Here is a 44,113-nt window from a genome sequence, read left to right on the forward strand (position 1 = left end):
CCGCGACGTCGCCGAGGGCGCCCGCCATCGGCCCGCCACCACCGCCCCCGCCGCCGCGGCCGGGGGCGCCGCCGTGCCCGTGCCCCGCCGACGCGGCCGGATTGTCGGAGACGATCGCGTCGAACTCGGTGGGCGGCACCGTCTCGGGCCACAGTTGGGCGTCGGTCGGTTCGGGCCCGGCAGGCACCGGGGCCGGATCCGAGTGCGCGCCCTCCGGGTCCGGGTCGGCGAGCAGTGCCCGGAACAACGGACAGCGCTCGTCGAGCTCGATGATCGTCCCGCTGTCGATGATCCGGCCGTCGTCGAGGACGGCGACCCGGTCCGCCAGGGTCAGCGTCGAGCGTCGGTGCGCGAGTATCAGCGTGGTCCGATCGTGCTGGGAGCGCAGGGTGTCGAAGATCGCGGCCTCGGTGGCGGCGTCGACGGCCGACGTGGCGTCGTCGAGGATCAGCAGCCGGGGGTCGACGAGCAGCGCGCGGGCCAGCGCGACCCGCTGGCGCTGGCCGCCGGAGAGGGTGAGCCCGCGTTCCCCGACGACGGTGTCGTAGCCGTCGGGCAGCGCCTCGATGAACTCGTCGGCCTGCGCCATCTTCGCGGCGATCGCGATCTCCTCGGCGCTGGCGTCGGAGCGGCCGAGGGCGATGTTCGCGGAGATGGAGTCGGAGAACAGGAACGGCTCGTCGAAAACCAGCCCGACGGCCTCGCGCAGCTGGTCGGCGCGCAGGTCCGACACGTCGACGGCCTGTCCGTCCGAGGTGAGTCCGACGCTCCCCGCGGTGGGCGCGTAGAAGCGCGGGAGCAGCAGCGACAGTGCGGTCTTGCCGGATCCGGCCCTGCCGACGACGGCCACCGTCTCGCCGGGAGCGATATCGAGGTCCAGGTCCCGCAGCACCTCGCGGCCGGTCTCGAAGCCGAACGTGACGCCGCGCAGCCGGACCCCGATCGGCCCCGGCGGCAACGGGATCGGCCGTGCCGGGTCCGCGACCGACGGCTCGGTGTCGATCACCTCGTAGACGCGTTCGACCGCCGCCCGTGACAGTTGGGCCATGATCACCACCGACGACAGCAGGCGGCTGATGTTCGACATGGTCGCCACGTAGGTCGCGAAGGCAAGGAAGGTGCCGACCGAGATCGAGCCGCGCAGCGCCAGTGCCCCGCCGAGGGCGATCACCCCGACCAGTCCGAGCTGCGGTAGCGCGGCCATCGTCGGGGTGAACCGCGAATTGATCCTGGCGGCCCGCATCCGTTCGGCGTACAGGCTGCGGCCGAGGCCCTCGAGGCGCTGTACCGCCCTGGCCTCCTGCCCGAATCCCTTGACCACCCGGACTCCGGTGACGGTCTCCTCCACGTGCTGCGCGAGGTCGGCGGCGCGTTGCTGGGCGGACCATGTGGCCGCGTACAGCTTGGGCCGGATCAGCCAGACGACGAGCGAGACGGCCGGGACGACGAGCAGCGCGACAACGGTGAGCAGCGGGGAGAGGTAGGCCATCACCACGACCGCGAGCAGGAACTGGATCAGCGCGCCCGCGGACAGCGGGACCATGGCGAGCAGGCCCTGGACCAGCTGCAGATCGGTGATCGAGCGGGACACCACCTGCCCGGTGCGGATCTGGTCCTGGCCCGTGCCGTCGAGGCGTTGCAGCGAGCCGAGCAGCCCGAGCCGGAGGTCGTGCTGCACATCGATGGAGAGCCGACCGGCGAGCATCCGGCGACCGAACTGACAGCCGAACCGGACCACGGCCAGCGCCGCGATGGCCGCGGCCACGGTGGCGATCATCTCGGTGGCGCCACTGGTGGCGTCGTCGATCGCCATCCGGGTCAGAAGGGGGAAGGAGATGTCGATGATCGCGGCGATCACCGTGACCGTGAGCGCGCCGAGCACGACTGTCCGGTGGGCCCAGCATTCGGCCGTGAGCCGACGTATCCAGCCGCGTTCGCTCTCCGAGTTCGCCATCGAAAACCACGGTAGCCCCGGGGTCCGACGCGGGCGCCTCAGGCCCTAGGGCATGTCTCCCAATCCCCGTTTCGGCGCCCCCGGCGCCCATTCGCCGCCCCGCTGCGTTGTCGTCGGCGCCGATACAACCCCGGTATCGGCTTCTCCTCCGCCTTGCCGGACGACGAATGCTTCGCCGGGTGCATCCGAGTGGGATTGGGAGACACGCCCTAGGTGATGTCGCGGGCTCGCGTCAGCCACCAGCCGAGGCCGCCGGACAGCGCCGCCCAGGCCAGCAGGGCGATCGGCGCGAGCGGCCATGGCGCGGTGTCGGAGACCCCGTCGGTGGCCGCACCGAGCACGGTGGACAGGGTCAGCGCGCCGGGCAACCACTGCACGACCGATCCCGCGCCGAACCCGGCGAGGATCGCGCCGACGATCATCTCGCCGACCGGGTACCAGGCCAGCAGTGCGATTGCGGCGCCGATCGAGGAGGCGAACGCCAGTCCGAGTCCGGCCCCGATCAGCGACCAGGCGATGGACGTCAGCACCCCGGCGGCGAGCAGTCCCGCCAGCGCGCCGTCGAATTCCAGGGCGCCGCCGAAGGCGGTGAGACAGATCGCCGCGAGGGCGAGGGCCGCGATCGCGTACAGCGCGCCGAACGCCGCCGTCACGATCAGTTTCGCGGCGAGCACCCGGTCCCGGTCCGAGGAGGTGAGGAAGGTTGGAGTCAGTGTGCTGTACCGGAATTCGGTGCCCGCATTCACCGCCCCGAACAGGCCGGCGAACAGGGCAACCCAGCCGATCGTGACGAAGAGCCCGACGTTCGCCGCGCTGGTGGTGAGCTCGGCGTCCATGGTGGTGAGGGTGTCGTCGACGGCCGCGAAGATCGCGCCTGCGAACAGGGCGACCGCCAGCGGTGCGATCGCAAGCGCCCACCAGAAGCGCAGGGTGGTGACCTTGCGGAGTTCGGCGGTGAGCAGCGCGGTCATCGGGGACCTCCGTAGGGGTGGCCCGGCGGGTACTCGGCGGCATACCGGCCGGATGTCATCGACAGGAACACCTGCTCGAGGTCCACCGGCTCGGCGGTGGCGCCGAAGATGCGGACCCCGGCGGGCTGCGCGATGGCGGCGATCGTGTCGAGCTCGGCGCCGGTGACCGCGAGGCGGCCGTCGGGCAGCACCTGGGCGTCGGTGATCCCGTTGGCGGCCAGGGCGATCGCCAGGGTGGCGGGGTCGGAGCCCGCGATGAGGATCCGCCCCTGGCGTGAGCGCCGCAGTTCATCGATGCCGCCCTGGTAGACGAGGCGGCCCTCGTTCACGATGACCAGGCGGTCGACGGTCTGCTCCACCTCGCGCAGGATGTGGCTGGACACGAGGACCGTGCGGCCGGATCGGGCGAACGCCCTGAGGAATTCGCGCAACCAGGCGATGCCCTCGGGGTCGAGGCCGTTCGCGGGTTCGTCGAGGACCAGCATCTGCGGATCGCCGAGCAGGGCGGTGGCCAGCGCGAGACGCTGACGCATGCCGAGCGAGAAGGTGCCTGCCTTCTGGTTGGCGGCCTGTTCGAGCCCGACCAGCGCCAGCACCTGTCGGGCTCGGGAGTCGGGGAGTCCGGTCGCGGCCGTGTAGACGAGGAGATGACCGAGCGCGGTGCGGTTCGGGTGCAGGCTGAGCGAATCGAGCACCGCGCCGACCACGCGGGCGGGTTGCGTGAGCTCCGCGAACGGCACGCCCGCGACGGTGGCGCTGCCCGCGGTCGGCCGGATCAGGCCGAGCAGCATGCGCAGGGTGGTGGTCTTGCCCGCGCCGTTCGGGCCGAGGAACCCGGTGATCGACCCCTGTGGCACGGTGAAGCTCAGATCCGATACGGCGTCAACGGTTTTGAACCGCTTGGTCAGTCCGATCGCCTCGAGTGCCGCCGGGTATCCCCCTGCGCTCATGCCGTGCCCTCCCTCCGTGATGGCGTCAGCCTATCCGCGGAGGGAGGGGCGGGCCGATCGCCCGCGTGGTTTCAGTTCTGCAGGCCGAGCGCTGTGGCGAGTGCGGAGAGGGCGGGCAGCTGGTCGCCGTCGACGGGGAGTGCCTGGATGGCGACATGGTTCGCGCCAGCATCGAGGTGTTCGGTGAGGCGGGCGGCGATCGCGGCGGCATCGCCGTGCGCGACGAGGGCGTCGATCACCCGGTCGCTGCCGCCGTCGGAGAGTTCGGCCTCGGTGAATCCGAGCCGGGTGAGGTTCGCGATGTAGTTCTGTAGGTGCAGATACGGGTTCTCGACGACGGGGCGGCCGATCGCCCGTGCGGCCGCGGCGTCGGTGTCGAGCACGATCTTGTGCTCGGGTGCGAGAAGCGGTCCGGGGCCGAGCAACTCGCGCGCCTCGCGGGTGTGCTCGGGTGTGGTCAGGTAGGGGTGCGCGCCCGCGGTGCGGTCCGCGGCGAGCCTGAGCACGCGCGGCCCGAGGGCCGCGAGGACACGGCGGCCGGCGGGGACCCCTGCCGCGTCGAGTTCGTCGAGATAGGAGACGAGTGCCTGGTAGGGCTTCGCGTAGACCTGTCCGGAGTGCTCGGGATGACCGGCGCCGATGCCGAGCAGGAACCTGCCCGGGTGGCGCGCCTCCAGTCGGTGGAACGACGCGGCGACCTCGGCGGCGGGGGAGACCCAGATGTTGGTGATCCCGGTGGCGACGGTGAGACCGGTGGTCGCGTCGAGCAGGGACTCGGCGGTCACGAGGTCCGCGGGTGGGGAGCCGCCGAGCCAGACGGTGCCGTAGCCCAGTCGTTCCAGCGCCTGCCCGAACTCGGGAGTCGCAAAGTACGCGGGCTGCCACACACCGATTCGACCGAGGTCGGGGGTTTCTTCGATGACGCTCATGGGCTCTCCGTCCGATTTGCTTGCCATAGGGGTGCTTTGCGCAACCCCGAGTCGCGGGCGTTCATTCCGGCAGCTGATTCGGCGATTCTCGGCGGGTCTAGCCTGCTGGTCATGGTGGTTACCGGGGGCAACGATCGGATGCTCGTGCTGCGCGCGAGCCTCACGCTGGCCGTCGCCATGGGGCTGGGCCGGTTCGCGTTCACGCCGATCCTGCCGCTGATGGTGAGTCAGGCTGGGCTGACCGCGGAGTCCGCGGCCACGCTGGCGACCGCGAACTACCTCGGCTACCTGGTGGGCGCGGTGGTGGCGATCTTCGCGCACTGGATTCCAAGGAGCAGGGCGGCTCTGCGGGTCTCGCTGGTGCTGCTGATCGCGACGTTGGCGTTGATGCCCGCGGCCGAGTCGATGTCGCTGTGGTTGACGCTGCGGTTCCTGGCCGGTGTCGCCAGTGCGGTGCTGTTCGTGTTCACCGCGCGGGTGGCGCACCAGCAGGTCAGGGGCGGCGGGGACGGCGTCGGCTGGGTGTTCGGCGGCATCGGGGCCGGAATCGCGTTGTCCGGTTGCGCGCTTCTCGCGCTGGGGTCCGGCGGATCGTGGCGGGTGAGTTGGCTGGTGGTGGCCGCGTTGGCGGCGGTACTGGCGCTGTTCGCGTGGTCGCTGCCCGGCGGTGAACCGGTGGCCGCTGCCTCGGCGGGCGGGCCGACGCCGGTGTCGCGCCGGGCGCGGAGGAGGTTCGCCTGGCTGATGGCGGCCTACTTCTGCGAGGGCGTCGGATACATCGTGTCCGCCACCTTCATCGTCGCCGCGGTGGCATCCATCGGATCGGCGACCTGGCTGGGCGGCGCGGTGTGGATCGCGGTCGGGCTGGCCGGGCTGCCGTCCTGCGTGCTGTGGATCAGGCTGTCACGCAGGCACTCCCGGGTGGCGATGCTCGCGGTCGCCTTCGTCGTCCAGGTCGTCGGGGTCGGGGCCTCGGCGCTCTTCGATTCGGCGGCGGTGCAGTTGCTGGCGGCGCTGGCCTTCGGTGGCACCTTCATGGGGATCGTGATGCTGACGCTCGCGGAGGGCACCGAACTGGTGGGCCCGCGTGCCCCCGCGATCGGCACGGCGCTGTACGGGCTCGGCCAGGTGCTCGGCCCGTTGCTGGTCGCGCCACTGCTCGACACCGGCTACTCGCGCTCCCTCGCCGTGGCGGCCGGAATCCTGGTGCTCGGGTTGGCTTTTCTGGTGCCGCTGTTGCGGACCCAGCGGGTGAATGCGCCGGAACCGGAGCAGGTCAGCTCACGCTGAAGCGCCATTTCTGTCGGATCCCCGGCGTACCATCGCATGTATGTTCGAGACCGGTGGTGGGGTCGGGGTCGGCGAGGTGAGGTCCGTCGTTGAGGCGGAGGTCGCCTCGCTGCTGGCCGATGTCGCCGCTCTCGACGAGGTGACCGTGTCCTGTCGGGCGGAGAATCGGTTCGCGGCGCGGAAGGTGTTGGCGGCGGGCCGGTTCTGGGAATCGTGGATCGAACGCGATGTGCGGTTGGGGTCGGGCGACATCGTCGACTGCGGCAACGGCGCGATCGCCGAGCTGGCGGTGCGGATGGGCTGCTCGAAGACCGTGGCCGAGTCCTACGCGTCGTTGGGCATGGACCTGCGGCTGCGACTTCCCTCGGTGCGGGCGGCCTTCGAATCGGGTGAGCTGGACCTGCCTAGGGTGCGGGCGATCGCCCGGGAGACGACGGGGCTGAAGCCGGAAACGGTGACTGCGTTGGAGCCGGGGATCGTGGCGGCCGCACGACAGCTGACGCCGGGACCGTTGGCCGGGGAGATCAGCCGGCTGGTCTCGGAGTTCTCGGCGGAGGAGGCGGCAGCGCAACGAAACACCGCGCAGGAGTTGGGGCGCCGGATCGTCAAACGCTCGCGCGGGAACACCTCCACCATCGAGGTCACGGTGTCCCCGGAGGAGGCCGAGCAGGTGATGCAGCTGGTCGCCGAGTTCGCGGCCACGGTGTGCCCGTACGACAAGCGCGGTAAGCGGTGTCGGCTGGTGGATTCGGTGCTGGCGATCATGCACGGCGAGCCCTACCTGCAGTGCAGCTGCGGGCGTGAGGACTGCACCCAGGCCGGACGAACCGCCCTGCCTGGTCGGCGGGCGCCGCTGACGCAGGTCACCATAGATGTCGCGACGCTGCTCGGGCTGCTGTCGAAGCCCGCGTACCTGCACGGCCACGGGCTGATCGACCCGGAGCTGGCCCGCACACTGGCCGCGGACGGAACGTGGCAGGCACTGCTCACCGAGGCACTGAACCTGGCCGAGGAGCTCGGGCTGGTCACTCGCGGCGAGGCCGCCAACAGTGGCGCCGACGGCGAGGGTGGCGACAGCGATGCCAACGGCCTGGCGGCCGCAGGAACCGCCGAAGACATTGTTCCGGAGCCGGAGCCGGAGCCGGAGCCGGAGCCGGAGCCGGAGTCGGAGCCGGAGTCGGAGCCGGAACCAGGGACAGGGACAGGGACACGCAAACAACCGGAGGGTCCAGTCGCCGAGTCTGTCCCCGCCGAGGCGGCACCGCCCGACCCCGACTCGTCGCCCCCGCCACTACCGCTGCGGTTCTGCCTGCGGTCGTTCATCGCCCGTGGCAGCCGCCGAAAAGCCGGGTATGTCCCCGAATTCGGGATGACCGCGTCGCGACCTTCCACCGCATCACCTCCGCGGAAGGAGCATCGGCGCTCGATGCAGCCAGACGGCAGTGCGCCGCCGATGCGTCCTGGTTTGGTCACACCGCTGGTCCCGACCAGCATCGGCACCATCACCGATGCGGTCCTCGCCGCCATAGACGACCCGACCCTGGCCAGACCCGAACACCCCGACGGACACGGCGGCCACACCACCCCACCCGACGGCGCCCTCACCTACCGCCCCGGCGCCGCCACCACCGCACTCGTCCACGCCCGCGACGGACACTGCCGATTCCCCGGCTGCACCCGACCCGCCGCCGGATGCCAACTCGACCACATCATCGAGTACCGGGCCCACGACCCCATCGCCGGCGGCTGGACCATCGCCGGCAACCTGCAATGCCTCTGCCAGTACCACCACCAACTCAAGACCCTCGGATTCTGGAGCGTCACCGCGCTGCCCGGCCACACCCTGCGCTGGACCTCCAGCACCGGTACCACCGCGATCACCCTCCCCACAGGCGCCCACGGCAGCCACACCCCGCACACCCCCACCCCACGCATCACCGGCCGCCGCGGCCACGCCCCGCCGCCAGTAACACCGCCGGACCCGCCACCGTTCTGAATGCGCACGTCCCCGTGGCCATCGAGGTGACCACGGGGGCGTGCGGCAGGGTTCGAGCGACTACTCCCGGGCATCGACTTCTTCTGGCTCCGCTAGGCGAAACGCCCAAGCCCTCCTCGGCGATAGACAAGGTAGGGCGGGGAAATCTCCCGAAATCAATGAGGTGAACCAAGATGGGTAGCGTCGGAATCGATTTCAATCTGGCATTCGATGCATTTTTGAAGTGGTTGAAGGTTACGTTCGGCCTCGGCGGAGGTGCCGGCATCAGCTAAATCAAGAGCCCTTGAGCGAATGGCCTTCTGTAACGAATCTCGAATCTGCCAGGGGCCATTCTCTTTTTGCGTGGATCGCTGGCATCGCCGGGCGGATCGCGGGATTCTCCTCTGGTTCAGTACCTTTCACTGCCCCCAGTCGACGCGCTGAAATCAAACGAACCCCGCATCGTCAGTCTCCTTGGTTGCTCCACACCCAAATCTGAACGCGCGCACGCCCCCGCGGCCACCAGGGTGACCACGGGGACGTGCGTTCGGGCGACTACTGCCCGAGCATCGACTTCATCTGAGTGATCTCGGCCTCCTGGCCTGCGATGATCTTCTGCGCGAGCTCCTCGACCTGCTCGCTCTGTCCGTCCTGGACGATCGTCGTTGACGAATCCACCGCGCCCTGATGGTGCGCGATCATCATCTCGAGCCACGCCCGGTCGAACTCGGCGCCCGAGGCCTGCTCGAGCTGCGTCATCTGGTCCGCGGTCATCATTCCGCCGCCGTCGCCATGGCCCATGTCGGCATGGCTCATGTCGGCCGCCATCGTGGGCACGCCCCACTCGGTGAGCCACCCCGTCATCTGCGCGATCTCGGGGTCCTGGGCGGCCTTGATCTGGCCGGCCAGCGCCAACAGTTCGGCGTTCTGGGTGCGGCCCTCGGCGAGCTCCGCCATCTCCACGGCCTGCTGGTGATGCGGAATCATCATCTGCACCCACATGACGTCGGCGTTGTTGTGCGCTTCCGGCGACGCGGACTGGGCCGAACTCGAGGTCATGGACGCCCCGCCCATCGAATCCATCGAGTGGCCGGATCCGGAGTCGTCGTCGGAGCAGCCCGCGATCAGGGCGACGGCGGCAGCGGCTGCGGCGATCAGGCCGGCGGTCTTGGTACGTGTGTTCATTGTTGTTCCTTGGTCTTTCGAGCGGATCAGTGGCCGAACTGCGTCGGGCGCGACGCAGTGGCCCTGTCAGACCCGCAGAAGGCACAAGGTGGCAAGGCGATTCGAGATGGGCGCGGCGAACGGCGGCCCGCGGCCGGTGTAGGTGACGGCGGACCGGCCGCGCCGCATCCGCGTGCCCGCGCCCGACGGGAGGCCGAACGCGATCAGGGACATCGCCAGCAGCACCGCCGAGAGCAGCACCGCGACGCACGCGTTGAGCATGTGGTGGCCGCCGGTGTGATCGGCGGGCCGCTGGTCCGCGGGCGCGGCCGCATGGGCCGAGGTGTCGGGGTGTTGTGCCACCGAGGTGGGCTCGAATCCGGTCATCGCCTCGTGTGCCACGCTGACCGCCGCCGGCGAACCGTGCGCCTGACCGCCTACCTGCACGGCGGCCGCGACGTGATGCATCGCCAGCAGGCCGCACACCAGCGCGCCGAGCAGCAGCGCGCACGACAGTGCGGCGCGCTGCTGGGCGAGGCGGAGCCGGTCCATGCCTAGACGATACCCTGCGGGGGTCAGGTAGTGAGTTCCAGCTGCCACCGCGCGGGTGCGGGCCCGAACGCGTCGCGCGCGTTGTTGATCACGCCCTTGCCGATCGCCCGGTTTCCGGTGCCGCCGATCACCGCGCCGATGCCTGCGGGCACCAGCTTGCCCAGGATCAGCGCGCTCCTGCGGGCCGCGTACTTGGTGACGAACTTGTGGATCAGCTTCCTGTTCATCCCCGAAATCGTCTGCGCAGGGACCCGGGTGATGAGCGAGCCCCAGTTCTTAGTGGTCGCGCCGACGGCCTTCTCCACGATCTCCATTCCCGATGCACCAAGCGCCACCGCGAGGACCAGGGCCCGGCGCTGTTCGTGCTGCTGCACCGAGATGCCGTGCACAGAGGCGATCGCCAGCGTCAGCAGAGCGGAGGCCTCCAGGAAGAACACTGACTCGGCGCCGACCGCCGCGATCGAGCCGACCGTGCCGATGCCTGGCACCGCCGCTGCCGCGCCAACCGCGCCGCCGCTGCCGGTCACCGCGGTGAGGAACATCCGCTCCATCCGCTCCACGATCTGCTGGGGATTCTCGTCGGGATGCGCGCGGCGGACGCGGTCCACATACTTCTGGACAGCGGGCCCCTGCAGCTTGGCGCCGTTGTCGAGCAGCGACACGATGACCTGCTCGATGCGTCCCAGCTTGTCCGCCATGGTCTTCCCCTTCGTCACGGCCAGCACCGTCCGCGGCCGAACTCCCTACCAACGGTCGGCCCGGTCATGTTGTTCCTGACCCGGGCACATCATCTCTGGATGCGACGCAGATCACTGCCTACGCTGAGTTCATGACCGGGCACTCGGAGGGTAGACGTGCATCGCCCGCGCCGCCCCTGCGCCCGTTTGTCGCCCCCTACGAGGGGTATCGGCTGGCGGGGTTCGAGCCCGGTTCGCACCTGGGCCTGCCCTCGCCCTACCTGACCGTGATCATCGCGCTCGACGCCCCGCTCGAACTCGCGCGGATGTCCGATCCGCGGCAGCAGCCCGGCGTCTGGGGCACCCTCGCCAGCGGCCTGTCCATCGCCCCGGTCACGATCCGGCACGACGGCAACCAGCACGGTGTCCAGCTCGCTCTCACCCCGGCCGGGTCCCGGGCACTGCTGGGCGTGCCCGCGGCCGAGCTGGGCGCCTGGGTCGTCGAACTCGAGGACCTGCTCGGCGCCGACGCCGCCGAGCTGAGCGACCGGATCGCGGCAGAGCCGTCCTGGGAGGCGAGGTTCGCGGTGCTCGACGAGGTGCTGTCCCGCCGCCTCGCGGACGCCGAGATCGACCCACACCTCGCACACGCGTGGCAGCTACTGACGGCCGCCGACGGTGTGGTCAGGGTCGGCCAGGTGGCCCGCGAGATCGGTTGGAGCAGAAGGCACCTGGTCGGCCGGTTCACCGCCGAGTTCGGGGTCAGCCCCAAGGAGGCGGCCAAGCTCGCGCGGTTCCACCGCTCGCACCGACTCCTGCGCGCCCAACCGTCCATCTCGCTCGCCGATGCCGCCGCCCGGTGCGGCTTCTACGACCAGGCGCACCTGGCGCGGGACTGGCGGGACATCGTCGGGATCCCGCCCTCGCGGTGGCGGGCCGAGGAGTTGTTCTCATTCATCCAAGCGGACCAGACGTCAGAAGGAGCAGTGTCGAGGGCATGACCGCACAGACGACCAACACGACCACAATCTGGCCGACACTCAGCTACGCGAACGCGCGCGGGGCCATCGCGTTCCTCGTGGAGGCCTTCGGGTTCATCGAGACCGCCGTCTACGGCGAGGGGGAGCGGGTCGACCACGCCCAGCTCGACTGGCCGGGTGGCGGTGGCATCATGCTCGGCTCGCAACGCCCGGACTCCGCCGTGGGGGACCTGCCGACGGGTGTGGGCTCGGTGTACATCGTCGTACCGGACCCCGACGCGCTGTACCGGCGCGCCGCCGACGCCGGGGCCACCATCGTGAAGGGGCTGACTGACGAGGACTACGGCTCGCGCGGGTTCACCTGCCGCGACCCGGAAGGCGTGTACTGGAGCTTCGGCACCTACGCGGGGGAGCCGCCGAGGACCCAGTGATCGGCGGGGACCACCTCGTCGGGCTTCGGCGGATGCGGCGGCGTGCCGTCTCCGAACGGCCTGCCACCCAACGCGTCCCTCCCGTGCGGCTCGAGCCAGTTGGCGAGATCGGGCCCCTTGGGGATGATCTGGGTCGGGTTCACATCGGAGTGCACCACGTAGTAGTGCTCCTTGATCTGCGCGAAGTCGATCGTGTCGCCGAAGCCCGGTGTCTGGAACAGGTCCCGCGCGTAGTCCCACAGCACGTGCATCTCGGTGAGCTTGCTGCGGTTGCACTTGAAGTGTCCGTGGTAGACGGGATCGAACCGGACCAGGGTGGTGAACAGCCGGACGTCCGCCTCGGTGATGGTGTCGCCCACCAGGTATCGCTGTGTCGCCAGGCGGTGGGTCAGCCAGTCCAGCCTCGAGAAGAGCCGGTCGTAGGCCGCCTCGTACGAATCCTGCGTGCCCGCGAAACCACAGCGGTACACGCCGTTGTTGACGTCCTTGAACACCAACTCGGCGACCTCGTCGATCTCGGGTCGAAGCGCCTCCGGGTACAGATCGGGTGCGCCCTCGCGGTGGAACTGCTTCCACTCGGTCGACAGGTCGAGGGTGATCTGCGGATAGTTGTTGGTCACCACCTGGCCGGTCGGGATGTCGACGATCGCGGGCACCGTGATCCCGCGCGGATAGTCGGGGAAGCGGGCGAAGTACGCGTCCTGCAGGCGCGGGATCTTCAGCACCGGGTCCACCCCGCCGGGATCGAGGTCGAAGGTCCAGCTCCGCTGGTCGTGCGTCGGCCCGCAGAGGCCCATCGACAGCACGTCCTCGAGGCCGAGCAGGCGCCGCACGATGATGGCCCGGTTCGCCCATGGGCAGGCGCGCGCGACGACGAGGCGGTAGCGGCCGGCTTCGACCGGGTAGCCGTCGCGACCGTCCGCGGTGATCCGGGTTTCGATGTACCGGGTGTCGCGGGTGAACTCCTTGCCCGCTTCGACGTACGAGCCGGTTGTGCTGTTCTCGTCGGTCACTGTTCATCAACTCCGTCGGCGGTGGGCAACAGTTCACACGGTACTTCGCGGAAGCGTGGCCGCGGTATGGACTCCGAGCTCCTCGTAGCCGAGCGATGCGGCCAGCCTGCGCGACGCCGTGTTGCCGGGGTGGCTGCGCCACTGCGGGATCAGGCCGGCGTCGATCGCATCGTTGGTCGTCAGCCGGGCCACCACGGCCCCGTGTCCGCGCCTGCGATGATCCGGCGACGTGAGCGCGCCCATGTGGGCCAGGATGCCTTGCCATTCCACGTATCCGGACGAGGACAGCGGAGTCCCGGCGTCGTCGACGAGCGTGAACCAGTTCCGCTTGCCGGTGAGGTCGGCCTCCGCGACGTCGTCGGGCGGGCAGGCCGACTGCAGGGCCAGCACGTGCTCGAGGTCGTGCGAGATCAGCGGATCCTCGCGGCCGATCTCGGTGCCCACGTCGGCGGCGAAGGACAGAAGTCGCGGGCCCGAACAGCTACCGCCGTGGTCCTTGGTGATCGTGAGCATCGTCGCGCCGTCGGTCAGCTCATCGTCGGTGTGGTGCTCCGCCCGTTCGATCGCCCAGTCCGGGCCCACCAGCGCGCTCGCCCCGGCCAGCCGGAGGAACCGGACCCGGTCGGAGGTCTGGTCCACCCGGATGTGCCGGATACCCGGCCGGGCCAGGCCACGATCCGGCAGTCCCAGTTCCCTGGCCCAGGCCAGGGCGATGATGTCGATCTGATGGGCGTCCACCCTGGCCACGGTATCGGTCCCGGCGCTCGGCGCACGCCGGCCACAGCATCGCGGCCCAGCCCGCGACGACGAGCACCGCGGCGATCACGTCGCTCGGGCGATGCCACTGACAGATCATCACCGCGGAGCCGGCAGCCGCGGCAGCCGCGCACGTCAGCGCTGCCGCCGCCGACCGCGAGCCAGGCGTCAGGACCATCGCCAGCCCGACGGCCAGCGAGGTGATCACCGTGACGTGCCCACTGGGCAGGGTGTTGTGTGCACCCCAGCCGAGGTAAGGCCGGTCGAGCAGCATCTTGACCACCTGGGTGGTGAGGTTCGCGCCCGCGATCACCGCCAGCGCGACGACGATCGAGCGCGGCCGGCGACGGATCAGCCCGATGAGCACGATCGCGCCGATCGCCGCGGCGATGAATGCCGCGTTCACCGCGCCGAGCAGGGCGAAGCCCGCCTCGTGCCAGGAGTCGGGTGCGGCGTTCGCGGCACGCATCGCCTGCTGGTCGACGAGCTGGCCGCTCTCGGTGGTGACGAACACCGAGTGCACGACCATCAGCGCGATCGCGCACATCGCCGCGATCGTCGCGCCAGGGAGGTACCGCGGCGCGTGGCGACCGGCCTTCCGCTTCGACGTCCACATTCGAACCAGCATGCCGCGCCCACATGAGAGCTCCGTGAGAAAAGCCGTTGCCGAAGACAGTTCCACGCCGTATATTCCATCTGGACTAATTGGCACGGAATAGGCGGGGGTGAACATGGCGGCCACGGCGTTGACGCCCCTCGGGATCACCGTGCTGGCGCTGCTGTTCGAGCGGCCCATGCATCCGTACGAGATGTACCAACTGCACGTGACGCGACGCGACGACAGGATCGTCAAGATCAGGCCGGGCTCGCTTTACCACACAGTGGAGCGGCTCGAACGCCAGGAACTGGTCGCCGTCGTCGGTACGGAGCGGGCAGGCAATCGCCCGGAGCGCACCACCTACTGCGTCACCGACGCCGGGCGTGCGGCGCTCACCCGGTGGGTGGGCGAGACCCTCTCGACCCCCAAACCGGAGTACCCGGCGTTCCCGCTGGCGCTTGCCGAGGCGCACAACCTCGACGCCGACAGTGTGTGCGCCGCCATGGCCGAACGGATCGGCCTCGTGGAGAAGGACCTCGCCGAACTCGACGCGCTGCGCCAGGTGGCGGTGTCCAAAGAGATCCCGCGGGTGTTCTGGTTCGGCTTCGACTACCTGCGTGCTCTCGCGGTCACCGAGGTCGAGTGGCTGCGCGGGCTGATCGACGAGATAGAGAGCGGCGCACTGCCGTGGCACACCGACAGGCAACACTGCGAACTGGCGAAGGGCTGACACGTGACCGAGATCAACCAGAACGCCGAGATCAAACAGTGGCCCGCGCTATGGGCGCTGTGTCTGGGCTTCTTCATGATTCTGGTGGACTCCACCATCGTCGCGGTCGCGAACCCCGCGATCATGGAGGACCTGCAGACCGACATCAACAGTGTCGTGTGGGTGACCAGCGCCTACCTGCTTGCCTACGCGGTCCCGTTGCTCATCACGGGCAGGCTCGGTGACCGCTTCGGTCCCAAGAACCTCTACCTGCTCGGGCTCACGCTGTTCACCGCGTCTTCGCTCTGGTGCGGCCTGTCCGGCAACATCGAGATGCTCATCGTCGCGCGCGTGTTCCAGGGCTTCGGTGCCGCGCTGATGACCCCGCAGACGATGGCCGTGATCACCCGGATCTTCCCGCCGGACAAGCGCGGTACCGCGATGGGGCTGTGGGGCGCGGTCGCCGGTGTCGCCACCCTGGTCGGCCCGCTCGCGGGCGGCGTCCTGGTCGACGGGCTCGGCTGGCAGTGGATCTTCATCGTCAACGTCCCGGTCGGCGTCATCGCCTTCCTCGCCGCGTGGCGGTTCGTGCCGTCCCTCCAGACCCATCAGCACCGTTTCGACATCCCCGGGGTGATCCTCAGTGCCGCTGGCATGTTCTTCCTGGTCTTCGGTCTGCAGGAGGGCAACACCTACGACTGGTCCGCGCTGGTCTGGCTGTCGATCGTCAGTGGTCTGATCCTGCTCGCGGTCTTCATCTGGTACCAGTCGTGGAACAAGAACGAGCCACTGCTGCCGCTGGGACTGTTCAAGGACCGCAACTTCTCGCTGGCCAATATCGCGATCACCTCGATGGGCTTCTCGATCACCGCGATGGTGGTGCCGCTGATGTTCTACGCGCAGGCCGTCCGCGGGCTCTCGCCGACCGGTTCGGCGTTGCTGATGGTCCCGATGGCGGTGCTCACCGGTGCATTGGCGCCGAACGTCGGCAAGCTGGTGGACCGGATGCACCCGCGCTACATCGCCGCACCGGGCTTCCTTATGCTCTCGATCTCGCTCGCCTGGCTCGCGTTGGTGATGAAGCCGCACGTCGCGATCTGGGAGCTGCTGCTGCCCATCGCGCTGATGGGCGTGGCGAACGCCTTCATCTGGTCGCCGCTGGCCGCGACCGCCACCAGGAACCTGCCGATGAACGCGGCAGGCGCGGGCTCCGGCGTGTACAACACCACCCGCCAGGTCGGTGCGGTGCTCGGTAGCGCAGGCATCGGCGCCCTGATCACCTCGCGCCTGACCGCCAACGGCGTGCCCACCGGCGGTGCACACGAGGCAGGCGGCGCGATGCCGAGCTTCATCGTCGACGGCTTCAGCACCTCGATGGCACAGGCGGTGCTGCTGCCCGCGGGTGTGCTGTTGATCGGTTTCGTTGCCTCGCTGTGCTTCTCGCGCCCCATCCGGGAGGGCGACCAGCCCCCGGTCGAGGCCGAAGAGGAGCGCGTCCAGGCCTAGGCCGCGCGGGCTCGGGTGTGGCAGGCTGACGCCATGACAGCGTCGTTCCCGCCCGCCAGCCCCGAGCCCGCCAAGCCGACCCGGCTGGAGCGCGTCACCACGGACGCAGGCGCCGAGATCGCGGTGCTGACGTTCGCGCACGGACCGCTGAACCTGTTCGACAAGGCCATGTTCGACGCGATCACCGCCGACGTGGACGCGCTGAGCGCGGCCCCGCCGCGTGCGGTCTTGCTGCGCGCCGAGGGCAAGGTCGTCTCCGGCGGCGTCGACGTGCACGTCTTCGAGGGCTTGAACACCGAGCAGGGCGCCGAGCTGTGGCGGACCCTGTTCGCGGAGATCATCCACCAGATCGAGGCCCTGCCCTGCCCTGTCGTGTATGCCGCGCACGGGTTGACGCTCACCGCCGCCTTCGAGATCGCGCTCGCCTGCGACATCATCCTCGCCGGGCCAAAGGCCAAGTTCGGGCTCGTCGAGACGGTGGTCGGGTTGACGCCGTCGATGGGCGGGCCGCAGCGGCTCGCCGAGCGCGCCGGTTCGGGCAGGGCAAGGGAACTGGTGATGACCGGCGATCTGTACGACGCAGCGACATTGGCCTCATGGGGGGTCGTCAATGCGGTGCACGATGATGTCGACGCGGCCGCCCGCGCCCTGGTCACGAGGCTCGCGGACGGCCCGACCCGAGCGCACCACGCCACCAAGCAGATCATCGAGGCCTGGCGCTCGGGCGGTGTCGCACATGCGGACTCGATCACCCCTGAGGTCTCGGGCGAGCTGTTCGGGACCGAGGACCTCGCGGGTGCGGTCCGCAGCTTCCTCGACGTCGGACCAGGAAAGGCCACCTACACGGGGCGCTGAGCGCGGAGTCGGCTCGCGTCGGCGCGGTAGCGCCTAGGGTGGGCGCATGTCTGATGAAGTGCTGCTCGAACGTCGTGGCCGCATCCTGGTCATCACCATCAATCGCCCCGAGGCGCGCAACGCGATCAACGCCGCGGTCAGCAACGGACTCGCGGCCGCGGTCGACGAACTCGACGCCGATGCGGACCTGTCGCTCGCCGTCCTGACCGGTGCCGGGGGCAACTTCTGCGCCGGCATGGACCTCAAGGCGTTCGTCGCGGGCGAGAACGTGATCGCCCCCGGCAAGGGGCTCGGGTTCACCGAGGCGCCGCCCCGCAAACCGATCATCTCCGCCGTCGAGGGATACGCACTCGCAGGCGGCACCGAGCTGGTGCTGGCGACGGACCTGGTGGTCGCCTCCTCGGAGGCGCGGTTCGGCATCCCCGAGGTCAAGCGGGGACTGGTCGCGGCCGGTGGCGGACTGCTGAGGCTGCCGAAGCGGATTCCGTACCAGAAGGCGCTCGAATTGGCGCTCACCGGAGACAGTTTCACCGCCGAGGAGGCGCACGGCTACGGCTTCGTCAACCGGCTGACCGAACCCGGCAAGGCTCTCGACGGCGCGCTGGAGCTGGCCGAGCGGATCACCGCCAACGGCCCGCTCGCGGTCGCGGCCACCAAGGAGGTGATCGTCAAGTCGTCAGCGTGGACCGACGAGGAGGCGTTCACCCGGCAGCTCGAGCTGATGGGTCCGGTCTTCGCATCGGAGGACGCGCAGGAGGGGGCGATCGCCTTCGCGCAGAAGCGCGCGCCGGTCTGGAAGGGCCGATAGCGGTGCGCCGACGTCGGGTGGCCGTGCTGTCGGCACTCGTGCTGGTGGCCGGGCTACTCGGCGGATGCGCAACGCAGGAACAGGATTCGGCGACGGACCAGGCGGAGATCGCCGCCGACGGCTACGTCTACGGCTATGCCCCGGTCGCCCTGGCCAGGACCAGGGCCAACATGATCTGCCTGCTGCCGGTCAACCAGCTCTACAGCCAGTCCGCCATGTCGGGGCCGGAGACCAGGGTGGTCGTCGCCCCGAACGCGGACACCCTGTACTCGATCGCCTGGCTCGACCTCCGGTCCGGACCGGTGCTGCTGACCCATCCCGAGATGGGGGAGCGGTACTTCGATTTCCAGCTCCTCGACATGTACACCAACGTGTTCGGCAACATCGGTACAAGGGAGACCGGGCAGGCGGCCGGCTCGCACGTGATCGTGCCGCCAGGGTGGCACGGCGAGACGCCCGCGGGCGCAGCGGTGATCGAGTCACCCACATGGGATGCCTGGGTGATCGGGCGCACCCTTGTGGAGTCCGATGCGGACCTCGCCGCGGCACGTGCCGCCCAGCAGCAGTACGCGATGACCGTGCTCACCTCCCCGATCCCGGACGCGCCGCCGCCGTTGCCACCGACCGACTGCGGCAACAACCCGGCACCGCAGGCGATCGCGGGATCCGGCCCGAAAGTCTTCGACGAGCTCTCCGCGATCCTCGCCGCCAACCCGCCGCCCGAGGCGGACGCGCCGATGCTCGAGCAGCTCGCCACCCTCGGGGTGACGCCCGGCGCGACCCCGAGCAGCGGCGAACCGGACGACGTCACGGCCATGGCCGCGGGAGTGGTCCGCGGGGACAAGCAGATCGTCGGGCTCGCGAGCACCTCGTCCGGCGGCGACGGCCCATGGAGCTCGTTGCAGGACGCGGGCCGGTACGGCACCGACTACCTGCACCGCGCCGGGGTGGCGAAGATCGGGCTCGGGGCGAACGTGCCCGAGGAGTCGATGTATTACGTCGCCAGGACCGACGCGGGGGGCGCCGCGCTGCGCGGAGACGGTGACGGCTACCGCCTGCACTTCCCGGCAGACGGGCTGCCGCCGATCGACGAGCGCGGCTTCTGGTCCGTCACCCTGTACGGACCGGACATGTTCTTCGTTGCGAACCCGTTGGGACGCTATGCGATCGGTGACCGTACCCCCGGACTGGTGCGGGGCGCCGATGGCTCGCTCGACCTCTGGATCGGGGCCAAGCCGCCCGCGTCCGGCCCGTCCAACTGGTTGCCCGCCCCGCCCGGCGAGTTCGTCCTCATGCTGCGCTCCTACCTGCCGACCGACCAGTCGTGGACGCCGCCCGCGCCGGAACCGGGGCGTTGACGCGGGATACTGGACGCCTGACGACCTCAGGAGGACACCGTGTCGACCCCGCTCGCCGAGCTGCACATGCACATCGAGGGATCCCTCGAGCCGGAGCTGATCTTTGCGCTAGCCGAGCGCAACAAGGTGGAGCTGCCCTATCGGGACCTCGATGACCTGCGTGGACGCTACGAATTCAGCGATCTGCAGTCCTTCCTGGACCTCTACTTCGCGAACATGGCGGTGCTGCGGACCGAGCAGGACTTCGCCGACCTGGCCCGCGCCTACTTCGCCCGCGCGGCGGCGGGCGGGGTGGGGCACGCCGAGATCTTCTTCAACCCGCAGGCGCACACCGCGCGCGGGGTGCCGCTGCGCGCGGTCCTCGACGGGCTCGGCGATGCCGTCCGCGCCAGCGCGGCCGAGTTCGGTCTGACCAGCGACCTCATCGTCGCGGTGCTGCGGGACCGGCCTGCCGAGGAGGGCATGGCGATGCTCGACGAGCTGCTCGGGCTCGACGTCCCGGTGCTGGGCATCGGGCTCGATTCGGCGGAGGTGGGCAACCCGCCGTCGCTGTTCGAGGACGTTTTCGCGCGGGCCCGCGCCAACGGACTGCGGGCCGTCGCCCATGCGGGGGAGGAGGGCCCGCCGGAGTACATCCGGCAGGCGCTGGACGTGCTCAAGGTGGAGCGGGTCGACCACGGGGTGCGCTGCCTCGAGGACGCCGAGCTGGTGGCGCGCCTGGTCGAGGAGCAGATCCCGCTGACGGTGTGCCCGCTGTCGAATGTGCGGCTGCGGGTGGTCGACACGCTCGCCGACCACCCGCTGCGCACCATGCTCGACGCCGGCCTGCTGGTGACCGTGAACTCCGATGACCCGGCCTACTTCGGCGGGTACGTCGACGACAACTTCGCCCGCCTGCAGGCCGAGCTGGGGCTGACCGCCGAGGAGCGGGAGACCCTGGCCCGCAACTCGATCCGGGCCTCGTTCGCCTCCCAGGAGCGCAAGGCCGCACTCCTGGGAGGCGCGGGGCGTTAGATCCGCTCGTAGATGGTGGCGTTCGCGGTGCCGCCGCCCTCGCACATGGTCTGCAGTCCGTACCGGGCGCCGGTGCGCTGGAGGTGGTGCACGAGGGTGGTGGCCAGGCGGGCGCCGGATCCGCCGAGCGGGTGGCCGAGGGAGATGGCGCCGCCGAGCGGGTTCAACTTGTCCGACGCGGCGCCGGTCTCACGCTGCCAGGCCAGCGGCACCGAGGCGAAGGCCTCGTTGACCTCGAAGACGTCGATGTCGTCGATGGACAGCCCGGACCTCTTGAGAGCCAGCGCGGTCGCCGGGATCGGTCCGGTGAGCATCTTGACCGGGTCGTCGCCGGTGACGACGGCGGTGTGCACCCGGGCGAGCGGGGTCAGGCCGAGCGCCTTCGCCTTCTCCGAGGTCATGATGAGCACGGCCGCGGCGCCGTCGGAGATCTGCGAGGCATTGCCCGCGGTGACGACGCCGTTCTCGCGGAACGGGGCCTTGAGGCCGGCCAGCTTCTCGACGGTGGAGCCGCGGCGGATGCCCTCGTCGGCGTCGACGATCGTGCCGTCGACGGTGACCGGGGCGATCTCGCCTGCGAACGCGCCGTCGTCCTGGGCTCGGGCGGCGCGCTCGTGCGAGGCCACCGCGTACTCGTCGAGCTCGGTGCGCGAGATGCCCCACTGCTCGGCGATGATCTCCGCGCCGACGCCCTGGTTGAACCGGCCGTTGAAGCCGGGCGCCTGCAGCGCGTCCGCGTAGCGCTCGCGGGCGGGGCCGCCCATGTCGCCGGTGCCGGGGACCGCGGACGATCCGAGCGGCACCGCGGACATGATCTCGACGCCGCCGGCGATGATCACGTCGGCCTGGCCGGACACGACGGTCGCGGCCGCGGTGGAGATGGCCTGCTGCGAGGAGCCGCACTGGCGGTCCATGGTGAAGCCGGGGATGGACTCCGGCCAGCCCGCGCCCAGCACGGCCATCCGGCCGATGTTGCCGGTCTGCATGCCGACGCTGTTCACGTTGCCCCAGTGGACGTCGTCGACGACGGTCGGGTCGATGCCGGTGCGGGCCGCGATCGCGCGCAGCACGTGCGCGGACAGCTCGACGGCGTGCACGCCGGACAGTGCGCCGCCGCGTTTGCCGACGGGGGTGCGGACGGCCTCGACGATCACCGCATCACGCATGGTCAACTCGCTCTCTGTCGTCGGCCACAGCCGGATTCGATATTGAATCTAATCATTTACCGGATGAGGCGACGCGAGCCTTCCCGACTGCTGGGAGTCCGGTGGCCGTGGTGTTGCTGCGCGAGGAGGTGCCTGCTCCGACCTCCCCGCGCTCGTCCGGGGCGACCTAGCCGAGCACCTGGCGCAGGTAGGCGTTGTCGAACACGCGGGCCGGGTCGTACTTGTCCCGCACCGAACGGAACTCGTCGAAGTGCGCGTAGGTCGGCTGCAGATCCGCCGCGGTGCGCGAGTGCAGCTTGCCCCAGTGCGGTCGTCCGTCGACGGCGCGCGCGATCGACTCCACGGCGTTGAAGTACTCGGTGTGATCGCGACGGTGGTACTGGTGCACGGCGATGTACGCGGAGTCGCGGCCGTTGGCGGTCGACAGCCAGACATCGTCGGCCGCGGCGAAGCGGACCTCGACCGGGAAGGCGACCCGGAAGTCGGACTTCTGCAGCCAGCCGTCGATCTCGCGGAGCGTCTCGGGGAGCGCCTCGGCGGGGATCGCGTATTCCATCTCGCGGAACCGAACCCGGCGCGGGGAGGCGAACACCGCGTAGTTGCGATCGGTGAACTCGCGCGCCGAGAGCGCCCGCGAGGAGACGTTGTTGATCCGCGGGATCGCGGCAGGGAACCGGGTGGCGAACCGGTTGACGCCCTCGAAAAGGGTGTTGGAGAGCAGCTCGTCGTCGACGTAGCCGCGGATCTTGTTGACGGGGGTGAGCGGGGTGTTACCGGGGAGGCGCGTGTTGTGCTTGGTCAGCACCCGGTCGGTGTGCGGGAACCAGTAGAACTCGAAGTGGTCGACGCCGTTGGCGTGCTCGTCGATCCGTTCCATGGTCTCGCTCAGTCGCGCGGGGGCCTCGACAGCGCGCATGGCGTAGGCGGGTTCGCACAGCAGCGTCATGGATGCGATGACGCCGAGCGCCCCGAGGCCGAGCCGCGCCGCGTTGAACAGTTCGGCGTTCTCCTCGGCGGAGCAGTTCACCACCGAGCCGTCCGCCAGCACGATCTGCAGGCCGCGCACCTGGGTGGCCAGGCCACCGAAACGGGCGCCCGTGCCGTGGGTGCCGGTCGAGATCGCGCCCGCGATCGACTGCACGTCGATGTCGCCGAGGTTCGTCATCGCGAGACCCAGAGACCACAATGTGGGATTGAGTTCGTTCAGTCGGGTGCCCGCGAGGACGGTGACGAGGGCGCCCGATGGTTCCACCGGGATCACGGACTGGATCCCCGTAAGGTTGTCCAGGCTGATCTGCACGCCGTCGGTGACCGCGACCGGCGTGAAGGAATGTCCGGCACCAATGCACTTGACGTGCAAGCCTTCCGCTGCGGCGCGGGTGATCTCGTCACTCAGCTCCGCGACAGTCGCGGGCGCGGCGAGGCGAGTGGGCCGCGCGCTCGCGCAGCCGGCCCAGTTCTGCCAGAAATGTGATTCCATTCACTCACTATCTCCTGGACGATCGTCCAGGTCAACACCTGATACGGAACTTGCTCCGGCGTTCTAGGATCGGCAGATGCTGAATAGGCTTCCTGCGGACGAACGTCGCGCCCAACTCGTCGAGTCCGCGATGGGTATCGCGGAGCGCACCGGGATCAATTCCGTCACCATTCGTGCCGTCGCCGAGGAGGCAGGGGTCTCGCTCGGGGTGGTCCACTATTGCTTCGAGAACAAGGAGGCGCTGGTCGCCGCCATGGGCGAGGCTCTCGTTCTCCAGCTCAGCGGTGCGCTGCGGTACGCGTTCGGCACGGCGCAGGGAGACGGCGACCAGAGCGGCCTGCGTGGCCTGCGCGAGGTGCTGCACAGCGGCCTGTCCAATATGTGGCCGCTCATCGAGATGACGCCGAACCGGCAGCTGCTCACCTATGAGATCACCGCGTACGGGCTCAGGCAGCAGGCCGCGGGCGCCGAGCTCGCCGGATCCATCGCCTCCCTGCAGTACCAGACCATGGACGTCGAGGCGACCGCGTTCCTCGAGGAGACGGCCCGGTACACGGGGACCACCTGGACCGAACCGGTCGAGCACATCGCTCGCTTCTGCCTGGCGGTGATCGACGGCATCGTGCTGCGGTGGCTCGTCGACCGTGACGGCGAGGCGGTGATCGCCCAACTCGACGACGCGGTGCAGATGATCGCCATGAAGGCGGTAGAGGCGGAAACCGAGCAGGGCTAAAACCTGGACACTCGTCCAACTGAGTGGTTGACTCTGGCCATGACCTCGACCCGCGAACGGCTGGACTCCTACGCCATGACCTCCACTCGCGAACGGCTGGACGCCGCTACCCGTGAGCTCGATCCGCCGCTGGCCGCGGTGGACCTGGGCACGCTGCGCACCAACGCCGCGGACCTCGTCCGGCGCGCCGGTGGCACCCCGGTCCGGGTGGCCAGCAAGTCGGTGCGCTGCCGGGCGGTGCTCGAGGAGACCCTTGGCTCCGGGCTCACCGCGCAGGGTGGATTCCGGGGCATCATGTCCTACTCGCTGCGCGAGGCGATCTGGCTGGTGCGGCTCGGCGCGCGCGACGTGCTGATGGGGTACCCGACCGTCGACAGGAGTGCGCTCGCCGAGCTCGCCTCCGACCCGCTGCTGCTCGAGTCGATCACGTTGATGGTCGACAACCCGGCCCAGCTCGAGGTGCTGCACGGCGCGGCGGGCAGCACCTCGGTGCCCGCCCGGGTGTGCCTCGACATCGATGCCTCGCTGCGGGTTGGCCCCCTCCATCTCGGCGTCCGGCGGTCACCGCTGCGGACGCCCGAGGAGGCCGAGGTCGTCGCCCGTGAGGCCAAGCGCCGCGGGTTCGTCGTGGTGGGCGTGATGTTCTACGAGGCGCAGATCGCCGGTCTGCCCGACACCAGCGCGCCGGTCCGGCTGGTCAAGCGCGCCTCCGCGGCCGAGCTCGCGACCAGGCGCTCGGCCGTCGTCGATGCGGTCACCGCCGCCGTCGGCGAGCTGCAGATCGTCAACAGTGGCGGCACCGGCTCGCTCGAGGTCAGCTCCGCCGACAGCTCGGTCACCGAGGTGACGGCCGGCTCCGGGTTGTACGTGCCGACGCTCTTCGACCGGTACAACGCGTTCACTCCGCGCCCGTCGGTGTACTTCGCGTTGTCCGCGGTCCGCAAGCCGACGTCCCGCATCGCCACCCTGTTCGGTGGCGGCTACATCGCCTCGGGCCCTGCGGGTCCCACGCGGGTGCCGACCCCCGTCTGGCCTGCGGGCCTCAAGCTCACCAGGAACGAGGGCGCGGGCGAGGTCCAGACCCCGGTGACCGGTGATCCGGCCGCAGCCCTCCAGATCGGGGACCGGGTCTGGTTCCGGCACGCCAAGGCGGGCGAGCTGTGCGAGCGGTTCAACGAGCTGCACCTCGTCGACGCCGACGGGACCCGCACCACGGTGCCGACCTTCCGTGGTGAGGGGCAGTGCTTCGGCTAGACGTGCGTCCGCATGAACGCGCCCAGCTCCGCCAGGCCCTCGGGCGTGGACGGCAGGTAGCGCGTGAGCGCGGGGGAGCGCACGATCACCGCGCGCCACTTCCCCCGCGACACCGCGACGTTCAGCCGGTTCCTGGACAGTAGGAATCCCATGCCGCGGGGCACCTCGTCGACCGACGACGCCGTCATCGACATGAGCACCACCGCGGCCTCGCGGCCCTGGAACTTGTCGACGGTGCCGACCAGGACCTCGTCGAGCCCCGCGTCGGCGAGGGTCCGCCGGAGCAGGCTCACCTGCGCGTTGTACGGCGCCACCACCAGGATGTCCGACTGGCCGAGCGGGCGGGTGTCGGCGCCGTCGGTCCAGTCCCGGCCGAGCAGCGCCCGTGCCTCGGCGAGGATCGCGGCGGCCTCCTCGGTGGAGCTGGTGGCGTTGCCGTGGTGCTCGATGTACAGCGCCGCGACGCCGGGCTCGACGCCCGCGAGTGCCCGCTGCGTGGTGACCGACTCCTGCGATCGGAGCCTGCCGTCGTAGGACAGCATCGAGACGGCCTCGCACACCCCCGGATGCATCCGCCACGTCCGGTCCAGGAAGTAGCCGAGTTCCGGCGGTAGGGCGCCGTGGCCCTGCGCCAGCCAACCCAGCGCCGACGTGTCGACCGGCTCCGGGTGGGTGCCCTGGCTGACCTGCGGCAACTGCTGCGGGTCGCCCAGCAGCAGGAGGTTGCGCGCGGAGATGCCGACCGCCACGGTGTTGGCGAGGGCGAACTGGCCTGCCTCGTCGACCACCAGCAGGTCGAGGCTGCCGGGCGGCACCCGGTCGGCGTGTGCGAAATCCCATGCGGTGCCGCCGATCACGCACCCCGACTGGTCGTGCTCGGCGAGGAACCCGGGAAAATCCTTGGTATCCAGCTTCGTCCAGGCCGGGTCCGCCGCGAGGCCCGAGCCGGGCTTCTTGGCGACCCGCTCGCCGGGGACGCCTGACCGCACCACCGCATCGAGCATGTTCTCGACCACCGAATGGGACTGCGCGACCACCCCGACCCGCCAGCCGTGCCGGGTGACCAGGTCCGCGACCACCGCGGCGCCGGTGTGGGTCTTGCCGGTGCCGGGTGGGCCCTGCACGGCGAGGTAGGAATCGTCGAGGTCGAGCAGCGCCGCGGTGATCGCGGCCGCGCGCCGGTCGGGATCGGCGGTGGGCAGCGGTGCGCCCGAACGGGTGCGCGGCGGGATCCGGCGCAGGATGTCCACCGCCGCCGTTGCAGGCATCGCAGGCAGCCCGGAGGCCATGGCGGCGGCCTGCTCGGCGATCGCGGCCTCGATGCGCTGGGTCGGCACCGGCCGACCGGGAGCGAGCGCGATCGGCAGCGCGGCGTGCGGTTCCGCGCCCCGTTTCAGCACCTCCTCGACGACCACCACGTCGCGGACCTCGCCTGCCGGGCCGGCCTCCTCGGTGCAGGAGAGCACCGTGACGTCGGTGGTGCCGCGGGTGCGGAGGTCCTCCGATCCGATGCCGGTCGTGGCGTCGTACAGGGCGAACACCTTGTCGCCCGGCCGGGTGGTGGAGCCTGCACCCCAGGAGCCGACGAGCCGGAGATGACGTCGCAGGTTCTGTCGCGGGGTCTTCTTGTGCCAGTCCTCGGGCACGCTCGTCGACCGCGCGACGAGCACGTCCGCGGTGTCCGCCCACTCCTCCTCGGCCCGGACCTGCGCGAGCCGGTCGAAGTGTGCCCACCAGAAGGGCTTTCGCTCACGCCGGTGATAGCCGACCGCGGCGGCCATCAGGGCCGCTGCCTGCTGGTCGTCGGTTCGGCGGCCGGGCAGCGTGTCGCCTACGTACGCGCGCAGCGCCTGCTCGGACGGATCGGGCTCCTCGACCACCGAGACGGCGGTCTGCTGGGGGTGCGCCGTCACCCCGTGCTCGGCGGCGATGCCGAGCAGCCAGTCCCGCAACCGATGCGTGGACACGCAGTCGTACTCGTTGTAGTCGGCGATGTCGCCGAGCAGGGCCTCGGCCGCCGCGGTCCGCCCGGTGTCGCGCAGCTCGCAGTAGTCGGCGTAGGCGACGATCGAGGCGGCGGCATCGGTGACGTCACCGCCGCGCAGCTGCTCACCCATGTAGAGCGGCTCGAGCTTCTTGATCGAGTACGACGGCGCGCCGACCCGGACCGAGCCGCGGACCACCGGGTACAGGTCGACCAGCACGTTCTCCCGCAACAGCGTGTCGACCGCCTCCTCCCCGACGCCGTAGCGGCCTGCCAGGCGCAGCAGGGCGCTCTTCTCGTAGGCCGCGTAGTGGTAGACGTGCATGCCCGGGAACCGCGCGCGCCGCTCGGCGACGTAGTCCAGGAATTCGATCAGGGCGCGGCGTTCCTGCGCGCGGTCGTGTGCCCAGAACGGGCGGAAGGCCCCGGAGTCCGCCTCGACGACGCCGAACAGGTATTCCAGGCCCCAGTCCGGCGACCCGTCCTCGGCCCACATCGGATCGCCCTCGAAGTCGAAGAAGATGTCGCCCGGATCGGGGGCCGGGATCGAGGCGAGCGACCTGGCGCCGTCGATCACCTCGAAAACCGGTGCGCCTGTGCGCTCCTGGCGGACCTGTGCCGCCGCCTGCGCCCGCAGCGAGTCGAAGGTGTACCTGCTCAGCCCCTCGACCGGCACCGACGATGCGGCGAGCGAGTCCAGGTCACCGATGCCGCCGCGGATCAGCTTGTCCCGCTGTGAGGTCCGCATCCCCGCGACCAGCAGCAGGTCGCGCTGTCGGGTCACCTCCGGGGCGCAATGCTCGCAGCGCCCGCACGCCGAGTGCCGCGGGTCAGCCCAGGAGACGGGCCCGCCGTCCTGCCGGTGTCCGTCGAGCACCCGCAGCAGCCCGTCGAGGCGCTGCCGGTACACCGGGGTGATGTCGGCGAGCCGATGCGAGGAGACGCTGTGGTCCCCGAGGACGAGGTGCGCGAGCGGCGCGGGTTCGATCCCGTCGGCGGCGAGCGCGTCGGCATAGGCCGCGAGCTGCAGCAGCGCACTGACGTTGGCCCGCCGTGAGAGCTTCGTGTCGTACACCGCGTATCGGTCGTCCTCGCGCACCAGGAAGTCGCAGAAACCGAGGAACCGGCCGTCGAAGAAGGTGCCCTGGTAGATCACGTCCGCGCCGGCCCGTGCGGCCGCGATGGTGGCCTTGTTGGCCCGGGTCAGTTCCTCCCAGTCCACGCGCGGGCGGTCGATGCGGACCACGCCGTCGCCGAACCGCTCGACGTACCGGTCGAGCTGCCGTCGCTCGTGGGCGTCGCCGAGGGAGGAGGTGCGCGCGAGCATCGGGTCCTCGCCGTCCTGACCGGTGGGCTCGGTCCGTCCCAGCTTGACGTCGAGGCGGCGTAGCAGCGCGTATTCGCAGGCTGCGGCCTGCGACAGGTCGCTGGCGCTGTGGATCAACACGTCGTCGAGGAGGAACACGGGGACGACTATCGCAGACGCCACCGACCGACCCGGGCGAATGCCACCCGGATCCGGCCGTGGTGGTTCGTCAGCCGCGTCCGCCGCAGGCCGCGGAGACCCCGGCCAGTGCCTGCGCTGTCGTCAGCTCGGCGTCGAGCGCGGGATCCTCGAGCGCGCCCCGGTCGGCGGGGTGGTCGATCCCCAGCACCGTCACCGGGCGACCGTCGGCGGGGGTGATCGTCAGTCGGGCGCCGGGTGTGAATCCGGGAGCGGGCTCCGGCGGTACGACGCCCGCTGCCGCCAGTGCACGCAGCGTCGCGTCCCAGCCGGCAGGTCCGAGCGCGACGATCACCCGCACCCACGGGCGGACCTCGGCGTACTCCCGTTCCAGCCACGACGCGTCGCCGACCGCGGAGACGATCCGGGTGCCGAACAGGTGCTGACCGGGCCCGCGCAGCCCGGTTGGCCTGGAGGCGACACCGATGCGGTGCAGCGACCCGGCGATCCGGTCCTCCGCGGCCGGGTCCGGCGCCGGGTCCACGATCAGCAGCTTGGGCAGGGTGTCGCCGTATCCGGGCACAATCGTCGACATGAGCCCTATTGAACCCGATCCGGCGCTGGTCGACGCGGCCCGTACCGCGGGCCGAGTGGTGGTGTTCTCCGGGGCGGGTATGTCCGCCGAGTCCGGCGTGCCGACGTTCCGTGACGCGCTCACCGGGCTGTGGCAGCGGTTCGACCCGACCGAGCTGGCCACCCCGCAGGCGTGGGAGCGCGATCCCGAGCTGGTGTGGGCTTGGTACGAGTGGCGCAGCGCGCTGGTGCGGCGGGTGCAGCCGAACGCAGGCCACCGCGCCGTGGCGGACTGGGCACGGTTCGCCGAGGTGGCCGTGGTCACCCAGAACGTCGACGATCTACACGAGCGGGCGGGTTCCGACGTCGCCGCGCACCTGCACGGCAGCCTGTTCGCGCCGCGGTGCAGTGCGTGCGGAACGGCGGCACACGTCGACGACGGTCCGGATCGGGCCCCGGTGGAACGTCTTTCGCCACCGGAGTGTGCCGCGTGTGGCGCGGCGGTCCGGCCGGGCGTGGTGTGGTTCGGCGAGCAGTTGCCGCAGGTGGCGTGGGAGGTCGCGGAGCGCGCCGTCGAGGGGTGTGACCTCATGGTGGTCGTCGGCACATCCGGGATGGTGTACCCGGCGGCCGAACTCCCGGCGCGGGCGGCCGCGTCGGGTGCGACGGTGGTCGAGATCAATCCGGAGCCAACCGAATTGACCGCCGTGGCGACCCATTCCTGGCGGGCCACCGCGGCCGAGGCGTTGCCTGCGCTGGTGGCGGCCTGCGCTTCGTCCTAGAAGGTCCGCAGCGCCTCACGGCTGAGCTGGTAGCCGTGCCCGGAAACCTCGTTGGCGCAGAGCAATCCGCCCTCGGTGCTCAGGCAGCCGAAGGCGCCCATCCTGATGCTGCTGCCGTATGGCAGCACCTTGCTGCCCCGGGTGACCAGCGGCCTTGGCAGACACACACCCGCGCCGACGCCCTCGTCGGTGAGCATCGCGTAGTCGGGAAACCACTGGCACGGTTCCTTCGCGTTCGCGGGCTTGGCCGCGGAGGGATAGGTGTGGTCGGTGACCTCGCACAGCAGGACGGTCGGCTCCTTCGGCGTCGAGCAGCGGATGTTGCCGCTCGGTGTCGTGAAGTGGAATCCGATGGTTGGCGCGGCGGGGGAGGAGTCGATCTCCTTCGCGTCGTGGTAGGTCTCGGGGTCGACCGCGGACCCGGCGGCGATCCGGGCGGTGTCGGTGGTGGCACCCGGAGTCGGCGGTCGCGTCGGCGCCTGCTCCCCGGAGGTGGCGGGGGCGCCCCAGTCCTCGGCAGCGACCGCCGTTCCCTCGATGCCCGCGCCGCCACACCCGCTCACCGCGAAGCCGATCGTGACGGCGCCGAGGGTGCGGAGGAGGGCGGGGGCACATGCGAGGAACCGTCGCGGCATCGGTCGACTATCTCAGATGATTTCGTGCCGCCGCGCGGTGTGCTGACGGCACAATGTCCCGATGCCATTCTTCTCGGGGGTCAGCGGGCAGGTCCATTATCGATATTGGCCGGTGCCCGATCCGGTCGTTGTCATGGTGTTCCTGCACGGGTTGGGCCAGCACAGCGGTAACTATCACCGGTTCGGACGGGCCATGGCCGCGCAGCGGATCGAGGTGTGGGCCCTCGACCACATCGGCCATGGTCTGTCGGAGGGCGACCTCGGGGTGATCGGTCCGCTGCCGGGACTGGGCGACAATGCCGTGCGGCTGGCCGCGATCGCCGAGGAGCAGAGGCCGGATCTACCGGTGGTCGTGATGGGGCACTCGCTCGGCGCGGCCGCGGCGCTCGCCGCGATCGAGGCGGAGCCGGCGAGGTTTCACGCGGCCGTGCTCAGCGCACTGCCTCGCGTCATCGCCACCAGGCCGCCGATCGCGACCCAGTTGCCGATCCTGGCCCTCCACGGTGTCGACGACAGGATGGCCCCGATCGACCCGGTCCGGTCGTGGGCGGCGGCGCTGCCGACCGCCGCGATGCGCGAGTATCCGGATGCCGGTCACGATCTGCTGCACGAACCGGTGCACCGGGTCGTGACTTCCGACGTCGCGGCCTTCGTGCTGGGTACCGTTCAGGAATGACGCCGGACCAACACCTCGAGACACTGCGGACCGAGGGTCTGCGGCTCGCCGCGATGCCCGCCGAGGCGCTCGACGCCCATGTCCCCACGGTGCCGGGGTGGACCATGGAACGGGTCGTGCGGCATACCGGGAAGGTGCACCGATGGGTGCGGGCGACGCTCGCGGCGGGGCCGGGAGCCGAGATGGACGGGGCAGGGCAGCCGGAGTCGCTGCCGCGTGGCCCGGACTGCCTGCCGGCCTACCGAGAGTCCCTCGAGCAGCTCCTGGCCGAGATCGCCGCCCACGACTTCGACCGCGGCGCACCGACGTTCGCGGGGCCGGGCACCGTCGGGTTCTGGGCGCGCAGGCAGGCTCACGAGGTGGCGGTACACCGGGTGGACGCGGCCGACGCCCTGCACGCCGCGGGCGGCCCCCCGCCTGCCGACATCGCCGCGGAGTCGGCCGCGGACGGCGTCGACGAGTGGGCCCGCCTGATGTTGGTCCGCGCCATGCCTGCCGATCGGATCCCGCCGGAGCTGCACGGCAGGACCGTGCACCTGCACGGCACCGACACCGAGGATGCAGAATGGCTGCTGCGGTTCGGACCCGACGGGGTCACCGTCGAGGCCGGGCACGCCAAGGGCGATGTGGCGGTTCGCGGCACCGCGCAGGAGCTGCTGCTGACGATGTGGCGGCGGCGACCGCTCGCAGCACTCGAGGTGTTCGGCGATGTCACCGTGGCGCAGCGTTTGGTGGATGCGGCCCGGATCTAGCCGGGCGAGCGTCGAGGGTGGAACCGGTTCGGGCGCTTGTGCGTCCAACCGGAACAGGGGACGTAGTCGGGATGGACAGTAGGGATGGAGTGTCGATGGCGACCTCGGACAACTGCAACGAACTGAACGGCGTCCTGTCGGCCTTCGTCGCTCCGGTGCCGGGGGTCTGAGCCGGATGCGGTGGAACCTCAGCCCGGACGAGTTCGACCACGCCTGGCGCGAGGCCGGACACGACGGGTTCCCGTACCCGCTGGAGGTGCGTCGCACCGTCGACGACGGTGCCGCTCACGCGCGCCTGCTCTCCGATTGGTACGAGGGCTATCGCTCCGCGGAGCTCACCGTGGCGCTGGGAATTCTCGCGAAACCGTCCGTGCGAGTGGAGATATTCGGGGTGGAGGGCGGCGCCGCCATCAGCGACGGCCTGCCTGCCGCGGTCAGCGACGGGCGGCTCGCCGCCGAATGGGATGGTCGGCCGGCAGCTGTGGTCCGGGTGCTCGGGTGCGCGAGCGAGCGCACCTCCGTGGTGGTGGCGCAGCGACCAGGGCTCACCGCGGACACCGGCGGCGACCTGGCGATGTGTCTCGGCGGGGGAGACACGCTGGCCCAGCGCATCGTGGACATGCTGCCGGGGGCCGAGGCGGGTGGCAGGAGACCGCTGAGGGCTCCGGTGTCCGAGGTTCGCGGCGGCCGCCGGTCCTCACTCTTGGTGCCGGTGCGCTCGGCGACTTCGGCGGCACGTATCCGAGCGCTGCTGGACCTACCGCGGAACGGGGTGGGGCAGGTGACCGTGACCACCGGGCTCGACCAGGACGCGTCGTCGGCGAGCCGGGCGTTCAGCTGGATCGACGTGAGCGGTGACGGTCGGTACCTGGTGCGGACCGAGTCCGCGGTCGAGATCCGGCCGCTCTCGGTCGCCGACTTCACCGCGGAGCTGCGCGCGGATCTGCCGGCGACCTACTGAGCGTCGATCAGGTCATGATGACCGCGTCGGCCGAGCCGAGCGCGAGCGCGAGGTTGTTGAAGAACGTCGTCACCGGGTCGTACACGAGTACGTCCTGCGGGTTGAGCATCTGGCACTCCTCCTGATAACCGAATGGGTCGTCCCCCCGATCGGGGGGACGACCCATTCACTCATGACCGGGGACCGCTCAGGAGTAAATGGCCTCGATTGCTGTCGCGAACTCCTGGTGGATGATGTTGCGCTTGAGCTTGAGGGTGGGGGTCAGCTCGCCGGTCTCGACGGTGAAGTCCACATCGAGGATGCGGTACTTCTTGATCTGCTCCGGGTTGGAGACCTTCTTGTTCCCCTCGGCGACCGCGGCGTCGATCTCGGCGACCAGATCGGCGTGCTTGACGATCTCCGAGATCGGGGTGTCCGCGGCGATGCCGTTGCGCTCGAGCCAACCCGGCAGGGCCTCGGGGTCGATGGTGATCAGCGCACCGATGAACGGCTTCGCGTCGCCGACGACCAGGCACTGGCTGATCAGGGCGTGGGCACGCAGCGCGTCCTCGAGCACGGCAGGGGCGACGTTCTTGCCGCCTGCGGTCACGATGATCTCCTTCTTGCGACCGGTGATCGAGACGAAGCCCTCCGAGTCGATGGCACCCAGGTCGCCGGTGTGGAACCAGCCGTCGCGGATGGAATCCGCGGTGGCCGCATCGTTGTGCCAGTAGCCGCCGAACACGACCGGGCCCTTGACCAGCAGCTCGCCGTCCTCGGCGATCTTCGCCGCGTGCCCGTTGATCGGCTTGCCGACGGTGCCGACCTTCTGGGCGGTCGTGGTGTTCACGGTGATCGCGGCGCTGGTCTCGGTGAGGCCGTAGCCCTCGTAGATCGGGAGGCCGATGCCCCGGAAGAAGTGGCCGAGACGCGCGCCGAGCGCCGCGCCGCCGGACACCGCGCGGTCACACTCGCCGCCGAGCGCCGCCCGCAGCTTGCCGTAGACCAGCTTGTCGAACAGGGCGTGCTTGAGCTTGAGCCCGAGGCCCGCGCCGCCGGTGTCCTGGGCCTCGCTCCAGGCGATGGCGGTGTCGGCGGCCTTCGCGAAGATCTTGCCCTTGCCGCCGTCCTCGGCCTTCTGCTTGGCCGAGTTGTACACCTTCTCGAACACGCGCGGCACCGACAGGATGAAGTTCGGCTTGAACGCGGCGAACTGCTCGAGCAGGGTGCTGATGTCGGCGGTGTGGCCGACGGTCACCTTGTTGTCGAAGGCGCCGAAGGAGATGGCGCGGGCGAACACATGCGCCAGCGGCAGGAACATCAGGGTGCTCTGGCCCTCGTACATCGCGTCGTCCAGCGCGATCTTCACGGCCTTGGACTCGGCGTAGAAGTTCGAGTGGGTGAGCTGGACGCCCTTGGGGCGGCCGGTTGTGCCGGAGGTGTAGATGAGCGTGGCGGGGGAGGAGGCGTTCACCTGCCCGCGGCGCTCGTGCAGCTCCTCGTCGGTGATGGCGGAGCCGCGAGCGGTGAGCTCGTCGAGGGCTCCCGCCTCGATCTGCAGCATCTCCCGCAGCGCGGGGGCGGCCTCGGCGACATCCTTGACGGTGGCGGCGTGCTTGGCGGTCTCGACGACCAGGATGGAGGTGGCGGAGTCCTCGAGGATCCACTGGGCCTGGTCGGCCGAGGAGGTCTCGTAGATCGCGACGGTGCAGCCGCCCGCGGTCCAGATGGCGTAGTCCAGCACGACCCACTCGTAGCGGGTGGCGGACAGGATGGCGACGCGATCGCCGAGCGCGATCCCGGAGGCCATCAGGCCCTTGGCGACGCCCTTGACCTGCGCTGCGAACTCGGCCGCGGTGACGTTGACCCAGGCGCCGTCGACCAGCCGCTTGAAGGGTACGTGCTGGGGGCTCTCCTTTTCGAGGCGGAACACCGTATCGGCCATCGAGATGTCTTCCGGGATGGAAAACGACGCCGGAACTTCGAACTCTCGCACTGTGACCCCTCCAGGTACTACTGACGTGTGGAGTGTGCATTGGATCACATCCGTGACCGGTATGCACTCTCAAGGCTGTCCGGATTGCGAGGGTTCGCCCTCGCTCGTGGGGAGTACATGTAACTCCGAATATCGTGATCTGCAGGTTTTTCGCCGGGTTGAGGCGAAGATCACGTTTCGAGCAGGTCGGTCACCTCCTGGTCCGTGAGCTGGTGGAAATCCCGGTATGCGCCGCCGACACCGCCGAGCCAGCGCGGGACCAGCGGGCAGATCACCTCGTCCGCTTCCTTCTCCAGCCGCGCGACCGCCTCCTCGGAGGAGACCGGCACCGCGACCACGATGCGTGCGGCCCGCTCGGCCCTGGCCACCCGGCAGGCGACCGCCGCCGTCGCACCGGTGGCCATGCCGTCGTCGACGATCACCACGGTCCTGTCCCGCAGCGGGATTCGCCCTCGATCGCCACGCAGGACCCGGGCGCGTCGCTCGAGTTCGCGGCGCTCCCGCGATTCGACGGTGGCCAGTCCGAGCGGACTCATCCCGGTCTGCGCGAGGACGTCGTCGTTGAGCACCCGGATGCCGCCCTCGCCGAGCGCGCCCATCGCGAGTTCCGGCTGCCACGGCACGCCGAGCTTGCGGACGAGGATCACGTCGAGTTCGCCGCCGAGCTCGTGCGCGACCTCGGCCGCGACCGGCACCCCGCCCCTTGGCAGCCCGAGCACGAGCGGATCCGCGTCGCGCAGGTGGCCGAGCGACTCGGCCAACGCGCGACCGGCCTTCGCGCGGGTCTCGTACAGCATCCTGTCTTCGACGCTACGCCGATCGAGAGCCTCCGGCGCCCGTGCTTCAGCGTTCGGTGATGCCGAACCGGCGCAGCTCGAGCGCCGGGTTGGTCGCTCGCACCTGGGCAATCCGCTCGGCGGTGGCCTCGGCCCGCGCGGTCCCGACCTGATCGCCGAGGGACGCGAGCACCACGCCCATCGGGTCGACGATCATCGAGTTACCCGCGCCGGTCCTTGCGCTCTGGTCGGCGGCGGCGACGTAGATGGTGTTCTCGATCGCCCGCGCCCGCACCAGGGTCGTCCAGTGGTCCTCCTTGAGCGGCCCCGGCACCCACTGGGCAGGCAGCAACAGCACGTCGGCGCCCGCGTCCACGATCCGCCGGGTGACCTCGGGGAATCGCAGGTCGTAGCAGGTCTGCATGCCGAAGCTGAGCCCCTCCACCTCGAAGGTCGCCGGATCGTCGATCGCCCCGGCGCGGAAGAACTCGGATTCGCGGTAACCGAAGGCGTCGTAGAGATGCAGCTTTCGGTAGACGGCGGCGATCCGGCCGTCGGGAGCCGCCGCGACAAGGGTGTTGGAGACCCGCTCGTCGCCGTCGAGCGCCTCGTTGATGCCTGCGATCACGTGCACGCCGAACTGGCCGGCGATCTCGAGCATCCCGCCGACGAACGGGCCGTCCAGCGGTTCGGCGGAGGACAGGATGCGTTCGTCGGTCGGCGGCGCGGTGAACATGGCGTACTCGGGTGCCACCACCAATTGCGCGCCGCGCGAGGCCGCCTCGCCGACGAGGTTCCGCAGCGTCAGGTGGTTCTCCCGCTTGTCCTGTCCGGCGGAGAACTGGGCAACGGCGATCTCGACCATGGCACGAGTATGGCCCAGCCGGTGGGCGCGCCGCGGGCGCGCCCACCGGTGCGTCCTACCCCGTGGAGGTGAGGTTGCCGTCCAGATAGGCCTGGTACGCGGGCAGATCCAGCATGCCGTGCCCGGACAGGCCGATGACCAGGACCTCCGGCTCGGTCAGTCCGCGCGCGTACTCGGCGCAGGCGGCGATCGCGTGCGCGGACTCAGGTGCGGGCACGATGCCCTCGGCGCGCGCGAACAGCACGCCCGCGGCGAACGAGTCGGTCTGGTCGACGGCCTGGCCCTGCACGTAACCCAGCTCGACGGTGTGGCTGAGCAGTGGCGCCATGCCGTGGTAGCGCAGGCCGCCTGCGTGGATCGGGTCAGGGACGAAGTCCTGGCCGAGGGTGTGCATCTTCAGTAGCGGCGTCAGGCCCGCCACATCGCCGTGGTCGTAGCGGTATTCGCCCTTGGTGATCGAGGGGCAGGCGGCCGGCTCGGCGGCGATGATGCGCGTCGTGGCCCGCTCGTGCAGCACCTCGCGGATGAACGGGAACGCCAGCCCGGCCAGGTTGGATCCGCCGCCCGCGCAGCCGAACACCACGTCCGCGTTGGCCTCGCCTGCCGCGCGCAGCTGCTCGACGGCCTCGAGGCCGATGACGGTCTGGTGCAGGACCACGTGGTTGAGCACGCTGCCGAGGGCGTAGCGGGCGTCGGGATCGCCTGCCGCGACCTCCACTGCCTCGCTGACCGCGATCCCGAGCGAGCCGGGGGTGTCGGGGAAGTCGGCGAGCATCTTGCGACCGGACTCGGTGAGGTCGGACGGGCTCGGGTGCACGGTGGCGCCATAGGTCTCGATCAGGTGGCGGCGGTACGGCTTGGAGGCGTACGAGGCCCGCACCTGCCAGACCTCGAGCTCGATGCCGAACTTGGCGCACGCGAAGGACAGCGCGCTGCCCCACTGCCCGGCGCCGGTCTCGGTGGTGATCTTCTTGACCCCGTCCTGGGCGTTGTAATACGCCTGCGCCACCGCGGTATTGGTCTTGTGGCTGCCCACCGGGCTGACGCCCTCGTACTTGACGTAGATGCGGGCCGGGGTGCCGAGCGCCTTCTCGAACTCCTTCGCCCGGATCAGCGGTGCCGGACGCCAGGTCCGATACACCTCGCGGATCGGTTCGGGGATCTCGATGTACTGCTCGGTGGTGGCCTCCTGCGCGATCAGCGCGCTCGGGAACAGTGCCTCGAGGTCGGCGGGCGTGACCGGCTCCCTGGTACCGGGGTGCAGGTGCGGTGGCGGCGGCACGGGCAGGTCCGCAGCGATGTTGTACCAGTGGGTGGGGATCGGCGTCTGCTCGGACACGGGCGCTCCTGGTCGGGATTCGGGCGAATGGGACGGGCACATTGTGATCAGCGGCACTCGCGGTGCCGCGACCAGGGTGGCCGTTACGGCCCGTTCGGATCTATATCCTAGTGCTAGGATATGGACATGCCCGCAGAGCTGACCGAATCCGAGGTGACCCTTCTCGGCCTGATCGCCGAGCGCCCGCGCCACGGCTTCGATCTCGAGAAGGTGATCGGCGAGCGCGGCATGCGGCAGTGGACCCAGATCGGGTTCTCCTCGATCTACTACCTCCTCGGCAAGCTCGAAAAGCGCGGCCTCATCGAGGAGGTGGCGGCCCCGTCGGGCGGCCCCGGCCGGGCGCGCCGGGTCTACGCGATCACCCCGGAAGGTCGGGCGGCGGCCGCGGAGCGGACCGCGGCGTTCCTCGCCGAGCCGTCCGCGGTCGCCGCGCCGGTGCTGGTCGGGATGGCCAACTGGCCTTTGCTCCCGCCCGCCGAGTCGATCGGCGCACTGCGGCGACGCTCGGACGCGTTGGGCCGCAAGCGGGCCGAGGTGCTCGCCGCCCGCGACGCCCAGCAGCCGCTGCCGGATTTCGTCGACGCCGTCTTCGAGTACTCGCTCGCGATGCTCGAAGCCGAACAGAACTGGGTCGCCAGGACCCTGACAACCCTTGAGAGGAAACGATGACCAAGCTGGACTTCAAGAAGCAGAAGGAGCTCTACGCGCCTGCCACCGATGACTTCGTGCTGGTGGAGGTGCCGGCGATGTGGTTCCTCATGATCGACGGCCACGGTGATCCGAATGTCTCCGAGGACTACCGGCTGGCGGTGGAGGCGCTGTACGCCGCGTCGTACGCGGTGAAGTTCGCGAGCAAGAACGGCCACGAGGCCGACTACGTGGTCGGGCCGCTGGAGGGCCGGTGGTGGGCACCCGATCCCGCGGTCTTCGTCGACCGCAGCAAGTCAGAGTGGAACTGGACGATGCAGATCCGGCAGCCGGACTGGATGACCGCCGAGGAGGTCGCGGTCATCCTGGTGGAGACGGAGTCCAAGAAGAAGCTGCCCACCGTGGGGCAGTTGCGGCACGAACGGCACGAGGAAGGCCTGTCGGCGCAGATCATGCACGTCGGCTCGTACGACGACGAGGCGCCGACCCTCGAGCGTCTGCATTCCGAGTTCATCCCCGGTCGCGGTCTCGAATTCAACGGCAAGCACCACGAGATCTACCTCGGCGACCCCAGGAAGTCCGCGCCCGAGAAGCTGCGGACGGTGCTCCGTCAGCCCGTCCGGCAGGCCTGGGCGACGGGCGCGACAAGGGCGTGAACGTCGGCTCCGGGCGGCGACGTACTAAACTCCTGGTGAGATGAGCGACACCGAGCACAACCCCGAGCCGGAAACCGACACCACCACCTTTGCCGATCTCGGCATCGATGAACGGGTGCTGCGGGCACTCTCGGACGTCGGCTACGAGTCGCCGTCGCCGATCCAGGCCGCGACCATCCCGCCGCTGATGTCCGGGAACGATGTCGTCGGCCTCGCGCAGACCGGCACCGGAAAGACCGCGGCGTTCGCCGTTCCGATCCTGTCCCGCATCGACACCGAGCAGAAGCGGCCGCAGGCCCTGGTGCTGGCGCCGACCCGCGAGCTGGCGCTGCAGGTGGCCGAGGCATTCGGCAAGTACTCGGCGCACATCCCCGGGCTGAGCGTGTTGCCGATCTACGGCGGTCAGGCCTACGGCGTGCAGTTGTCGGGTCTGCGGCGCGGGGCGCAGATCATCGTCGGCACCCCTGGCCGGGTGATCGATCACCTGGAGAAGGGCACCCTCGACCTCTCGCACCTGGACTACCTGGTGCTCGACGAGGCCGACGAGATGCTCAAGATGGGCTTCCAGGACGACGTCGAGCGGATCCTGGCCGACACCCCCGAGTACAAGCAGGTGGCGCTGTTCTCGGCGACCATGCCGCCGGCGATCCGCAAGATCTCCAAGCAGTACCTGCACGATCCTGTCGAGATCACCGTCAAGTCGAAGACGTCGACCGCCTCGAACATCAGCCAGCGGTACGTGCAGGTCGCGCACCAGCGCAAGCTGGATGCGCTCACCCGGGTCCTCGAGGTGGAGACCTTCGAGGCGATGATCATCTTCGTCCGCACCAAGCAGGCCACCGAGGATCTCGCCGAACGTCTGCGGGCGCGCGGGTTCTCGGCCGCCGCCATCAACGGCGACATCGTCCAGGCGCAGCGTGAGCGCACCATCGGTCAGCTCAAGAGCGGTGCGCTCGACATCCTGGTCGCCACCGACGTCGCGGCCCGCGGTCTCGACGTCGAGCGCATCTCGCACGTCGTCAACTACGACATCCCGCACGACACCGAGTCCTACGTCCACCGCATCGGCCGCACCGGCCGCGCAGGCCGCTCCGGCGAGGCGTTGCTGTTCGTGGCGCCGCGGGAACGGCACCTGCTCAAGGCGATCGAGAAGGCCACGCGTCAGCCGCTGACGGAGATGCAGCTGCCGACCGTCGAGGACGTCAACGCGCAGCGTGTCGCCAAGTTCGGCGACTCGATCACCGAGAGCCTGAACTCCGACAACCTGGCGCTGTTCCGGACGCTGATCGAGGACTACGAGCGCGAGCACGACGTGCCGCTCGCCGACATCGCGGCGGCTCTTGCCGTGCTCTCGCGCGACGGGGACACGTTCTTGATGCCGCCCGAGCCGCCCGCACCGCCGCGCCGCGAGCGCGAGCCCCGCGGGGAGCGCCCGCCTCGCAAGTTCGACGAAGGACCCAAGTTCGGGCGCGAGGGTCAGGAGCTCGCCACCTATCGGATCGCGGTCGGCAAGCGGCACAAGGTGGCGCCGGGCGCGATCGTCGGCGCCATCGCCAACGAGGGTGGTCTCCGGCGAAGCGACTTCGGCCACATCAGCATTCGGCCCGATCACAGCCTGGTGGAGCTGCCGGCGGACCTGGCGAACGAGACCCTCGAGGCGCTGCGGCGGACCCGGATCTCCGGCGTGCTCATCCAGCTGACCCCTGACCAGGGCCCGCCGGGGCACCGGCCCTCGCGCGACGGCGGCAAGGGCAAGTTCGACCGCAAGCCCAAGCGGGACCGCTACTGACGCTCGGCCTCGGCCACCAAGGCCGAGGCCCGCGCGCGGGTGAGGGTGCGCCCGCGCGCGATGCCGGCCTCGAGGCGGTCGGCCGGGATCTCCGCCCGGAGCTCGCGGTCGTAGCGGGCGAGGTCGACCGGGTCCATGGCCTGTGGGTCGTATCCCATCAGCGCGCCCTGCCTGGACACGAAGCCGGTCAGCTCGGCCGCGGTGTCGTGGTCCCCGCGCCGGAACAGCGCGTAGGCGAGCGTGGCCAGCGCCACCAGCCAGGAGGTGAGGTCGCCGTTGGACTCGCAGACCCGCACCATCCGGACCAGTTTGCCTTCGGCCTGCCCGCCCCATTTTCCCTGTGCGATATCGGTTTTGGCGTTGATCCACAGCGAGGATCCCTCGCACCACCCGTAGCCGTTCTCGGCGGCGACCCGCACCGCCTCGTCCAGGTACCTGCCTGCGCTCTCGAAATCACCGCCGCGAAAGTCGGCGGTGCCCAGACACATCAACGCCTCCGCGTGGGTGAACGGCTCGTCGGTGCGTAGCGCGCGGGCCAGTGCGTGCCCGGCGTGCTCGCGGGCCTGCTCGACGAGCCCGGACCCGGCCTCGAAGAAGGCGAGGATGAGTGCGGCTTCCGTCCTCGCGACGTCGTCGTCGGTGCGGGTGTGAAGCTCGGCCAGGTAGCCGAAGGCCTCGAGCAGGCCGGCCATGTCTCCCGCCAGATAGCGGATCAGCGTCACCCCTGAGACGGCGCGCACCCGGGTCGGGCTGAGACGCTCGCCTTGGATGGGGCAATCGCGGTGCCGCAGTGCCTGATCGAGGTAGCTCAACGCCTCGGCCACATGACCGCTCCGGTACCAGTACCAGTACACCCCGCCCGCGATCCGGAAGTAGGTCTCGTCGTCGTGCAGGCAGGCCTCCAGTGCCGCGCGCACGTTTGCGATCTCCAGGTCGAGCCGACGCATCCAATCGGTGCTCTGCGGACCGCGCAGCCCGTAGTGGGCGCCGTCGGCCATCTCGCAGACCCAGCGGGTGTGCCGCTCGCGCACCGCGGCGGTGAGTTCGGGCTGCCGGACCAGGGCGGCGTAGCGCCGGAGGGTCTCGAGCATCCGATACCGGCGGGGGTCACCGCCGACGACGATGATCAGCGACTTGTCGACCAGTGAGCCGAGGTCGGTGAGCAGGTCGGGGGAGTCGGTGATCGCCCTTGCGCCGTCCAGGTCGAAGCCGCCGCTGAAGATCGCAAGGGACTGGAACAGCTCTTGTTCCGACGGCGACAGCGAGTGGTACGACCAGTCGACCGCCGCCTGCATCGTGGCGTGCCGTGCGTTGGTCCGTGAGCCCCCACGAAGCACCGCGAACCGGTCGTCGATGTTCGCGATCAGCTGCCGCACGGACAGGGTGCGGCACTGGGCCGCGGCCAACTCGATGGCGAGCGGCATGCCGTCGAGTTCGGTGCAGAGGGTCGAGATCAGCTCGTGCTCGGCGTCATCGGGTTCGAAGCCACGGGACTGGGCGGATGCCCGCTGGACGAACAGTGATACCGCTTCGCCCCCGCGGCCCTCGGACAGCGGCGGCACCTCGTAGACGAATTCGCCTGCGGCCCCGAGCGCCTCACGGCTGGTGGTGAGGATCCGGACGCGGGGACAGGTGGACAGCACGGTGTCGACGAAGTCCGCCACCGGTGTGAGTACCTGCTCGCAGTTGTCGAGCACGAGCAGGAGTTCGCGATCGCGGAACACGGCCGCGAGTGGATCGGATCCGCCCGAGATCGTCACGCCCATCGCGGTCGCGATGGCGTCGGTGACATGGGACTTCTCGCGGGCACCCGCGAGTTCCACGAGCCAGGGCCCGTCGGCGTCCTCGCGCCTGCGCGCGGTCTCGAGCGCCAGCCGGGTCTTCCCCATGCCGCCCGCACCGGTGAGCGTGACGAGGCGGTGCGTGCGGATCAGCGTGGCGAGTTCGGTGAGCTGGGGTGCCCGCCCCACCAGCGGGGAGAGGGTGAGAGGGATGTTGTGCGCGAACGGATCCGGCGCCGCAGGCGGGGCCGGCGGTTGGGCCGCGGCAGGGGCCTTCGGTGCGGGGGTCAGGGCGACGTCGTGGTCGAGGATCGCGGCCTGCAGTGTCAGCAGGCTGGGGCGCGGGTCGGTCCCGAGCTCGTCGGCGAGCGTTTCCCGAGCCCGGCGCAGCGCGTCGAGCGCCTCGCCGGGACGTCCGGCGAGATAGTGCGCGCGGGCCAGTAGTTCCCACGACCGCTCCCGGAGCGGGTGCCGACGGGTGAATGCGTCCAGCCGGGCCGCCGCGGACCCGTACTCGCCCAGCGCGAGTGCGGCCTCCATCCGATCCTCCACCGCGTCGAGTCGGAGCGCGTCGAGCCGGTTCGCCTCGACGGACACGGCTTCGGAGTCGGTGACGTCCGCATACGCGCCGCCGCACCAGTGATCCAGTGCGGCGTCGAGGGTTTCGGCTGCCGACGTGGCGTCGCCCTCGACGAGATGTGTCCTGCCTGCTCGTGCCAGCGTGGTGAACTGCTGCCAGTCCGTGGCATCGAGTTCGAGCGCGTACCCGTTGCCGCGCCGGGTCAGCACCCGCGAACGCGACCCGGGGCGGTGGGGATCGAGCACCCGGCGGATCCGCGCGACATAGCCCTGAAGGGTGACCTTGGCGCTCGGCGGCGGTTCGGCACCCCACAGGTCGTCGATCAGGGCGTCGTCGGAAACCGACTCGCCTGCCGCGATCGCCAGCCGCGACAGCAACGCCCGCGGCACCGGACCGCCGATCGAGACGTCCTCATCGCCGACGAGCACCCGCACCGGGCCGAGAACCTGCAGGTACACGGATGTCGGAGGCGGCGTGGCTGCGGTCGGTTCGAGCATGCCGATCAGCATAGGGGGCGCGTTTGCCAGCGACTTACCAGTGCGTTGCCGGTGCCGTTCAGCGCACTGCCAACCGCTTTCCACCGCTGCCCGGCACTGTCTGTGGTGTCGGACGGACCGACGCTTTCACTGAAGGAGAGACAGATGCGCAACACCACCATCAACGAGATCCCCGCGGCCGGCGCCGAGCTCAACGAGGCGCAGCTCGCGGCCGTCTCCGGCGGTATGCGTGACCGCGGCCGCTCCAGCAAGGTCATCGACGTGGTCGACGGCTGGA

The 44,113-nt window shown here is 70.2% G+C and carries 40 protein-coding genes and 1 pseudogene; 20 read left to right on the forward strand and 21 right to left on the reverse strand.

Annotated features, from left to right (window positions below; all coding sequences use genetic code 11):
- The 5 genes and pseudogenes from RM1_RS27255 to RM1_RS23040 all read right to left on the reverse strand — a co-directional run.
- A partial coding sequence (locus RM1_RS27255; protein ID WP_439958211.1) for an ABC transporter ATP-binding protein occupies nucleotides 1-892 on the reverse strand: 892 nt, incomplete at its 3' end.
- A gap of 246 nt (nucleotides 893-1,138) precedes the next feature.
- Nucleotides 1,139-1,954 (reverse strand): annotated as a pseudogene (locus RM1_RS27260) (ABC transporter transmembrane domain-containing protein); the annotation flags it as partial.
- A 209-nt stretch (nucleotides 1,955-2,163) separates the two neighbouring features.
- On the reverse strand, nucleotides 2,164-2,925 hold the full coding sequence (locus RM1_RS23030; RefSeq protein ID WP_072753965.1) for an ABC transporter permease: 762 nt from the start codon (nucleotides 2,923-2,925) through the stop codon (nucleotides 2,164-2,166).
- The gene (locus RM1_RS23035; RefSeq protein ID WP_072753966.1) at nucleotides 2,922-3,875 is read right to left on the reverse strand and encodes an ABC transporter ATP-binding protein; all 954 of its coding nucleotides are present in this window, start codon (nucleotides 3,873-3,875) and stop codon (nucleotides 2,922-2,924) included. Before RM1_RS23035 ends, RM1_RS23030 begins: the two co-directional genes overlap by 4 nt.
- Before the next feature lie 71 nt (nucleotides 3,876-3,946).
- Nucleotides 3,947-4,804 carry an LLM class F420-dependent oxidoreductase gene (locus RM1_RS23040; protein ID WP_072753967.1) on the reverse strand — a complete coding sequence of 286 codons (858 nt, stop codon included), beginning with the start codon at nucleotides 4,802-4,804 and terminating at the stop codon, nucleotides 3,947-3,949.
- A 111-nt stretch (nucleotides 4,805-4,915) separates the two neighbouring features.
- Between RM1_RS23040 and RM1_RS23045 the strand changes: the two genes are divergently transcribed.
- Nucleotides 4,916-6,094: a YbfB/YjiJ family MFS transporter gene (locus RM1_RS23045; RefSeq protein ID WP_072753968.1), complete on the forward strand. Its 1,179-nt coding sequence runs from the start codon at nucleotides 4,916-4,918 to the stop codon at nucleotides 6,092-6,094.
- A 40-nt stretch (nucleotides 6,095-6,134) separates the two neighbouring features.
- Entirely contained in the window at nucleotides 6,135-8,090 is a 1,956-nt protein-coding gene (locus tag RM1_RS23050) for an HNH endonuclease signature motif containing protein (RefSeq protein WP_072753969.1), read from the forward strand.
- Between the two features lie 534 nt (nucleotides 8,091-8,624).
- Here the strand turns inward: RM1_RS23050 and RM1_RS23055 are convergent.
- The 3 genes from RM1_RS23055 to RM1_RS23065 form a co-directional block, all read right to left on the reverse strand.
- Entirely contained in the window at nucleotides 8,625-9,254 is a 630-nt protein-coding gene (locus RM1_RS23055) for a DUF305 domain-containing protein (protein WP_072753970.1), read from the reverse strand.
- 66 nt (nucleotides 9,255-9,320) lie between these two features.
- Nucleotides 9,321-9,785 carry a DUF6153 family protein gene (locus RM1_RS23060; RefSeq protein WP_072753971.1) on the reverse strand — a complete coding sequence of 155 codons (465 nt, stop codon included), beginning with the start codon at nucleotides 9,783-9,785 and terminating at the stop codon, nucleotides 9,321-9,323.
- A 23-nt stretch (nucleotides 9,786-9,808) separates the two neighbouring features.
- The gene (locus tag RM1_RS23065; RefSeq protein ID WP_072753995.1) at nucleotides 9,809-10,483 is read right to left on the reverse strand and encodes a hypothetical protein; all 675 of its coding nucleotides are present in this window, start codon (nucleotides 10,481-10,483) and stop codon (nucleotides 9,809-9,811) included.
- A 131-nt stretch (nucleotides 10,484-10,614) separates the two neighbouring features.
- Between RM1_RS23065 and RM1_RS23070 the strand changes: the two genes are divergently transcribed.
- The gene (locus tag RM1_RS23070) at nucleotides 10,615-11,463 is read left to right on the forward strand and encodes an AraC family transcriptional regulator (RefSeq protein ID WP_072753972.1); all 849 of its coding nucleotides are present in this window, start codon (nucleotides 10,615-10,617) and stop codon (nucleotides 11,461-11,463) included.
- Nucleotides 11,460-11,873 carry a VOC family protein gene (locus tag RM1_RS23075; protein ID WP_072753973.1) on the forward strand — a complete coding sequence of 138 codons (414 nt, stop codon included), beginning with the start codon at nucleotides 11,460-11,462 and terminating at the stop codon, nucleotides 11,871-11,873. Before RM1_RS23070 ends, RM1_RS23075 begins: the two co-directional genes overlap by 4 nt.
- Here the strand turns inward: RM1_RS23075 and RM1_RS23080 are convergent.
- Genes RM1_RS23080 through RM1_RS27220 form a run of 3 tightly spaced genes read right to left on the reverse strand, consistent with a single transcriptional unit; the run spans nucleotide 11,843 to nucleotide 14,270 of the window.
- A complete protein-coding gene (locus tag RM1_RS23080) occupies nucleotides 11,843-12,886 on the reverse strand; it encodes a glutathione S-transferase family protein (protein ID WP_072753974.1) in 1,044 nt (347 codons plus the stop codon). The two genes, RM1_RS23075 and RM1_RS23080, sit on opposite strands and share 31 nt — an antisense overlap.
- 33 nt (nucleotides 12,887-12,919) lie before the next feature.
- Nucleotides 12,920-13,468 carry a GNAT family N-acetyltransferase gene (locus RM1_RS23085; protein WP_343286936.1) on the reverse strand — a complete coding sequence of 183 codons (549 nt, stop codon included), beginning with the start codon at nucleotides 13,466-13,468 and terminating at the stop codon, nucleotides 12,920-12,922.
- Nucleotides 13,419-14,270, reverse strand: a complete 852-nt coding sequence (locus tag RM1_RS27220; protein WP_343286937.1) for a phosphatase PAP2 family protein — start codon at nucleotides 14,268-14,270, stop codon at nucleotides 13,419-13,421. Before RM1_RS27220 ends, RM1_RS23085 begins: the two co-directional genes overlap by 50 nt.
- A gap of 103 nt (nucleotides 14,271-14,373) precedes the next feature.
- Here RM1_RS27220 and RM1_RS23095 point away from each other — a divergent pair, with 103 nt between their 5' ends.
- The 6 genes from RM1_RS23095 (at nucleotide 14,374) to RM1_RS23120 (ending at nucleotide 20,490) form a co-directional block, all read left to right on the forward strand.
- The gene (locus tag RM1_RS23095; RefSeq protein ID WP_072753996.1) at nucleotides 14,374-14,970 is read left to right on the forward strand and encodes a PadR family transcriptional regulator; all 597 of its coding nucleotides are present in this window, start codon (nucleotides 14,374-14,376) and stop codon (nucleotides 14,968-14,970) included.
- 75 nt (nucleotides 14,971-15,045) lie between these two features.
- A complete protein-coding gene (locus tag RM1_RS23100) occupies nucleotides 15,046-16,455 on the forward strand; it encodes an MFS transporter (RefSeq protein WP_083576916.1) in 1,410 nt (469 codons plus the stop codon).
- Between the two features lie 33 nt (nucleotides 16,456-16,488).
- On the forward strand, nucleotides 16,489-17,310 hold the full coding sequence (locus RM1_RS23105; RefSeq protein ID WP_072753978.1) for an enoyl-CoA hydratase/isomerase family protein: 822 nt from the start codon (nucleotides 16,489-16,491) through the stop codon (nucleotides 17,308-17,310).
- Nucleotides 17,311-17,356: 46 nt separating this feature from the next.
- Nucleotides 17,357-18,118, forward strand: coding sequence for a crotonase/enoyl-CoA hydratase family protein (locus RM1_RS23110; RefSeq protein WP_072753979.1), 762 nt, complete (start codon nucleotides 17,357-17,359; stop codon nucleotides 18,116-18,118).
- A gap of 2 nt (nucleotides 18,119-18,120) precedes the next feature.
- Nucleotides 18,121-19,476 (forward strand): DUF1254 domain-containing protein, encoded by a 1,356-nt coding sequence (locus tag RM1_RS23115; RefSeq protein WP_343286938.1) that lies wholly within the window; start codon nucleotides 18,121-18,123, stop codon nucleotides 19,474-19,476.
- Between the two features lie 39 nt (nucleotides 19,477-19,515).
- Nucleotides 19,516-20,490, forward strand: coding sequence for an adenosine deaminase (locus tag RM1_RS23120; protein ID WP_072753980.1), 975 nt, complete (start codon nucleotides 19,516-19,518; stop codon nucleotides 20,488-20,490).
- Here the strand turns inward: RM1_RS23120 and RM1_RS23125 are convergent.
- Entirely contained in the window at nucleotides 20,487-21,656 is a 1,170-nt protein-coding gene (locus RM1_RS23125; protein ID WP_072753998.1) for a thiolase family protein, read from the reverse strand. The two genes, RM1_RS23120 and RM1_RS23125, sit on opposite strands and share 4 nt — an antisense overlap.
- Nucleotides 21,657-21,822: 166 nt before the next feature.
- On the reverse strand, nucleotides 21,823-23,136 hold the full coding sequence (locus RM1_RS23130; protein ID WP_072753981.1) for a D-arabinono-1,4-lactone oxidase: 1,314 nt from the start codon (nucleotides 23,134-23,136) through the stop codon (nucleotides 21,823-21,825).
- Between the two features lie 76 nt (nucleotides 23,137-23,212).
- On the opposite strand from RM1_RS23130, the gene RM1_RS23135 reads away from it, so the two are divergent.
- Nucleotides 23,213-23,869: a TetR/AcrR family transcriptional regulator gene (locus RM1_RS23135; RefSeq protein ID WP_072753982.1), complete on the forward strand. Its 657-nt coding sequence runs from the start codon at nucleotides 23,213-23,215 to the stop codon at nucleotides 23,867-23,869.
- A 75-nt stretch (nucleotides 23,870-23,944) separates the two neighbouring features.
- Entirely contained in the window at nucleotides 23,945-25,123 is a 1,179-nt protein-coding gene (locus RM1_RS23140) for an amino acid deaminase/aldolase (protein WP_072753999.1), read from the forward strand.
- On the opposite strand, the gene RM1_RS23145 is transcribed toward RM1_RS23140, so the two are convergent.
- Nucleotides 25,120-28,572, reverse strand: coding sequence for a TM0106 family RecB-like putative nuclease (locus tag RM1_RS23145; protein ID WP_072753983.1), 3,453 nt, complete (start codon nucleotides 28,570-28,572; stop codon nucleotides 25,120-25,122). The genes RM1_RS23140 and RM1_RS23145 overlap by 4 nt on opposite strands.
- Nucleotides 28,573-28,642: 70 nt before the next feature.
- Nucleotides 28,643-29,146: a uracil-DNA glycosylase family protein gene (locus tag RM1_RS23150; protein WP_072753984.1), complete on the reverse strand. Its 504-nt coding sequence runs from the start codon at nucleotides 29,144-29,146 to the stop codon at nucleotides 28,643-28,645.
- Here RM1_RS23150 and RM1_RS23155 point away from each other — a divergent pair.
- Nucleotides 29,145-29,906 carry an SIR2 family NAD-dependent protein deacylase gene (locus RM1_RS23155; protein ID WP_072753985.1) on the forward strand — a complete coding sequence of 254 codons (762 nt, stop codon included), beginning with the start codon at nucleotides 29,145-29,147 and terminating at the stop codon, nucleotides 29,904-29,906. The two genes, RM1_RS23150 and RM1_RS23155, sit on opposite strands and share 2 nt — an antisense overlap.
- Here the strand turns inward: RM1_RS23155 and RM1_RS23160 are convergent.
- Entirely contained in the window at nucleotides 29,903-30,541 is a 639-nt protein-coding gene (locus tag RM1_RS23160; RefSeq protein ID WP_072753986.1) for a hypothetical protein, read from the reverse strand. The two genes, RM1_RS23155 and RM1_RS23160, sit on opposite strands and share 4 nt — an antisense overlap.
- A gap of 61 nt (nucleotides 30,542-30,602) precedes the next feature.
- Here RM1_RS23160 and RM1_RS23165 point away from each other — a divergent pair, with 61 nt between their 5' ends.
- The 3 genes from RM1_RS23165 to RM1_RS23175 all read left to right on the forward strand — a co-directional run bounded on the left by RM1_RS23165 (nucleotide 30,603) and on the right by RM1_RS23175 (nucleotide 32,930).
- Nucleotides 30,603-31,217, forward strand: a complete 615-nt coding sequence (locus RM1_RS23165; RefSeq protein WP_072753987.1) for an alpha/beta hydrolase — start codon at nucleotides 30,603-30,605, stop codon at nucleotides 31,215-31,217.
- Complete coding sequence (locus RM1_RS23170; RefSeq protein WP_072753988.1) at nucleotides 31,214-31,969, forward strand: maleylpyruvate isomerase N-terminal domain-containing protein; 756 nt, start codon at nucleotides 31,214-31,216, stop codon at nucleotides 31,967-31,969. Before RM1_RS23165 ends, RM1_RS23170 begins: the two co-directional genes overlap by 4 nt.
- A 175-nt stretch (nucleotides 31,970-32,144) precedes the next feature.
- Nucleotides 32,145-32,930, forward strand: coding sequence for an ESX secretion-associated protein EspG (locus tag RM1_RS23175; RefSeq protein ID WP_072753989.1), 786 nt, complete (start codon nucleotides 32,145-32,147; stop codon nucleotides 32,928-32,930).
- A 187-nt stretch (nucleotides 32,931-33,117) separates the two neighbouring features.
- Here RM1_RS23175 and RM1_RS23180 read toward each other — a convergent pair whose 3' ends face one another.
- From RM1_RS23180 to RM1_RS23195, 4 genes are all read right to left on the reverse strand, one after another.
- Nucleotides 33,118-34,905: an AMP-dependent synthetase/ligase gene (locus RM1_RS23180; RefSeq protein ID WP_072753990.1), complete on the reverse strand. Its 1,788-nt coding sequence runs from the start codon at nucleotides 34,903-34,905 to the stop codon at nucleotides 33,118-33,120.
- Between the two features lie 170 nt (nucleotides 34,906-35,075).
- A complete protein-coding gene (locus RM1_RS23185) occupies nucleotides 35,076-35,702 on the reverse strand; it encodes a phosphoribosyltransferase (protein ID WP_072753991.1) in 627 nt (208 codons plus the stop codon).
- A gap of 46 nt (nucleotides 35,703-35,748) precedes the next feature.
- The gene (locus RM1_RS23190) at nucleotides 35,749-36,546 is read right to left on the reverse strand and encodes a carbon-nitrogen hydrolase family protein (protein ID WP_072753992.1); all 798 of its coding nucleotides are present in this window, start codon (nucleotides 36,544-36,546) and stop codon (nucleotides 35,749-35,751) included.
- Between the two features lie 55 nt (nucleotides 36,547-36,601).
- Complete coding sequence (locus tag RM1_RS23195) at nucleotides 36,602-37,885, reverse strand: TrpB-like pyridoxal phosphate-dependent enzyme (RefSeq protein ID WP_083576914.1); 1,284 nt, start codon at nucleotides 37,883-37,885, stop codon at nucleotides 36,602-36,604.
- Nucleotides 37,886-38,011: 126 nt separating this feature from the next.
- Here RM1_RS23195 and RM1_RS23200 point away from each other — a divergent pair, with 126 nt between their 5' ends.
- Genes RM1_RS23200 through RM1_RS23210 form a run of 3 tightly spaced genes read left to right on the forward strand, consistent with a single transcriptional unit; the run spans nucleotide 38,012 to nucleotide 40,978 of the window.
- Nucleotides 38,012-38,554 carry a PadR family transcriptional regulator gene (locus RM1_RS23200; RefSeq protein WP_072754000.1) on the forward strand — a complete coding sequence of 181 codons (543 nt, stop codon included), beginning with the start codon at nucleotides 38,012-38,014 and terminating at the stop codon, nucleotides 38,552-38,554.
- Nucleotides 38,551-39,189, forward strand: a complete 639-nt coding sequence (locus RM1_RS23205) for a GyrI-like domain-containing protein (protein WP_072753994.1) — start codon at nucleotides 38,551-38,553, stop codon at nucleotides 39,187-39,189. The genes RM1_RS23200 and RM1_RS23205 overlap by 4 nt, the downstream gene beginning before the upstream one ends.
- Before the next feature lie 40 nt (nucleotides 39,190-39,229).
- Nucleotides 39,230-40,978: a DEAD/DEAH box helicase gene (locus RM1_RS23210; protein ID WP_027502906.1), complete on the forward strand. Its 1,749-nt coding sequence runs from the start codon at nucleotides 39,230-39,232 to the stop codon at nucleotides 40,976-40,978.
- Here the strand turns inward: RM1_RS23210 and RM1_RS23215 are convergent.
- Nucleotides 40,972-43,836, reverse strand: coding sequence for an AfsR/SARP family transcriptional regulator (locus tag RM1_RS23215; protein WP_072754001.1), 2,865 nt, complete (start codon nucleotides 43,834-43,836; stop codon nucleotides 40,972-40,974). The genes RM1_RS23210 and RM1_RS23215 overlap by 7 nt on opposite strands.
- Nucleotides 43,837-43,980: 144 nt before the next feature.
- Here RM1_RS23215 and RM1_RS23220 point away from each other — a divergent pair.
- On the forward strand, nucleotides 43,981-44,113 hold a 133-nt coding region (locus RM1_RS23220; RefSeq protein ID WP_143187342.1), incomplete at its 3' end, for a putative ATP-grasp target RiPP.

The organism is Rhodococcus maanshanensis NBRC 100610, assembly GCF_001894865.1.
Taxonomy (GTDB): domain Bacteria; phylum Actinomycetota; class Actinomycetes; order Mycobacteriales; family Mycobacteriaceae; genus Rhodococcus_G; species Rhodococcus_G maanshanensis.

What these genes read in the sequence shown, in the direction of transcription:
- RM1_RS23165 (WP_072753987.1), top strand. Translation starts at nt 30,603, where the DNA reads ATGCCATTCTTCTCGGGGGTCAGCGGGCAGGTCCATTATCGATATTGG.
- RM1_RS23110 (WP_072753979.1), top strand. Translation starts at nt 17,357, where the DNA reads ATGTCTGATGAAGTGCTGCTCGAACGTCGTGGCCGCATCCTGGTCATC.
- RM1_RS23135 (WP_072753982.1), top strand. Translation starts at nt 23,213, where the DNA reads ATGCTGAATAGGCTTCCTGCGGACGAACGTCGCGCCCAACTCGTCGAG.
- RM1_RS23065 (WP_072753995.1), bottom strand. Translation starts at nt 10,483, where the DNA reads ATGGCGGACAAGCTGGGACGCATCGAGCAGGTCATCGTGTCGCTGCTC.
- RM1_RS23125 (WP_072753998.1), bottom strand. Translation starts at nt 21,656, where the DNA reads ATGCGTGATGCGGTGATCGTCGAGGCCGTCCGCACCCCCGTCGGCAAA.
- RM1_RS23200 (WP_072754000.1), top strand. Translation starts at nt 38,012, where the DNA reads ATGCCCGCAGAGCTGACCGAATCCGAGGTGACCCTTCTCGGCCTGATC.
- RM1_RS23040 (WP_072753967.1), bottom strand. Translation starts at nt 4,804, where the DNA reads ATGAGCGTCATCGAAGAAACCCCCGACCTCGGTCGAATCGGTGTGTGG.
- RM1_RS23055 (WP_072753970.1), bottom strand. Translation starts at nt 9,254, where the DNA reads ATGAACACACGTACCAAGACCGCCGGCCTGATCGCCGCAGCCGCTGCC.
- RM1_RS23105 (WP_072753978.1), top strand. Translation starts at nt 16,489, where the DNA reads ATGACAGCGTCGTTCCCGCCCGCCAGCCCCGAGCCCGCCAAGCCGACC.
- RM1_RS23130 (WP_072753981.1), bottom strand. Translation starts at nt 23,136, where the DNA reads ATGGAATCACATTTCTGGCAGAACTGGGCCGGCTGCGCGAGCGCGCGG.
- RM1_RS27220 (WP_343286937.1), bottom strand. Translation starts at nt 14,270, where the DNA reads ATGCTGGTTCGAATGTGGACGTCGAAGCGGAAGGCCGGTCGCCACGCG.
- RM1_RS23095 (WP_072753996.1), top strand. Translation starts at nt 14,374, where the DNA reads ATGGCGGCCACGGCGTTGACGCCCCTCGGGATCACCGTGCTGGCGCTG.
- RM1_RS23050 (WP_072753969.1), top strand. Translation starts at nt 6,135, where the DNA reads ATGTTCGAGACCGGTGGTGGGGTCGGGGTCGGCGAGGTGAGGTCCGTC.
- RM1_RS23170 (WP_072753988.1), top strand. Translation starts at nt 31,214, where the DNA reads ATGACGCCGGACCAACACCTCGAGACACTGCGGACCGAGGGTCTGCGG.
- RM1_RS23150 (WP_072753984.1), bottom strand. Translation starts at nt 29,146, where the DNA reads ATGTCGACGATTGTGCCCGGATACGGCGACACCCTGCCCAAGCTGCTG.
- RM1_RS23185 (WP_072753991.1), bottom strand. Translation starts at nt 35,702, where the DNA reads ATGCTGTACGAGACCCGCGCGAAGGCCGGTCGCGCGTTGGCCGAGTCG.
- RM1_RS23140 (WP_072753999.1), top strand. Translation starts at nt 23,945, where the DNA reads ATGACCTCCACTCGCGAACGGCTGGACGCCGCTACCCGTGAGCTCGAT.
- RM1_RS23155 (WP_072753985.1), top strand. Translation starts at nt 29,145, where the DNA reads ATGAGCCCTATTGAACCCGATCCGGCGCTGGTCGACGCGGCCCGTACC.
- RM1_RS23035 (WP_072753966.1), bottom strand. Translation starts at nt 3,875, where the DNA reads ATGAGCGCAGGGGGATACCCGGCGGCACTCGAGGCGATCGGACTGACC.
- RM1_RS23215 (WP_072754001.1), bottom strand. Translation starts at nt 43,836, where the DNA reads ATGCTCGAACCGACCGCAGCCACGCCGCCTCCGACATCCGTGTACCTG.
- RM1_RS23100 (WP_083576916.1), top strand. Translation starts at nt 15,046, where the DNA reads ATGATTCTGGTGGACTCCACCATCGTCGCGGTCGCGAACCCCGCGATC.
- RM1_RS23190 (WP_072753992.1), bottom strand. Translation starts at nt 36,546, where the DNA reads ATGGTCGAGATCGCCGTTGCCCAGTTCTCCGCCGGACAGGACAAGCGG.
- RM1_RS23175 (WP_072753989.1), top strand. Translation starts at nt 32,145, where the DNA reads ATGCGGTGGAACCTCAGCCCGGACGAGTTCGACCACGCCTGGCGCGAG.
- RM1_RS23070 (WP_072753972.1), top strand. Translation starts at nt 10,615, where the DNA reads ATGACCGGGCACTCGGAGGGTAGACGTGCATCGCCCGCGCCGCCCCTG.
- RM1_RS23210 (WP_027502906.1), top strand. Translation starts at nt 39,230, where the DNA reads ATGAGCGACACCGAGCACAACCCCGAGCCGGAAACCGACACCACCACC.
- RM1_RS23060 (WP_072753971.1), bottom strand. Translation starts at nt 9,785, where the DNA reads ATGGACCGGCTCCGCCTCGCCCAGCAGCGCGCCGCACTGTCGTGCGCG.
- RM1_RS23205 (WP_072753994.1), top strand. Translation starts at nt 38,551, where the DNA reads ATGACCAAGCTGGACTTCAAGAAGCAGAAGGAGCTCTACGCGCCTGCC.
- RM1_RS23030 (WP_072753965.1), bottom strand. Translation starts at nt 2,925, where the DNA reads ATGACCGCGCTGCTCACCGCCGAACTCCGCAAGGTCACCACCCTGCGC.
- RM1_RS23045 (WP_072753968.1), top strand. Translation starts at nt 4,916, where the DNA reads ATGGTGGTTACCGGGGGCAACGATCGGATGCTCGTGCTGCGCGCGAGC.
- RM1_RS23160 (WP_072753986.1), bottom strand. Translation starts at nt 30,541, where the DNA reads ATGCCGCGACGGTTCCTCGCATGTGCCCCCGCCCTCCTCCGCACCCTC.
- RM1_RS23075 (WP_072753973.1), top strand. Translation starts at nt 11,460, where the DNA reads ATGACCGCACAGACGACCAACACGACCACAATCTGGCCGACACTCAGC.